Raw genomic sequence first — 56,645 nt, 5'->3', positions numbered from 1 at the left:
CAGCGCGCGGCGCAGCAGGATGTGGCCCCAGCGCGATACCAGCCGACCCTTGTTGCCATCGAGCAATTTGCTGACCAGTTGCGGGCTTTGCCGCCCCAACGAACCACCGGGAAAGCCACCCTCATCCTCAGCCAGGACGCCAACCCGCTTCATCGAGCGGCGCGCCGCGGCCGGCATATCGAACTTGGGCTTGAGTCCAAGCAGCTCATCAAGCTGATCTGGGGTCATTGCCTCCAGCTCTTTCAGCGTCGGAACGCGCTGTCCGTTGGGAAGCGTGCGTTGTGCGGCGGCGGCCTTGGGGGCAGATCCGCTTTCTCCGGGCAACGGCTGCACGACCGGAGTAGATCCCGGATTCGGTGCCGTCGGGGTTGCCGGGCGGGCCTTCGGTTTTTCAAAACCTGGGGGAAGCAGCGATTCGGGCGAATCCTGAGCCAGCACCAGCGCCGAGGACAAGGCAAGCGCGGTCCCGCCGGCGAGCAGGAGCAGCCGCTTCACTTGGCATCTCCGGGCAGCACGGCAGGGGCGTATTGCGGCGAAACCGGGCGCTCGCCGCCGTCCACCCAGGCCCAGCCGAGCACGCCGACCAGCACCGCGAGTGCCACCATCAAACCTATCGACTTGCGCCTATCCAACGCCACGCGCGACCTCTCCAGCCCGGAAACTTGCACTGTCGGTTAGCCTATCTATAGGCGGGGCCGCAATGGAGCATGATGAAGCAGCGCTTTCCTCGGCCGAAATAGAGGCCCTGGCCCACCGGATCGACCGTCCGGTCGTGCTGGTCGGCCTGATGGGCGTGGGTAAATCGAGCATCGGGCGCAAGCTGGCGGGATTGCTGCATATGCCTTTCGTCGATGCAGACGACGAGATCGAGCGCGCCGCGCAGATGTCGATCAGCGAAATCTTTGCCCAGTTCGGCGAGGCCTATTTCCGCGATGGCGAGCGCCGGGTGATTGCCCGGCTGATCGAAGGCGAGGGATCTCGCAAGGTCATCGCCACCGGCGGCGGCGCCTTTGTCAATTCCGAGACTCGCCGCCTGATCCTCGACAAGGCGATCGCCGTCTGGCTCGACAGCGATCTCGACGTGCTGGTCGACCGGGTCGGGCGCAAGGAAACCCGGCCCCTGCTCCGCAATGGCAACCCGCGCGAGATCCTGGCAAGGCTCAAGACCGAGCGCGAGCCGGCCTATGCCGAGGCGCCGATCCATGTCATGAGCTCGGCCGGTCCGCAGGGCCGCACGGTCGGCCGGGTGCTGAAAGGAATTGCCGAATGGCTGTGATCCCCGTCGACATTGCTGGCGCACCTTACGAAGTGCGGATCGGCACGGGGCTGCTCGCAAGCCTGACCGAGCAGTGCAGCGGCCGCCTGCGCAAGCGCCGGGTGCCGATCGTCACCGACATCCGGGTCCATGCGGCCTGGGGCGCGGTGGTCGAAAATGCACTGCGCGAAGGCGGCCATGAAGCCGTCTGGCGGGTCCTTCCTCCCGGCGAACCCAGCAAGAGCTGGGAACAGCTTGCCGCCACGGTCGACTGGCTGCTGGCCGAGGAGGTCGAGCGCGGCGATCACATTCTCGCGTTGGGCGGCGGGGTGATCGGGGATCTGACTGGTTTTGCCGCCGCCATCCTCAAGCGCGGCTGCAAGTTCATCCAGCTTCCCACCACCCTGCTCGCTCAGGTCGATTCCAGTGTCGGCGGCAAGACCGCGATCAACACCGGCGCGGGCAAGAACCTGGTCGGCGCGTTCCACCAGCCCGCACTGGTGCTGGCCGACCTTGCCGTGCTCGACACCCTGCCCGAGCGCGAGCTCAAAGCCGGCTATGCCGAAGTGGTCAAATACGGCCTGCTCGGCGATGCCGAATTCTTCGCCTGGTGCGATGCCAATGGTGCGGCGATGCTGGCAGGCGATCCGGCGTTGCGTGAATATGCCGTGGCCCATTCAGTCGCGGCCAAGGCCCGGATCGTCCAGGCCGACGAGAAGGAAACGCTCGGCCTGCGCGCGCTGCTCAACCTCGGGCATACCTTTGGCCACGCGCTGGAGGCGCAGACCGGCTTTTCCGACCGGTTGCTCCACGGCGAAGGCGTGGCGCTCGGCATGGTCCTCGCCGCGCGCTTCTCAGCCCGGCGCGGACTGCTGCCGCGGGCCAGCGCCGAACACGTCGCCCGCCATTTCGCCGAGATCGGCATGATGAGTGAGATCGCCGCGCTGGGCCTCAACTGCGATGGCCAGGCGCTGGTCGCGCACATGCTGCACGACAAGAAGATGGACGCGGGCACCCTGCCCTTCGTGCTGATGCGGGGAATTGGCGATGCCTACCTTACGAAGGATGTTGATCTGGAAGAGGTTGGGGAATTCCTCGACGAGGAGTTGCAGCGCTCCGTCTGACGCGGTAGCCACCCGTTGCAACTGAAACTAACCCGGGGAGCACCATGTCCGTAGCCGAAGCCACGCCCGAGCTGGAAGCCCCGCCGCACGATCGCGCGTTTCTGGGCCACCCCAAGGGCCTCGGCTACCTCGCCTTCGTCGAAGGGTGCGAGCGGTTCTCGTACTATTCGATGCAGACGCTGCTGGTGCTGTACATGGTCAAGTACCTGCTGCTGCCCGAGCATATCGGCAGTGTTATCGGGCTGAGCTGGCTGCAACAGGCGGCCTACGACGGCAAGGAAGGCCAACCGCTCGCCTCTGCGATCTTCGGTGACTACACCAGCCTGGTCTATCTGACCCCGATTGCCGGCGGGCTGATCGCCGACCGCTGGCTGGGCCGCCGCGCGACGCTTCTGGCGGGGGCGTTGGTCATGGCAATCGGTCACTTCCTGATGGCGTTCGAGGGCCTGTTCCTGTTCGCACTGCTGGCCCTGGTGATCGGTGTCGGGCTGTTCAAGGGCAATATCGCCAGCCAGGTGGGCGAGCTTTACGGTCCGAAGGACCTGCGCCGCGCCATGGCGTTCCAGATCTTCTACATCGCGATCAACGTCAGCGTGATCATCGCGCCCCTGATCTCGGGCACGTTGGGTGAGAAGGTCGGCTGGCACTATGGTTTCGGCACTGCCGGGATCGTCATGGTGCTGGGCCTGCTGCTTTACATCAAGGCCGGTCCGTGGCTGCCCAAGGAGGTCCGCGCAGTTCAGGCGAAGGCATCGTCAGACGGGGTCAACGGCACGAAGCTGCTCGGGTTTGCCGGTCTGGCGCTGGTGATCCTGATTGCCATCGGCAAAGTCGTTCCGGGAATTGCCGCGATGGGCATTTCCGGCCAGGTCGGGCTATCGGTGGCGATCGGCCTGCTCGCCGCTGTCGCCGGGGCAGACCGCCCCCGGGTCTTCGCCCTACTGATGCTGATCCCGATCCTCGCGCTGTCGATGCTGACCAACCAGGAAATCTTCAACGCCTATCTGGTCTGGGCCGACGAACATTTCCAGCTGACCTTCTTCGGCACCACCTTGCCGACCAGCTACATGATCACTATCGACGCGGCGCTCAGCTTCTCGATGCTCGCTGCGGTCGCGCTCTATTGGAAATGGCGCAGCGATCGCGGCGGCTGGGAGCCGGACGAGATCGGCAAGATGATCATCGGCAGCTTCTTCGTGATCGGCGGCGGACTGTGCCTCTACATGGCCGCGCTGACGCAGGGGTCAGGCAAAATCGGGCTGTTCTGGCCGGTGATGTTCCACCTGCTCAACTCGATCGGTTTCGCCCACATCATGCCGGTCAGCCTGGCGCTGTTCACCAAGGTCGCGCCCAAAGCGATCGTCGCCACGGTGGTCGGCATCTACTACCTGGCTTTCTTCACTGCCAACAAGACGGTCGGCATCATCGGCGGCTGGTATTCGACCATGGACACGCCCAGCTTCTGGCTGGTCCATGTCGGTACCGCCGTGGCCGGACTGGTCGGTTTTGTCGTGTTCCGCGCGGTGATCGGCAAAAGGTTGAACGAAGCCTCGTCGTCCCCGGCTTGACCGGGGACCGCTGGCCTCAAAGCGCCTTGCTCACCGGCCAGCGATCCCCATTTTCACGGGGATGACGGATCAACCAAACACCGCGATCGACTGCATCCCCACCGCCACGGCTTCGCCACGGGTATTCCAGATCGCCATGTCCTGGCTGGAGCAGCCCTTCTCGGCATAGTTGCCCCTGGCCTGGAGCAGGTACCAGCCATCATCGGTCTGCGGCAGTGGGGTCAGTAGGTTGATCAGCCAGGTCATCGAGCTGATTGGCGCCGGGCCGGTCAGCGGCATCACCCCCGGCGGCAGCGCATCGGCCAGCAGGACCAGCGCGACCATCGGATCGAGCCCTTCCACGTCCTTCAGCCGCTCCCACCACAGGATTTCCGGGACCTTTTCCGCGCCGCGCGGCAAGGCGAAGCGGCGATCGAAATTGGGGGCGAAGCTCGGTCCGGCGCGTTCGGGCAGCGGGACCGCCTGATCGAGCGGCACGGCATATTCCGGCATCGGCACCTCGTGCAGGTGCAGGCTGCTGGCTTCGACCGGCCCCATGAACACGAAGGTCGCGGTCAGTCCGACACCGGATTCGTTGCTGACTTCGGCCGAGATCCACGAAGCATTGCGACCGCGCCGCAGCAGCTTGGCCCGCACTTCCACCTCGCCCGCCAATGGCCCGACGAAGTTGACCGTGGCCGAGCGCAGTGGCGGCAGATCATCGACCAGGCGCTGTGCTGCAACCAGCGCCAGTGCGGCAGAAAACCCGCCATAGGCAGTGCGACCCTGCATCCATTCGGTCGGGACAGTGGCGGCAAATCCGCCGTCGATCGGCCGCGCGGCGGCGAGGGTTTGGGGTAAGGACATCGACTTTCCCTTAACGTAAAGGGAAAGCCGGTCAACCGCGATCAGGGGTACAGATCAACGACCTCGCAATCCGCCAGCACAGCCTCGCGGAGCAAGGTGCGGTGGCAGCAGGCCGGATCGCGCTCATAGCACAGCAGCGCGACGCGCCGCTCGTGGACCAGATCGGCCAGTTCCGCGCTTGCCACCATCGCTTCGGGCAGCTCAAGCTGACCGGCATATATCTGTTTGAGCACAGGTAGATTGAGCGCGCGGGCCGCCGCACGGCCCGCTGGCGGCGTACCCAGCACGCGAAAATGGCGATATCCGATCTCCGCCTCGGTCAGGTTCGCGGCCAGCGCCGATATGGAAAAACCCGGTCGACGCGAAGCGGCTACGGCGCGGACATCGGCGACCAGTTCCACCCCCGCCGCCTGCAGTGAGGCAAGGAAAGCGGGCATGGAAGCCTGCTCATAGCCAATGGTCCAGACGGTCGGCATGGGTCTTCAACGCCGCCGACCTACTCCAGTTCCAGAATCACCGCATCGACAGCAAGGCTGTCTCCGGCCTTGGCGTTGACTTTCTTTACCGTGGCGCTCTTCTCGGCCCGGAGAATGTTCTCCATCTTCATCGCCTCGACCACGGCAAGCGGCTGGCCGGCTTCAACCTTATCGCCCTCGCCCACGTGGAGTGCCACGAGCAGCCCGGGCATCGGGCAAATCAGGAACTTCGAAAGATCGGGCGGGACCTTCTCGATCATGTGCTGGGTCAAGTGGGCGATCCGGGCCGGCAGGATCCGGACCTGGTGGATCGCGCCGCGGGTGGTCATCTTCAGCCCGGTGCGGGTCGGTTCCAGCTTCACGCCGTAAGTCTCGCCCTCGACATGCGCCTCGATCAGACGGTCACCGGGGGTGTAACTGATCCCGATCTCGATCGGCTCGCCATCAACCAGCACATCGGCCTCAAGCTCTACTGCAAAAGTCTGCCCGCCGATCGTCACCGACCAATCATAGGGCGGTTCCAGCTCGCCATCGAGCTGCCCGTCGATCTGCCTTGCCCGGTCAGCCCGAGCGGTGGCGACGAACCCGGCGATGGCGGCAAGATGCCGCAAGGTCTCGTCCGAGGTCGCCGCGCCGGTGAAGCCATCGGGATATTCCTCGGCGATGAAACCGGTGGTGAGCTCGCCCGAGCGGAAGCGCGGGTGCTGCATTATGGCCGAAACGAAATCGATATTGTGGCCAAGGCCCTCGATCTCGAACGCATCGAGCGCGGCGATCTGCTTGTCTGCAGCCTCGTCGCGGGTTTCGCCCCAGGTGATCAGCTTGGCGATCATCGGGTCATAGAACATAGAGACTTCGCCGCCCTCATAAACGCCGTCATCGACCCGTACGCCATCGACGCCGCGGCGGCCGTTACCGGCTTCGTCCTCGGTCCAGCCATCGACCGGCGGTTGATAGCGCACCAGCCGCCCGGTGCTGGGCAGGAACCCGCGATAGGGGTCTTCGGCATAGACCCGGTTCTCGATCGCCCAGCCTTCGATCTTAACATCGTCCTGGGTGAAGGCCAGCTTCTCGCCCGCCGCGACGCGGATCATCTGTTCGACCAGGTCGATCCCGGTGATGCATTCGGTGACCGGGTGTTCCACCTGCAGGCGGGTGTTCATTTCGAGGAAGTAGAAGCTCTCGCCGCTAGGGTCCGCACCCGAAACGATCAGTTCGACCGTCCCGGCGCTGTAATAGCCAACCGCCCGAGACAACGCGACGCACTGCTCGCCCATCGCCTTGCGCATCTTGGGCGTGACAAACGGCGACGGCGCTTCCTCGACCACTTTCTGGTGGCGGCGCTGGATGCTGCATTCGCGCTCGTTGAGGTAGAGGATGTTGCCGTGCTGGTCGCCCAGGATCTGGATCTCGATGTGGCGCGGGTTGAGAATGAACTTTTCGATGAACACGCGGTCGTCGCCGAACGAGTTCAGCCCCTCGCGCTTCACTGCCTCAAAGCCCTCGCGCACGTCCTTTTCGTCGTAGGCCAGCCGCATGCCCTTGCCGCCGCCGCCGGCGCTGGCCTTCATCATCACCGGATAGCCGATCTCGGCCGAGATCCGCACCGCGTGCTCGGTATCCTCGATCTCGCCCACGAAGCCGGGGACGACATTGACCCCCGCTTCCTTGGCGAGCTTCTTGGACTCGATCTTGTCGCCCATCGCGGCGATGGCGTTCACCGGCGGGCCGATAAAGGCGATGCCGTTCTTGGCCAGCTCCTCGGCAAACGAAGTGCGTTCGGACAGGAAGCCATAGCCCGGATGCACCGCCTCGGCCCCGGTCTGCTTGCACGCCGCGATGATCTTGTCCGCGATCAGATAGCTCTGCGCGGCGGGCGACGGGCCAATGTGCACCGCCTCGTCAGCCATCTGCACAAACGGCGCGCGGGCATCGGCATCGGAATAGACCGCGACGGTCTGGATACCCATCCGCCGGGCAGTCTTGATCACCCGGCACGCGATTTCGCCACGGTTGGCGATGAGGATTTTTTTGAACATCTAGTCCCTGTCTCTCGAAACGCGATAAGCCATAAAAACCCCGACAATGATCAAAACGATCAAGCTTCCGGGGAACATTGCAAATCTTATCAATCCGTCATTCTCGCAGCCCGAACCATCTGGGTCTGGGGCGCAGTCGCCCATAGCCGCGCCCAATAACAAAACGGCACAAACGAACGCACCGATTAGGCCCGCAAAAACACAGCCGATCTTCCTTCGAATAGGAATGCCGGGTTGCTCGCTGAAGCTCACTTTCGCCCCTTCCTCACTTCGTCACCCTGAACTTGTTTCAGGGCAAATCGCGCCACTCTGGCCGAAGCTATGCGCGGAGAGATGGATGCTGAAACAAGTTCAGCATGACAGGTCGGGGGTGGGGTCGCGCCTATCACAACGGCTTCCTTGCCAGATACAAACCGACCGCCATCACCGCGATGCCAAGCATCCGCTTTGCGGTCAGCGCGCTTTGAATCGATCCGAGCCAGCCGAAATGGTCGATCACCGCCGCCGCGACAATCTGCCCGAGCAGCACGAAGAAGATCGCGTTCCCCAGCCCAATGCGCGGTGCGGCATAGGTCACCGACACGCCGTAGAAGAGAATGAACACGGCGCCGAACCAGATGTAAGGCGTGCCGAAATGAATGGCCTCACGCGGCGGAAAGCCGGTCAGCGCGACCAGCACCAGGGCTATGCAAAGCCCCACAGCGAAGGCGGCAGCAGTGGCCGCGATCGGCCCGCCCAGCTGCTTGCCCAGACCAGAGTTGAAAGCCGCAAATACCGGGATCCCGATCCCCGCCGCGAACATCATTGCCGCGATAGGAAGGAAGGCGCTGGATGGCGAACTGCTCATTCCGCTGCTTCCGTTTCGCTGCCTACCGGCGGCATATTGTGCCCTAGCAGCCGCAGCATATCCGCCGCGCATTCGACCACGTTGGAGCCCGGCCCGTAGATCCCCTGGACCCCGGCTTCGCGCAGGTAGTCATAGTCCTGCGGCGGGATCACGCCGCCGGCGGTGACCTTGATGTCGGGTCGGCCGGCGTCTTTCAGCAGGCGGATCAATTCGGGGATCAGCGTTTTGTGGCCTGCCGCTAGTGAGCTGGCGCCGACCGCATCGACGTCCTTCTCCAGCGCCAGCGCGCAGACTTCCTCGGGGGTCTGGAACAACGGCCCGCTGGTTACGTCGAAACCCATGTCGGTGAAGGCGCTGGCGATCACGTTGGCGCCGCGGTCGTGCCCGTCCTGGCCCATCTTGGCGACCAGCAGGCGGGGTGCGCGGCCGAGGCGGCGGGTTACGGCTTCGACGCCTTCGACCACCTGGGCATAGCGCGGGTCGGCGGCATAGGCCTTGCCGTAGATCCCGGTTACCGGGACCGGCTGGGTGCCATAGCGCCCGAATGCCACCTCCATGGCGTCGGAGATTTCACCGAGCGTAGCGCGCTGGCGCGCGGCGCGGACGGCAAATTCGAGCAGGTTGCCGCCATCCTTCGCCGCGTGGGTCAGCTCTTTCAGCGCGGCCTGACAGGCAGACTCATCGCGCGCTGCCCGCGTCGCCTTGAGCCGCGCGATCTGCGCCTCACGCACCGCGTGGTTGTCGATGTCGAGGGTGTCGAGATGCTCTTCCTTGGCGAGCTTGTACTTGTTGACGCCGACAATCACGTCCTCGCCGCGATCGACCCGCGCCTGCTTGGCGGCGGCGGCTTCCTCGATGCGCTGCTTGGGCATGCCGCTGGCGACCGCCTTGGTCATGCCGCCGAGGCCATCGACTTCCTCGATCAGCTTCCACGCCTCATCAACCAGCGCCGAAGTCAGCGCCTCGACGTAGTAGGACCCGCCCAGCGGATCGACCACGCGGGTGATCCCGCTTTCCTCGGCCAGCACGATCTGGGTGTTGCGCGCGATCCGGGCCGAGAAATCGGTCGGCAGGGCAATGGCCTCGTCGAGCGCATTGGTGTGCAGGCTCTGCGTGCCGCCCAGTGTCGCGGCCATCGCCTCGATCGTGGTACGGATGACGTTGTTGTAGGGGTCCTGCTCCTGCAGCGAAACGCCGCTGGTCTGGCAGTGCGTGCGCAGCATCTTGCTGCGCTCGTCCTTCGCGCCGAGCCCGTCCATCACCCGGTGCCACAGCGTCCGCGCGGCGCGCAGCTTGGCGACTTCCATGAAGAAGTTCATGCCGATGCCGAAGAAGAAGCTGAGGCGCCCGGCAAACTTGTCGATATCGAGGCCAGCGGCCATCGCCCGCTGCACATATTCCTTGCCGTCGGCAATCGTGAACGCCAGTTCCTGCACCGCCGTCGCTCCGGCTTCGTGCATGTGATAGCCCGAGATCGAGATCGAGTTGAACTTGGGCATATGCGCCGAGGTATAGGCGATGATGTCCGAGACGATCCGCATGCTCGGCTCGGGCGGGTAGATATAGGTGTTGCGGACCATGAACTCCTTGAGGATGTCGTTCTGGATGGTCCCGTCGAGCTGGGCCTGATCGACCCCCTGCTCTTCCCCGGCGACGATGAAGAACGCGAGGATCGGGATCACCGCGCCGTTCATGGTCATCGAAACCGACATCTGATCGAGCGGGATCCCGTCGAACAGGATCTTCATGTCCTCAACGCTGTCGATCGCCACCCCGGCCTTGCCGACATCACCGACCACGCGGGGGTGATCCGAGTCATAGCCGCGATGGGTGGCGAGATCGAAGGCCACCGAAAGGCCCTTCTGCCCGGCGGCGAGGTTGCGGCGGTAGAAGGCGTTGCTTTCCTCGGCGGTGGAGAAGCCCGCATATTGCCGGATCGTCCAAGGCCGCCCCGCATACATGGAGGCGCGCACCCCGCGCGTGAACGGCGCGAAACCGGGCAGGCCGGGATCGCCGGCATCTTCGGCCGTATAGAGCGGCTTGATGTCGAACCCTTCGGGGGTATGCCAGGTCAGGTCCTTGCCCTTGACCTCTTTGGTCGCAGCGGCCTGCCATTCGGGTACGGTCGGTTTGCTCATGATACTACCAGTTCAGGCCGCGGCGCTGGGCCGGGCGGAGACGCGCGCGTGCCAGGCGCGCAAGTGGGTGAGGTCTTCGGGCACCGGCATGCCGATGAAGGTCGAGAAATCGACCGTGGTCAGCAGCAGGACGTCGCTGATGGAATAATGATCGGCGGCCAGGAACTCGCGGCCCGCCAGTGCTGCATCGAAGAACCGCATGGCCTCTTCGATCCGCGGCCGGTTGGCCTCGCCCCATTCGGCATTGCGGCCCGGCAGCCGCGCGGTGAACGGGTGGGTATGGACCCAGACCGCGCCGATCGGCGGCATCAGGATCATCTCGACCCGGCGGTTCCACATCTCGATCAGCGCCTGCTCCTTGGCGCCGGTCCCGAACAGCGGCGGCTCGGGATGCAGGCCTTCGAGATAGCGGCAAATCGCCACGCTTTCGGCGATCACCGTGCCGTCATCGAGCTGCAGGGCCGGGGTCTGCCCGCGCGGATTGAGCGCGAGAAATTCCGGTGACTTGTGCTCACGTGCCGGGATCGAAAGCTCGCGCGAAGGCAGGGCAATTCCCTTCTCCGCCGCGAAGATGCGGACGCGGCGCGGGTTGGGCGCGGGATTGGGGCTGTCGAAAAAGATCATCGGCTGAAATCCAAATTCAAACTCTGCGCCTCCATTTTCTTCTCAGCGCCTCTGCGTGAACTAACCCGCAGAATGGTTCACGCAGAGGCGCAGGGAAGAAGGAGAGGCGCGGAGGATTATTTCCCCTGGAAGTTCGGCTTGCGCTTCTGGATAAACGAAAGCCCGCCTTCCATCGCGTCGGCACTGGCCCCGGCAACGCGCTGGCCTTCGGCTTCGGCGAGCAGGACCTGGCTCAGCGTGCCGTCGAGCGCGGTCTGGATATTGGCCTTCATCGTCGAGTACGACACGGTCGGCCCTTCGGACAGGCGGGTGGCGAGCGCCATCGCCTCGTCCATCAGCGCCGCATCATCGACCGCCTTGTAGATCAGGCCCCAGTCCTCAGCCTGCTCGGCACCGATCTTTTCGCCGAGCATCATCATCCGGGTGGCGCGGGCGCGGCCGATCGCGCGGGCCAGCAGCCAGGTCGAACCGCCATCGGGAACCAGCCCGATGTTGACGAAAGCCTGAAGGAAGTACGCGCTCTTGCCCGCCAGCACGAAGTCCCCGGCCAGCGCGATCGAACAGCCGACGCCGGCCGCCGCGCCGTTGACTGCGGTGATCACCGGCACCGGGCAGCGCAGGATCTGGGTGACCAGCGGGTTGTAGAAGTTCTGCAACGCACGGTGGCTGCCGCCCTTCTGCTCCAGCGGGCTGCGCTCGCCCCGCGCGGCAAGGTCCGCGCCCGAGCAGAAGCCCTTGCCCGCCCCGGTGATCAACACCGCACGGGCATCGCCCAGATCATAGAACACCGCGCCCAGTTCCTCGGCCAGCTGGATCGAGGCCGCGTTGAGCCGCTCGGGCCGGTTGAGCGTGATCTTGAGCACATTGCCCACGCGCTCGGTCAGGATCGTTTCGTAGTCAGACATTATTCCTTACTCCCTTTATCGCTCATGCTGAGGAGGGGCTGAGCTTGCCGAAGACCCGTCTCGAAGCACCCTCGCGCGGATCCTTCGAGACGCCATTTCGACAAGCTCAATGGCTCCTCAGGATGAGCGGGTGTTTCTCAGTTCGACCAATGCGTATCGTCCTTCGGTGTTTCCATGATTTCGGTCAGCACCCCGCCCATGTCCTTGGGGTGGACGAAGAAGATCGGCGTGCCATGCGCGCCGATCCGCGGCTCGCCCAGCACGCGCTTGCCCATGGCTTCGAACTCGGCCTTGGCAGCGTGAATATCGGGCACTTCGTAGCACATGTGGTGCTGCCCGCCGGCCGGGTTCTTCTCGAGGAAACCGGTAATCGAGGTGTTGCCCGGCAGCGGCTCGATCAGTTCGATCTGGGTGCCGTTCAGCGCCCCGTCCGCGCCAGGAGTATCGACGAAGCACACCTTCACCCCCTGCGATTCCAGATCGAACGGCTCATGGATCTTCGTCGCTCCCATGACGTCGCGGTAGAACACGATGCTGTCGGCGATCGACGGGGTGACGACCCCGATGTGGTTGAGACGGCCCAGTTTCATGGCATCGCGTCCTTTCAGCAGCCCAGCTTCGTTTCGCCCGAAGTGAGCACATATTTGCCGCCCTTCATCACGTAGGTTTCGGTGAAGCTGTCCGTTCCGGTAACGCGAACCTGCAAAGATCGGCCCTTCTGGACGTTGGCGATAGTTCCTTCGAGGTTCTGCAACGGATTGCCGCCCATGTCGGTCCCGCTATCGGGATCGACCGCGCCTTCGTTGGTCATCGAGGTGGCGATGTAGGAGGTAGCCGGGCCCTTGGCGGTCAGTTCGGTGATCGTGGTGCCGCCACAGAAATAGCCCTGCCCGCCGTCCGATCCGCTGGCGACGATCGCCGGACCGGCGGTGAACTCGCTCGACAGGCGCCATTCGGGGACATTGCCCCAGCCCCAACCCGCGACGGCTTCGGGCCACTTGCCGGTGACCCTGAACGTGCCGCCTTCGTCCTTGAGGTAATAGACCCCGAGATGGCCCGCGCAGGCGTGGCAGGCATCGGGGCGACTGGTGCTGGTCAGCAGCGCCGCGCCGAATGGCAGGTTGATCAAACGCTCCGCCTTGGTGATGACCTTCTGGGTGCCTTCCCTGCGGGTCCGGCTGCCTTCGAAACCCAGCGCCGCCAGCGAGGCGAGGCGGAGCTGCTCACCCATCGGCAGGCTGGCCAGCGAGGGCACAACGGGCGTAGCGGTGGCAACGGCGGCATCGCTGGCTGCCACAGTTGGCGCGGCGGCGGGTTCGCCCGTTCCGGAAAGTCCGAACCAGGCCCCCGCCCCGACCGCGACGACAGCCGCCGCAATCCCGGCGATCAGGCCGGCCTTGGAGCGCGGCGCATCCGGCTCCGGCTCCCACAGCGGGGCCGCAGGCTGCACCGGGGCAGCATTGGCCGCCTCCAGCAAGCGCGCCTTCTGTTCGGCAAATTCGGCCTCGCTGAGGGCGCCCGATTCCTTCAGGCGGTGCAGGCGTTCGATGGCGTCGAGATGGTCGGTCATGCGATCAGGCCTTGATTGCGTTCTTATCAGGGAGGTTCAAGCCCAAGCCCCTCCTCTTCAAAGGGGGGGCAGTGAGACTTGGCGGCGTGCCGCCTGGTCGCAGCGGGGTGGGGTTTCGCCCCAAACGCCGCGCCAGTCGGACAGCCCCCACCCCAACCCCTCCCCTGAAGGGGAGGGGCTTAGGCTGCGCTCCAACGCCGATGCGGTTGAGGCGGCCTAGCTTCATTTTACGCCCTTTCGACAGGCCGCATTGGCAACATCAGATGACGCTGAGGTTCCGGTCAATTTGGACATTTTGCCCGGATTCGAGCTGGTTGCCTCGGCATCAGCACGAGTGTCCCCTTCGCCAAGATACCGATAAGTGTAAGCTTGGCAGTCAATTTCACGTCTGGCAAAGCTGGTCCCCAATGGACCATCCCTGCGGCTCAAGACGTCAAGATTTCCGTTTCCCCGCTTCTTGATCTTCAAGATTCGATAGGAGGCGCCAGGATCAGAAGGTGTGGCAATAGCAAATCCTTCGCTGGTCGGATCGAGCTTCGGACTGTCTAGTCCAGCTTCAGCCTGAATTTTCGCGTTCTCAACATCCGGATTGTACTCGTCGCTACGACCACAACCGGCAAGTGTCGAAACTGCAAGAACAAGCATAGTAGATGCTAAAGCATGCTGCATTTCACACCTCACAACGGAATATTGTCATGCTTCTTCCACGGATTCTCGAGGCTCTTGTTCCGCAACTTCCTTAGCCCCAGCGCGATCCTTCGCCGCGTATTGCGCGGGTGAATCACCTCGTCGATGAACCCCTTGCTGGCCGCCACGAAGGGGTTGGCGAAGGCGTCTTCGTATTCCTTGGTGCGTTCCGCGATCTTGTCGGGATCGCCGATGTCCTGGCGGAAGATGATCTCGACCGCGCCCTTGGCGCCCATCACCGCGATTTCGCCGGTCGGCCAGGAATAGTTGAGATCGCCGCGCAGGTGCTTTGAACTCATCACGCAGTAGGCCCCGCCATAAGCCTTGCGGGTGATCACGGTGATCTTGGGCACGGTCGCCTCGGCATAGGCGAACAGCAGCTTGGCGCCGTGCTTGATGATCCCGCCGTATTCCTGCGCGGTGCCGGGCAGGAAACCGGGCACGTCGACGAAGGTCAGGATCGGGATTTCGAAGGCATCGCAAAACCGCACGAAGCGCGCGGCCTTCTTGCTGGCGTTGATATCGAGCACCCCGGCCAGAACCATCGGCTGGTTGGCGACCACGCCGACGGTGCGTCCTTCGACCCGTCCGAACCCGACGATGATATTGGCGGCATGCTTGGGCTGGATTTCGAAGAACTCGCCCTCGTCCAGCACCTTGCGCACCACTTCGTGCATATCATAGGGCTGGTTGGCATTGGCCGGGATCAGCGTGTCGAGGCTGTCCTCGATCCGGTCCCAGGCGTCGCTGGTCGGCCGTTCGGGTACGCCGGTGCGATTGTTGAGCGGCAGGTAGTCGATCAGGTCGCGCGCGGTGAGCAGCGCTTCGATATCGTTTTCCAGCGCGAGATCCGCGACCGAAGTCTTGGTGCTGTGGGTCACTGCCCCGCCCAGCTCTTCCTGCGTCACGATCTCGTTGGTCACGGTCTTGACCACGTCCGGGCCGGTGACGAACATGTAAGAACTGTCCTTCACCATGAAGATGAAGTCGGTCATGGCGGGGGAGTAAACCGCCCCACCCGCGCAAGGCCCCATGATCAGCGAAAGCTGCGGCACCACGCCCGAGGCGAGCACGTTGCGCTGGAAAATCTCGGTATAGCCGCCAAGGCTGGCGACCCCTTCCTGGATCCGCGCGCCGCCGCTGTCATTCAGCCCGATCACCGGCGCGCCGACCTTCATCGCCGCGTCCATGATCTTGCAGATCTTCATCGCGTGGCGTTCCGATACGGCCCCCCCGAACACCGTGAAATCCTGCGCATAGACATAGACCAACCTGCCGTTGATCGTACCGCTGCCGGTCACCACGCCGTCGCCGGGCACGGTCGTTTCCGGCATGCCGAAATCGGTGCAGTTGTGCTCGACATACATGTCGACTTCTTCGAAGCTGCCTTCGTCGAGCAGCACCTTCAGCCGTTCGCGCGCGGTCAGCTTGCCCTTGGCGTGCTGCGCATCGATCCGCTTTTGTCCCCCGCCCAGACGGGCGGCGGCGCGGCGCTTTTCCATTTCAGCGATATTTGCGGACATTGAGGCCCCGTGGTGGATTGCGAAGTGTCCGGCATGGCAAGCGGGGCCAGCAATGTCCAATGTGAATTTGCAAAGTTGCGAAGCCCAAGTTTGCAAAATCCGGCGAAGCGGCTAAATCCTCTTCGCGCCTTTGCGCCTTTGCGAGAGCAAATCGAATTCCCTCGCAAAGGCGCAAAGGCGCCAAGGGGTTTCAATCATGATCAAACGTCGCATTTTCGCAGGGGAGAGACTGAAGGCGCTTCGCGCGGAGCGGGGGCTCAACCAGGCTGCGATGGGCGAGCTGCTGGCGATCAGCACCTCCTACCTCTCGCAGCTGGAGAATGACGACCGCCCGCTAACCCCGGCACTGGTCGAGCGGCTCAGCCGGGTCTTCCCGCTCGACTGGCGCGAGATTGGTGCTGGAGATGCCGAGACCCGGGTGGCGGCGCTGCGCGAGGCCAATGCCGATCCCTTGTTCGCCGAGCCGATGGACGCCGCCCAGCTCGCCCGCTTTGCCGAGCAGCAGCCGGCCCTGGCCGAGCGCTTCATCGCGCTGCACGAAGCCTATCGCCGCGCGGGGCAGCGGCTCGCCATGGTCGACGAGGCGCTTTCGGCCGAGACCGGATCGATCGCCCGCCTGCCGTGGGAGGAAGTCCGCGACTGGTTCCACCTCGAAAACAACTACGTCGACAGCCTGGACCGCGCGGCCGAGGCGCTGGCCGCGCAGCTCGGCAGCTTCACTCCGGAAACCGGCGCGATCGAGGCTTACCTGAAGGACGCGCTGTCGATTTCGCTGATCTATTCCGGATTGCAGGGGCTGCGCTCCTACGATGCCGAAATGGGCCACCTGACGGTCGATCCAGGCCAGCCCGCCGAAAGCCGCCGGTTCCAGCTCGCGCACCAGCTCGCTGCCTTGGCGCTGAAGGACGAGATCGCGGCGGTGGTCGAGCAGGCCCGGCTTAACAGTGCGGCTTCGCGGCAATTGCTGTTCGTCGGCCTGTGCAACTATGCCGCCGGCGCGCTGCTGATGCCCTATCGGCGGTTCCGCGCCGAGGCGCGCGCGGTGCGGCACGATATCGACCGGTTGGCGCAGCTGTTCGGGACCAGTTTCGAGCAGACTTGCCACCGGCTTTCGACCTTGCAGCGCGATGACGCCAAGGGCGTGCCGTTCTTCTTCTGCCGGGTCGACATGGCCGGCAACATCACCAAGCGCCATTCCGCCACCCGCCTGCAATTCGCCCGGTTCGGCGGGGCCTGTCCGCTGTGGATCGTCCACGAGGCGGTGGCGATCCCCGACCGGATCCTGGTTCAGCTGGCCGAGACGCCCGACGGGGTGCGCTATGTCTCGATGGCCAAGGGGCTGGTCAAGCCGAGCGGATCGTACCAGCGCGCGCCGCGCCGCTATGCCGTGGCGCTGGGCTGCGAGGCCGAGCACGCCAGCGAATTCGTCTATGCCGATGGCCTCGACCTGACCGCCGCACAGGCCGCGACCCGGATCGGGGTAAGCTGCCGGATTTGCCCCCGCGCCGATTGCGACCAGCGCGCCTTCCCGCCCAGCGACCGCCCGATCAGCGTCGACCCCGACCAGCGCGGGGTTGTGCCGTATCGGGTGGGCTAGGCCCTAGCCGCCCTCGCCCGGTGCGTCCGCATCGGGCCGGTATTCGAACAGGTCGCCCGGCTGGCAATCGAGTTCGCGGCAGAGCGCCTCCATCGTCCGATAGCGAACCCCGTGAACCTTGCCGGTCTTGAGCAGGGAGAGGTTGGTCATCGACATGCCGATCCGCTCGGCCAGGTCTTTCAGGCTGACTTTGCGCCGCGCCATCATCACATCGAGGTTGGTGACGATCGCCATCAGAGCACCCCTTCGCTGTCTTCGCGGTAGGCGATGCCCGATTTCAGCGCTTCGGCGAACAAGAGCGCCAAGCCGGCAAGCAGCGCAGTGCCGATCGGCACTTCATAGTCCAGCCAGATGTTGGTCTTGCCCGGAACACCCCACGACAGCGACGGGTGCAGCACCATGGTGCCCGGGCTGTCGATCTGGCCGAGCAGCAGCGGCTGGAGCAGGAAGGCCCCGACCAGCGATACCGCGCAGCTGGCGAGCAGGACCGCGCCGATCCGGCGCAGGCTGGTTACGTTCTCGGCCAGCAGGAACTCGCCGTGCGCGAACCGGACCAGCAACCGCCGCAGGAAGAGCAAGGCCCAGATCGCCAGACCCAGCGTGATGCACTGGGCGATCAGATCGGACCACTGCACCCAGGGCTGGTCGGCAACGGCCAGGCTGCCATGCGACCAGCTGATGCTGGCCGTGCCCGGCAAAGCCTCAACGGCCGGACTGTCGGTGGTGACCGGCCAGACAGCCGGGCTTGATGTGCCGGTGAACAGCAAGGCTGCCCCGCGAACCGTTACAATCAGCATCGCCACGGCGGCGAGGCCGATGGCCAACTCCACCACCCGCTTGATCAACCGAGCACCCATGCACGCCTCCTTCGAATCAGTCATTGACCGATCTAGCAGCGCGATTATGTCTAGCAACAGTTATTTTATGTTTTACATAAATTTTATCACGCAATGCTGTGATGGTCCGCCCGGCGAAACGCCCTCAAACCTTCACGATCCCCAGCCGGATCATGTCGCGGGCGGTATCCAGAATGCTCTCTTCCACCGGGCGCGGGACCCAGCCGAGGACGTCGCGGGCGTGGTTCGGCGGGCTTTCGCGGCGCTTGCCAAGTTCGCCGATGACCTGGCCGATCACCGGATCGAACCGCGCGGCGATCCGCACCAGCCAGTTGGGCAGCTTCAACTTGGGCACCTTGCGCGCTTGCGGGCCCAGTCCTTCGCGCAGGATCGCGGCGACATCTTCCAGCATCAGGAACGGACCCGAGCAGACGAACCGCTCGCCCGCCATGTTCGGAGCGGTCAGGCAGCGGACATGCATGTCGGCGACATCGCGCACGTCGACGATCCCGAAGCCGAGGTTGGGCATGCCCGGCATCGAGCCTTCAAGCAGCTTCTTGATCGCTTCCAATGAGGTCGAGAAATCACCCGATTGCAGCGGGCCCAGCACCAACGAGGGATTGACCGTGCAGAATTCCATGTCGCCCCCTTCGGCCGCCACCCAATCGCGCGCGGCGCGTTCGGCGATGGTCTTGGAGCGAACGTAGGGATAGGCATCGGGGCTGGTCGGATCGGTCCAGTCGGCCTCGGTGAACACCGATTTCCCCGGGCCGTGGCCATAGGCGATCGCGGCCATCGAGCTGGTCATGACGAACCGCTTGATCCCCGCCGTCTTGGCCGCCTTCAGCGCGCGGAGCGCGCCATCGCGGGCCGGAACGATCAGGTCATCCTCATGCTTGGGCTTGTCGGCCGGGAGCGGCGAGGCAACGTGCGCGGCGTGGCTGCATCCGGCCATCGCCTCGGCCCAGCCGGCATCGCTGTGCAGGTCCGCCGCGAAGAACTTCAGCTTGGTATTATCGACCCCAAGGCTGTCCCTGACCTCGCTCTCGCGCGCCAGGTTGCGGATCGTGGTGTGGACCGTCCAGCCCTCGGCAATCAGCTGCCGGATCAGGAACCCGGCGATGTAGCCGCTGCCCCCCGAAACAAATACCGTGCCTGCCATATGCCGGTCTCCTTTTCTTGCAACGCTCGTTCTTGCGAGCGTAGCGAAGCAATCGATTGCCGAATCAATTGTAATTGCTGTCCTTCGGACCAGCGTATGTCTTTACCTTGGCGGCGAAAGACGGTTCCTGACAGAATGCCGTCTCAGAAGCAGTCAGGCTGCCCGCGAACCATTTGCAGCGGCGCAGCGCCTCGCGTTCTGGGACGAGCGTGACCGGCTCGGACCCGGTGTTGCGCTCGGCAACTAGCAACCTATGGGCGGAAAAGCCCTTGAACAGGAAGCGGCGAGTCTTCGCCTCATCGATAGCCTGGGTGTTGAGCACGTTTTCGCGCTTGCGCTTAACCGGGGGAATGCCGGGCAATGGTGACGCGGTTTCCTCGATAATCGCAGGCTCACCGAACACTTTCTCCGGAACAGCTACGTCAAGCTTTGCAAGCGGAAGCGCGTTCATAGCCATAATGGCCTCATCGAATGCGCCCAGCTCGCGCAGGCCATTGACCATCATCCAGTTCAGCTGCCAGCTTTGCATTGAGTCAGGCGCTTCGGCACTCGCGAGAGCCTTTGCTGCATCGACCATTTCGCGCTGGTACCGCTTCTTGCGCTCAGGTTGCGCGTCAGACTCCCAGGCAGCGCGTTGCAACATCGCGAATACGATCTTGGGATCACGTCCCAGCTTACGCATCATCCACGCAGCACCATAGTATGGCGACTCATTCTTTCGGATTTCAAGGTATTCGGCGCTTGCAATCAGCGGGGCCAACTTCTTTATATCTTCCTTGCTGTATTCGCCGACTATCAAGAGTTTGTTGGTTGGGCACTCCGCCAAAGGCCTTGGCGAGATCCAATTGCTGTAGACCTTGCCATCCGGCCTCTTGCCATATTCGGTCCAAGCCAAACGCGCGCTGAACTTGAATTTCTCACCTCCCACCGGGCATTTGATTTCGCTTGGAAATTCGGTGCCTGCATCAACAGCACTGGCACCAAGGCCCAGCACGAAGATACCCGCCATCAGTGCACGAAATGACCAGTTTGCCATAGGGTCTACTCCTTCGCCAAGCAGGCTAACTGAATAGAGCTGAGCCAGCAACGCGCCCTGGCGCAGCAACGATCGCTTCGAATTCGGTTTATCAGACCTGATTGCGGATCAGGAACCCGGCAATGTAACCGCTGCCCCCGGAAACAAATACGGTGCCTGCCATATGCCTTCTCCCCTTTAGAACCGGATCATGATTGCGCGCGCCAGTGCGGGCGAGATCGAGTGGACCAGCTGCAGCAGCTTGACCATGCCGACGTTGATCGTCTCGCTCCCGCGTTCCATCCCAGTCACGATCTGCCGGGCGCATTCGGCCGGCGCCATCTTGTTGCTGCCGCGCCCCGCGGTCATCTGGGTATCGACCAGCGGCGGCAAGGCCTCAACCACCGTGATCCCGGTGCCCTTCAGCTGGGCACGCAGGGCCAGGGTGTATGACCGCAGCCCGGCCTTGCTGGCACAATAGACCGGTGATCCGGCATTGGGGGCGAGCGCGAGGCCCGAGGTGACGTTGACGATCATTGCCTCGCCGCGAGCCTTCAGCACCGGCATCAGCCGCGCGATCAGCTGGGTCGGGGCGTGGAGGTTGAGGTAATAGGTTTGCTCTGCCCCGGGCAGGTCAACTTCGCCGCTGCGAAAGTCATAATTGGTGCCAACCCCGGCGTTGTTGAGCAGCACGTCGATCGGACGGTCCCCCAGCCCCGCCAGCAATGCATCGACCCCGGCAGGCGAAGAGAGATCGGCCTGGATCACCTCAAAGCCATCGGCGCGGGTGGCGGCGCAGCGTTCGGGATTGCGGCCCGAGGCGATCACGGTCGCGCCCTTGCTGCGCAACTGGCGGATCAGGTGCGCGCCGATCCCGTCGGTCGCACCGGTGACGAGCACGGTCTTGCCGGCCAGCTGCATTGCATTCTCCCCAATCGTTATCGCGGGGAGCCTAGTGGATTGGTTGCGGAATGCAACCTAGCGCATCAGCACCAGTTCCTCGGCCATACTGGGGTGCAAGGCCACGGTCGCGTCGAAGTCTGCCTTGGTCAGCCCGGCCTTCACTGCAATCGCCGCGGCCTGGAGGATTTCGGGCGAATCCGGGCCGACCATGTGCACGCCCAGCACCATGTCGGTCTGGGGATCGACCACCAGCTTGTAAAAACCGCGCTCGGCCGCCGCGCTGAACATGTTCTGCATCGGCCGGAAGTCGGATTTGAATACCTTCACATGGCCGTGAACCATCCGCGCCTGCTCCTCGGTCAGGCCGACCGAAGCGATCGGCGGCTGCGTGAAGACCGCGCTGGGGATATGGTCATAGGCGGTGGTGCGGGGCGTGTTGCCGAACACCGTATCGGCAAAGGCGTGGCCTTCGCGGATCGCCACCGGGGTCAGCTGGACCCGGTCGGTCACGTCGCCCACCGCATAGATGCTGGGGCAGCTCGTCCGGTTGTATTCGTCGACCGGCACTTCGCCGTTCGCGCCCGGCGTGATCCCGGCGTTCTCCAGCCCCAACCCGTCGGTCTTGGGCCTGCGCCCGGTGGCGACCATCACCGCGTCGGCATTGAAGAGCATTCCGCCAGCCGTGCGGACCAGCAGCGAGCCATCGTCCTGTTTGCTGACCCGCTCGATCGGGTGATTGAAAGCGAATTCAATCCCGCGCGCCTGCAGGATCGACAGCAGACGGTCGGTCAGGTCATGGTCATAGCCGCGCAGGATCTTGTCGCTGCGGTTGACCACGGTCACCTGGCTGCCCAGCGCGTTGAACACTCCGGCAAATTCCAGCGCGATATAGCCCGCACCCTGGATCACGATCCGCTTTGGCAGTTCGGGCAGGTGGAATACTTCATTCGAGGTGATGCAGTGCTCGGCCCCCTCAATCTCTGGCATGACCGGCCAGGCGCCGACCGCGATCAGGATGATCTTGGCGCTGATTTCGCGCCCCCTGGCCAGCCGCACCGTGTTGGGTCCGGTCACCACCGCGCGTTCGTGAAAGTGCTCAACCTTGTTGCTGTCGAGCGTGTTGGTATAGGCCCGCTCCAACCGGTCGACATCGCTGGCGACGAAATCGCGCAGCCTGGCCCAGTCAAAGCTGCTCTCGCCCAGGGTCCAGCCATAGGTCGGCGCATCGTGCAGGGTGTGGGCAAAGTGGCTGGCATAGACCAGCAGCTTCTTGGGCACGCAGCCCCGGATCACGCAGGTCCCCCCGATCCGGAACTCTTCCGCCACGGCTACCCGGGCACCATGCGAAGCGGCGATCCGCGATGCGCGCACCCCGCCCGAGCCGGCGCCGATTACGAACAGGTCAAAGTCAAAGTCTGTCATGGACGGGGATATGGGGCGGACCGGGCCGGATTGCCAAACGGTTTTGCTGGTCAGAGTGATAGGTAGTGTTTGATTGGGTTCACGCAGAGGCGCAGAGAAGAAAGGGAGGCGCAGAGGAGTAGCGCTTTCGGCGAAGCCGCCTGCTATTCAAACCGCGCGCATTGCCGAACGCTCCATGAGAAAGCGCCTGCGGCGAAAAGCACAACATCTCTGCGCCTCCCTTTCTTCTCTGCGCCTCTGCGTGAACCCCTTCTTACTTGATCCCCGCCTCCGCCAGCAGCGCTTCGGTGCTGGCATCGAACTGCACCCCGCCGCCGAGGATCGACTTGGCGATCTCCTTGCCCAGTTCCACCCCGAACTGGTCGAAGGCGTTGATCTCCATCAGCACGGCGTTGGCGAAGGTCCGGTGTTCGTGGAACGCGATCAGCGCGCCAAGCGTGGCCGGATTGAGGTCCTCGCACAGAATCGTCGCGCTGGGCCGGTCGCCCGGATAGGCGCGCGCGCCGTCCTTGCTGTCCTTGCCGGCCATCAGCGCCGCGCCTTGGGCAAAGCAGTTGGCCAACAGGTTGCGGTGATGCGCCGGGTCGAGGCTGTCGCCGGGGATAACCGCGGCAATGAAATCGACCGGAACCATGTGGCTGCCCTGGTGCAGCAACTGGAACACCGCGTGCTGCGCGTCGGTCCCTACCCCGCCCCAGGTGATCGGCGCGGTCGGGCCGTCGATCGGCGAGCCATCGGCCTTTACGCTCTTGCCGTTCGATTCCATTTCGAGCTGCTGGAGATAGCTCGGCAGCAGCCGCAGCCGCTCGTCATAGGCAAAGCAGGCGCGGGTCTGGCAATGGCGAAGGCGCGCGTAATAGAGATCGGCAAAGGCCGCGCGCAGCGGCAGGTTGTCCAGCCCTTCGGCTTCGAAGAAGTGCCGGTCGATCGCCGCCGCGCCATCCAGAAACTCGGCAAAATCGTCCCAGCCAAGCGCCAGCGCGACCGGGAAGCCGATCGACGACCACAGCGAATAGCGCCCGCCGACGCTTTCCGGGAACGGCAGGACGCGGGTTTCATCGACCCCCCATTCGACCGCCTTGTCCGGGCTGGCGGTCAGCGCCACCAGCCGGCCATAAGGATCCGCCACCCCGGCTTCGCGCAGCCAGGCCAGCGCGGATTCGGCGTTGGTCATGGTTTCGGTCGTGGTGAAGGTCTTGCTGGCGACCGCGATCATCGTCGTTGCGGGATCGCAGGCCCGGCAGGCGGCTTCGAGCGCGCAGCCATCGATGTTCGAGACGACATGGACATCGACCTTGGCGCCATCGCGGGTCAGTGCATCCAGCGCCAGCGCCGGCCCAAGCGCCGAACCGCCTATGCCGATGTGGATCAGGTGCCGGACTTCGCCCAGCACCCCGGCGTGGATCGCCTCGACCAGGCCTTTCATCCTGAGGTGCAGCGCGGTCGCCTCCTCGACCGAGGTATCGCGTCCGACCCCGCGCTGAGCGGTATGCTCCACCGCGCGGCCTTCGGTGACATTGATCGCCTCGCCCGCGAACATCGCCCCACGCCGGGCCTTGAACCCCACCGCATCGGCCAGCGCCACGAAAGCCGCGCCGTGGGCAGCATCGAGGTGGGTCTTCGACCAGTCGAAGCGGATCGCTCCGCCGGGCAGATCGAGCCGGCTTGACCAGGCTTGAACCCGCGCGGGATCGGCGAACAGCGCTTTCAGCGTGGGCTTGTCCAGCTTCTCAAGCACTTGCCATGCCGCTGCCACTGCTTCGCTCATCGTTTCGCTCCTGCCTTTGGTCGAAAGCGCCTATGCCTGCCCTGTTGCTTCAGGCCAAGCGCGGAAAACGCATTCAGGGGCCCATCCCGTAAGCACTTGACGAGCGGGCGGGCTGCCAACATGGACAGGCTTATGAACGATACCGTTGCAGACATCGCACCCGCCGCAAAACCCGCGAAAAAGGAAGATTCGTTTCCGGTCTTCCTGCTCAAGCTGTTCCTGGTGGTGGTGATCTTCCGCAGCTTCATCTTCGCGCCGTTCTATATCCCCAGTGAATCGATGCTGCCGCGGCTGCTCAACGGCGATTATCTGCTGCTGGCCAAGTGGCCCTACGGCTATTCCAGCCGCTCGCTGCCGTTCGGTGTCGGCCTGCTGCCGGAAAAGCGCGTGCTCGCATCGATGCCCGAGCGCGGCGACGTGGTGGTGTTCAAGAACCCGCCGCTGGGCAAGGATGACTGGATCAAGCGCGTGATCGGCCTGCCCGGCGATACCGTGCAGATGAAGGCCGGCCAAGTCTGGCTCAACGGCAAACCGATCCCCAAGCAGGCAATGGCGCCGTTCGAAGTGCCGGTCAGCCCCAATACGCACTGCCTGTCGACCAGCTTTGAGGCCAAGAACGCCGAAGGCATCGACGTCTGCGCCTATCCGCGCTTCAAGGAGACCTTGCCTGAGGGCAAGAGCTACGAAGTGCTCGACCTGTTCAACAAGCCGTCGGACGACACTGAGGTGTTCACGGTGCCCGAAGGTCACCTGTTCCTGATGGGCGACAACCGCGACAATTCCGAGGATAGCCGCTTCCCGGCCGAAGTCGGCGGCGGGATCGGGTTCGTGCCGGTCGACAACGTGATCGGCCGCGCTTCGGTAATGATGTGGTCGACCGACGGCGGAGCAGAATGGATCAAGCCGTGGACCTGGTTCACTGCCGCGCGCTGGAACCGCATCGGCGGCACCTTCTAAGCGCGTGCTCGGCCAGGAAACCCACGAATTCCTTACCGCCATTGCCGGCCGGCCTCCGGTTGACGAGGCGCTGTGGCTCGAGGCGTTGACTCACGGCAGCACCGGCGCACCTCGCGATTACCAGCGGCTCGAGTTCCTGGGTGACCGGGCGCTGGGGATGGTTATCGCCGAGTGGCTCTACAAGCTCGATACCGGCGATGAGGGCAAGCTCTCGCAGCGTTTGAACGCTCTGGTCAGCCGCGCCACCTGCGCCAAGGTTGCGCGCCAGATCGGGCTTGGCCAGCACGTCCGCCTCGGCAAGCAGGCGCGAGACGATGGCGGGCATGACAGCGACAATATCCTGGGTGATGTGATGGAAGCGCTGATCGGCGCCAGCTTCGTCACGCAGGGCTTCGAAGCCACCGCCGAGATGGTCCGCCGCCTGTGGGCCGACATGGTCGCGGGCCAGGCCGGCAAGTCCAAGCATCCCAAGTCGGCGCTGCAGGAATGGGCCGCCGGCAACAAGCGCCGCATGCCCGAATACCGCCTGATCGCACGCTCCGGCCCCGATCACGCGGCCCGCTTCACCGTGGCGGTCAGCGTTCACGGCGTCGGCGAGGCGGAAGCCACCGCATCAAGCATGCGCGACGCGGAAACGCTGGCCGCGCAGGAATTCATGAAGAGGTTTGGATGACACAGCACTGCGGCCTCATTGCCGTTCTCGGCGCGCCCAATGCGGGCAAGAGCACGCTGGTCAACGCGCTGGTCGGGCAGAAGGTGGCGATCGTCTCCGCCAAGGCCCAGACCACCCGCGCCCGGCTGATGGGGATCGCGCTGGCCAAGACCGACAGCGCGCAAACCCAGATCATCCTGGCCGACACCCCCGGCCTGTTCGAACCCAAGCGCCGGCTCGACCGGGCGATGGTCAATGCCGCCTGGGACGGCGCGGCCGAAGCCGATGCGATCCTGCTGGTGGTCGATGGCCGCAAGAAGAAGCTCGACTACCTCGAGCCGATCCTGAACAGCCTGAAGGACCGCCCGGAGCGCAAGATCCTGGTGCTCAACAAGGTCGATGAAGTGGCCAAGGAGCCGCTGCTGGTCTCAGCCCAGGCACTGGCCGGGCCGGACGAAGAGGGCAAGGCACCGTTCGACGAAGTGTTCTTCATCTCCGCCCTGACCGGCGACGGTGTGCCCGAGCTGAAGGAGCGGCTGGCCGCGCTGATGCCCGAAGGCCCGTGGCACTACCCCGAGGACCAGGTCTCCGACGCCAGCGAACGCCTGCTCGCCTGCGAAATCACCCGCGAGCAACTCTACCGCCAGCTTCACGACGAACTGCCCTATGACAGCACCGTCCGCCCCGAAAGCTACACCGCGCGGAAAGACGGCTCGGTCGAAATCCACCAGCAGATCGTGATCGCCCGCGACAGCCAGAAGGGTATCGTGCTCGGCAAGGGCGGGTCAAAACTGAAGGCCATCGGCGAGGCCGCGCGCAAGGAACTGGCCGAATTGCTGGGCGTACCTGTCCACCTGTACCTTCACGTCAAGGTCGACGAAAAGTGGAGCGACGACAAGGAGATCTACGAGGAGCTGGGGTTGGAGTGGGTGCGCTAGCGCAACTTCGCAATCCCAATCCCGTCGATCTTGGCCCGCTCCTTGGTCGATTCCTCGCTGCGGCTGAGCGCCTTGGCGATCTCTTTGAGGCCCTTGCCCTTGGCGGCCAGCGTGCGCAGCTTGGCGACCTCATCGGCTTTCCAGGGTTGGCGGTGTTTGGTGAATTGTTCGGCCATTGCGCGGTTGTAGGACAGAAGAGCCCCTCCGTCACGCGCTTCGCGCGCGCCACCTCCCCATCGCAAGGCGATGGAGAGGATCACGAGTGGTTGCCGATCCTCCCTATCGACTTGCGATGGGGAGGTGCCCCGAAGGGGCGGAGGGGTTTCTACTTCTTCTTCGCCGGGGCCTTCTTCTTCGGCGCCGCCTTCTTGCGTCCGCCCTTCTTGGCCGGGCCCTTGGCGGCCTTTTCGGTGATCAGCACCACGGCTTCCTCGAGCGTCAGGTCCTCGGGCTTCTTGTCGCGCGGGAGGGTGGCGTTGGTGGTGCCGTCGGTGACGTAGGGGCCATAGCGCCCGGCCATCAGCTTCATCTCGCCGCCGCTTTCGGGGTGCGGGCCGAAGGTGTTGAGCGGTTCGGCAGCCGCCGTCGCCCCCCTGCCCCGGCCGTTGGCTGCCTCGGCCAGCTTGGCGACGGCTGAGTTCATGCCGGTTTCGAACACTTCAGCAGTGCTGCGCAGCTTGGCATACTTGCCGTTGTGCGCGAGGTATGGCCCGTAACGTCCTATCGAAGCAGTAATAACTTCGCCCGTTTCGGGATGCGCGCCGATCTCGCGCGGCAGGCTGAGCAGCTTCACAGCCCAGTCCAGATCGAGCTCGGGAATGTCCTTGGGGATCGAACTGCGCGCGGCTTCCTTGCCGCTGCCCATCTCGATGTAGGGGCCGAACCGGCCGACCTTGCGGGTGATCGGTTCGCCGGTTTCGGGATGCTTGCCGATTTCGCCCTCTTCACCCGCCGCCGCGCCGCCAGGCTGGGCGAACTTGCGGGTGAACTTGCACTCGGGATAGTTCGAGCATGCGACGAAGGCCCCGAACCGCCCGCCGCGCAAGCTGAGCCGCCCCACCCCGCATTGCGGGCACTGGCGCGGATCGCCGCCATCGTCCTTGGGCGGGAACAGGTAATCGTCGAGATATTCGTCGAGCGCCTCGGTCACTTCCGAGGGCTTGCGTTCCATCACCTCGTCACTCTTGGGCTTGAAATCCTTCCAGAACTTGGCGAGCAGTGCCTTCCAGTCCTCGCGCCCGCCCGAGACGTCATCAAGCTCGTCCTCCATCCCGGCGGTAAAGTCATAGGCGACATAGCGCGGGAAAAACCGCTCGAGAAAAGCGGTGAGAAGTCGCCCGCTTTCCTCTGCGAAGAAACGGTTTTTTTCGGTTCGCACATAGTTGCGGTCCTTCAGCACCTGGATTGTCGCGGCATAGGTCGAGGGGCGCCCGATGCCGAGCTCTTCCAGCCGCTTGACCAAGGTCGCCTCGCTGTAGCGCGGCGGCGGCTGGGTGAAGTGCTGGCTGGCATCGACGCCGCGCTTGGCCGGGCTGTCGCCCTGGATCAGCACCGGCAGCATCCCGCTCTCGTCCTCTTCGTCACCCGGCTTCTGGTCGAGCGTTTCGTCGTAGACCGCAAGGAACCCAGGGAACTTGACCACCTGGCCGGTGGCGCGCAGCTCGTGCTTGCCGGTCGGGTCGCGCAGGGTGACGGTGGTCCGTTCGATATTGGCGCTGGCCATTTGGCTGGCGATCGCGCGCTTCCAGATCAGCTCGTACAGCCGCCCTTCGTCGCCGCTGCCGTACTTGTCCTTGCCGAAATCGGTCGGGCGGATCGCTTCGTGGGCTTCCTGGGCGTTCTTGGCCTTGGTTTCATAGTGGCGCGGCTTTTCCGGCAGGTAATGGCCGTTCTTGTAGCGCTCTGAAATTGCCACCCGCGCGGCCGAGATCGCGCTCGAATCCATCTGCACGCCATCGGTCCGCATATAGGTGATCGCGCCCTGTTCGTAGAGCGTCTGCGCCACCCGCATCGTATGCGCGGCCGAGAAGCCAAGCTTGCGCGAGGCTTCCATCTGCAGGGTCGAGGTGGTGAACGGCGGCCAGGGGTTGCGCCGGGTCGGCCGGGTCTCAACCTCCTCGACGCGGAACTGCGCGGATTCGACCGCGGCCTTGGCCCGGTCTGCGCTGCCGGCATTGCCGAGGCTCAGCTTCTCCAGCTTCTCGCCATCGAAGCGGACCAGCCGCGCGGCGAATTCGGTGCCGAGGTGTTCGAGCCGGGCCAGCACCGACCAGTATTCCTGCGGGCGGAACAGTTCGATCTCGTGCTCGCGCTCGCAGATCAGGCGCAGCGCGACCGACTGAACCCGGCCCGCGCTCTTGGCCCCGGGCAGCTTGCGCCACAGCACCGGCGAAAGGGTGAAGCCGAACAGGTAATCGAGCGCGCGGCGGGCCAGGTAAGCGTCGATCAGATCCTGATCGAGCTCGCGCGGGGCCTTCATCGCCGCCAGGATAACGTCCTTGGTGATCGCGTTGAAGGTGACCCGCTCAACCTCCTTGGGCAGCGCCTTCTTCTTGGCCAGCAGTTCGCGCACGTGCCAAGAGATCGCCTCGCCCTCGCGATCAGGGTCGGTGGCGAGGATCAGGCGGTCGGCGGTCTTGGCGGCATCGGTGATCGCCTTCACTTGGCGCGCCTTGTCGCCGTACAGCTCCCAGTCCATGGCGAAGTCCTCGTCCGGGCGGACCGAGCCATCCTTGGGCGGCAGGTCGCGGACGTGGCCGTAGGAGGCGAGGACCTTGTAGTCCTTGCCCAGGTATTTCTCGATGGTCTTGGCCTTGGCCGGGGATTCTACGATGACAAGTTGCATGGTTTTCGGAACGGCCCCTTACGCGTATGTGTACACGCGCGAGGGTGACGGGGCGGTTGGGTACCCGTCAAGGGCCATCAGTCGACGGTCCGGAACGCGGCAGCAGCGAGGTCAGCAAGCAGCCGGGCTGCTAGTCGAAAACCTGCTGCAAGCCATCGCCAAGCGGAACGAGCCGGCGATATGCACCCACCGCAATAGTCCAGCCAAAGACCGATGAGAATCCAAGCAGCAAATTGCTGAGAGCCGTAATGCCGAACGCAATGTCGCCGCCCGCGTTAGCTTCGGGAAGGAACAGCAGACCCATCCCCGGCAGCATCGCCGTAACGGTCAAAATGATTACCACAATGAAAGCCGGAACCGCTTGCGCGGAAGCATCCCAGCTTTGGCCAAGGGCTTCGTTGGCGGTGAGACTTCCCTCGACGAGGTGCGGCGTAACCGTCAACCAGCGCGCGGCCAGGTAAAGGCCCGGCAAGACAAGCAAGAGCAATCCCGCACCGAGCCCAAGCCCGCTGAGTAACAAGGCCCCGAATAATGAACCATAGCGGCGATTTGTCGATGCACGACCTGGCACTGAACGATCAGCGAGCAGCTTTTCGGTCACGAGATACTGCACGAAGACCGTGACCGTGAGGCTGACCAGCAAGGCAGCAAATATGAGGCCGCCGGATTCTTCCATCTGCAAAGTGGCGAAATCCAGTGCCGTATAACTCGCACCGATCGCCAACGATGTTCCGACCAGCCCGGCGGGATGGGAACGAAGCAAGGCTTTGGTCTCGTCTAGAATCTCGCCCAGACCGACCGCTCTGGCTTCCATGTCTTTCCCCCTCGCAATGCGAAATCTGCTTGCCGATCAGGAGGCTGCCAGAACTTTCCGCCAGGCGATGAAGAACCCAATTCCGAGCAGGATGTCAATCGCAGCAAAACCCGCGACCGGCGCGGCGACCGGATAGCCCTGGGCGAACAGCAAGAGCGCAGGCACGCCGAACACCGCCTTTTCTGCCACCGCCAGCGGCATCAGCGCGCGGTACTTCACCGGATCGCCGCCGATCACCCAGAATACCCCCTGGAACACCAGCGCGAGGCCAACAAAGCCGAGGAAGGTCTCCCCCATCACCGGCGGCAGCGGGGTGAAATAGAGCGGGGTCAGGACCAGCGCACCATAGATCGCGGCCCAGCGGAACATCCGTGCGGGAAACTTGCCCATCCATGCCCTCCCTCTAGCCTGAAGGCGCGGTGGTGCCCCGACGCTATTGCTCCTGCAAGCCGCCAGGCGGGATTATGCACCGGCCATTGTCGTACTGGCCGACGCTGCGGATCACCTCCTGCTGCTCGGGCTCGATTCGGCGGCCCGAAAGCTGGCTGTCGATCACCCGGCGCAGCAGCGCGTCGAGCCGGGTGACGAGGTAGCAGTCGATCGCCGGGGCGGCATGGGCATTGCCGATCCCGCTGTCATCGGTGAGGAAGGTGTAGCGGCTCTGGGTCAGCGCAGCCATCGCCCGCATTGCGTATTCAGCCTTGTCGGCCACGCCCGAGGCAGCGACCGGGACGATCTGGACCCGGCTTGCGCGCAGATGCCGCGCGGCCAGCCAGGTGGTGCCGAAATTCTCGTCATGCGGCGGGGCATCGGCCACCAGCAGCATGGTGTGGACCGCATCGGCGCGCCATTGCTGCTCGGCGGCGCGGATCAGGGCCTGCTCCATGGCTTCGGGATAGTCCCCGCCGCCGCTGGCATATTGCTGGCTGAGTGCGCCCTGCGCGGCATTGAAATCGCCGTTCAGCGGCACCGTGCTGGTGACATAGTTGTCACCCACGTCCTTGTAGAAGACGAACCCGATCTTCAGATCGAGCCCGGGATGGCGTTGACGCAGCGAGCGCATGATCGATGCCAGTTCGGACTGGAGATAGCGGATTTCATCGCCCATCGATCCGGTGGTGTCGATCACTAGCATCAGGTCTAGCTTCTTTACAGCCTGCGCCTGCTGGCTCAGGGTGAAATCGACCCGCTGCCCGCCCCGGCCCGGCGCAATCGTCACGTCGCGCCATGCTTCACCGCTGACCCGGACCCGGACCTTACTGCCCAGCCGATCAACCTCGGGAAAAAAGGTCACCGTGCCATCGGCCAGCGAGCTCAAGATTAGCCTGTTGCCGTCAGCGCAGGCCAGTTCGACCCGCGCAAACGGGATCGGACGTCCGGCATCGTCACGCACGGTCACGGTCAACACGCGCCCGGTATCGAGATGGGGCAGTCCTTGGATCTCCTGGCCGAGGTTGGAACGCCGCACGTAACTGGCGTAGAGTTCGGGATTGAGCAGATCGTCGTGCTCACCCGCGGTCAGCAGGCCCGATTGCGGGCGCGGCTGATAACGCCTCGGCGGCCCCGGATAGGGCATGGACGGTTCTTCGCGGCGGCTGGCGGTCGTCACGATCTCGCCCGAACTGCTCTCGCTTGCCGCATCGGCCACACCGGCAGGAGCGGCAGCGTCTGCCATCATCGGAGCTGGCGGGGGGGGTGGAGGCGGTGGTGGCGGGGCGGAGGGATAGACGGATGCCTTGCCCGCAACAGAGCGCGGGCTTGGCTTGACCTGGTTCTGTTGCTCCTGCGTTTCGGGGGCTAGCCGGGGCAGTGACGCCAGCGGCGAGCACAGCCCGCGGCCTTCGGCTATTGGCTTGGCTGCCTGGTCCTGAGCGGAAGCGACCACCGGTCCTTGAACCAGTACTGCGACGACGGCGAGCGTGGAAACGAAGCGGCGCATATCCGGTCCCTCCTTGGTTATGCAGAGGTGGAGCGTGTCGCTTCGGCGATGAACCGAATGTGAATGTTACAAAGTATCATTCATCCGGACAGGCTGACCCGTCCAGCAGCGTGGCGGATCAGCCGACCGGCCAGCTCCAGCTCGAGCAGGGCAAGCTGGACGGAGGCAGGGCTTTCGCCGCTCTGCCGGATCAGTTCGTCCACCGCGACCGGCGCAGTGGTGAGCAGCGCGGTGACATCGGCTGGGGCCTCACCCAAATCCTCGGGCAGCGCTTCAAAGCCGGGCGCGCTTTCGCGGAAGGCCGATCGCGGGGTGCCGTCGAAGCTGCTTACCAGTTCGATCACGTCAGCCGCCGATTGCACCAGTACCGCCCCTTCGCGGATCAGCTGGTTGCAGCCCTGCGAGCGTGGCTCAAGCGGAGAACCGGGAACGGCCATCACCTCGCGCCCCGCTTCGCCGGCCAGCCGCGCGGTGATCAGCGAGCCGGACTTGGGCGCGGCCTCGACCACCACTGTTCCCGCTGCCAGTCCGGCGATGATCCGGTTGCGCGAGGGAAAATGGCGGGCCAGCGGGTCGGTCCCCGGCGGCTGTTCGGCCAGTAGCAGTCCGCGCGTGGCGACCTGCTCCTGCAGATCGAGGTGCTCGGGTGGATAGGCAATGTCGATGCCGCTGGCGATCACCCCGATGGTGCCGCCGTCCAGTGCCGCCTGATGCGCCGCGCCGTCGATCCCCCGGGCCAGTCCCGAAACCACCACGATCCCGGCCTCAGCCAGATCGGAAGCGAACTGCCGCGCCAGCTTGACCGCCGCCGCCGAGGCATTGCGCGCGCCGACAATCGCGACGCAGGGCCTTGCCGCCAGCGCGGTGTCGCCGCGGCAGGTCAGGATCGGAGGGGCGCTGTCAAGCTCGGCCAGCAAGACCGGATAGTCCGCGCCGTCGTGAAACAGATAGCGCGCGCCGCTGGCCCGAACCGCCGCCACCTCGCGCGAAATGCGTTCTTCCGGAGCGGCGCGGTACTGCGCCCCGCCCCGCCCCGCCAGATCGGGCAAGGCCTCCAGCGCGGCCAGCGCCGAGCCGAAGCGGCGCAGCAGCTGCCGGTAGGACACCGGACCGATATTGGGCGAGCGCAGCAGGCGGATCCGCGCGAAGGCTTCCTCCTGCGACAGCGCGGTCATCAGCTTTTCTGCCCAACCTTCGGTTCGGTCCCGGCGCGCAGGCGGGCAATATTGGCGCGATGGAGCCACAGCACCAGTGCGGCAATTGCGGCCAGCACCGGCACGAAAGCCTGATTGCCTGAAAACCAAGCCGCCACTGGCGCGGCCAGCGCCGCGGTCATACCTGAAAGCGAGGAAATCCGCGTTGCGGCCAGCATGACCAGCCAGGTTGCCGCATAGGTCAGCCCGATCGGTGTCGCGAGCGCGAGCGTGACTCCCAGCGTGGTCGCCACGCCCTTGCCGCCCTTGAACCGCAGCCAGACCGGGAAGCAATGCCCCAGCACCGCGCCCAGCGCCGCATAGCCTGCAACTTCCGGCCACCAGCGCCATGCCAGCCAGACCGCCAGAAAGCCTTTGGCCCCGTCCAGCAGCAGCGTCGCCGCGGCCAGCCCCTTGTTGCCGGTGCGCAGCACATTGGTCGCACCGATGTTGCCCGAGCCAATCTGGCGCAGATTGCCTTCGCCGAACAGGTTGGTGAGGATCAATCCGAACGGAACCGAGCCGAGCAGGTAACCCAAGGCCAGTGCGTAAAGCGAATACATTACTACCCCCAACCGTTCGGCCTGAGCTTGTCGAAGCCCAGAACTTTCGTCTACCCAGCGCTTGTAGGGTCAAGAACGGTCCTTCGACAAGCTCAGGACAGACGGGACTGGTTCGGATTGGTTGATTCTGCTGCTCCCCTGCTTTTCTTCGATTCCGGGGTCGGCGGACTGTCGGTGCTGGCCGAAGTGCGTCGTCTATTGCCCGGTGCTCCGGTGATCTACGCCGCGGACAATGGCGGACTGCCCTATGGCACCAAGACCGAGGCGGAGGTCGCCGCGCGGGTCTGCGGGCTGCTCGGGCGGATGAGCGAGCGCTATGCCCCGCGGCTGATCTGCATCGCTTGCAACACCGCCAGCACGATTGCCCTGGCCATGGTCCGCGACGTGCTCAATGTTCCGATCGTCGGCACGGTGCCTGCGATCAAGCCTGCTGCTGAACGTACCCGCAGCGGCACGATCGGTCTGCTCGGCACGGCAGCGACGATCCGCCAGCCTTATGTCAACCGGCTCGCTGCCGAATTTGCCACCGACAAGGTTCTGCTGCGCTTTGCCGCCGGGGAACTGGTCGGCGCGGCGGAGGCGAAGCTGCGCGGCGAGCCGGTCGATCCCGCAGTCTACGCCCGCGCCGCTGCCGGGCTGCGCGACCAGCCGGGCGGCGCAGCGATCGACACCGTGGTGCTGGCCTGCACGCACTTTCCGCTGGTGACCGAGGAACTGGCCGCGGCGTTCGGGCCAGAGGTCACCTTCGTCGACGGGGCGGCCGGCATCGCCCGGCGGATCGTCCACCTGACCAAGGACCAGGGCTTTACCCGCACCCGGCCCGACTTCGCCCTGTTCACCAAGGCCGAACCCGATCTCGCGGCCCTTGCTCCGGCACTGGCCGGCTATGGCCTCGGCCGCATGGAGGTGCTGACATGACCCGCCGCCTCAACTGGTTTCTGCTCGGCCTGATCCTGCTGCTCGGCCTGCCCTATTACTGGCTGCTGCTCGACAATCGTCCCGGCGATGCCCAGCTTAAACCGGTCACAATCGCCCAACTGCGGCAGCTCGCCGCCAGCATCCCGGGGGAAGCGCCATATGCCGTAGAGGTCGAACTGTCCTCTTTCCGCCGCATGCCGGGCAATCTGTTCGTCGCCGGATCGGGCCTCAAACGGAAGCTGATTGGCGTGATGGCCTGGCGGTTACCGATCAAGGGCGGCAAGCCGGTGGTCATCGATAGCGGCCTACCCAAAGCGGCGGCGACCGATATGGGGATGGAACAGTTCGATGCCGCCGCGCAGGCCCGAATCGAAGCGGCATTGCGTGATGCCGGACTGATCCTGATCACGCACGAACATATCGATCACGAAGGCGGCCTGATCGCCTTGAACAATCCGACCGCGCTGGCAGCCGCGCGGCTAAATCCCGCGCAAATCTCGGGAAACCGCTGGAGCGAAATGCTGCCCTGGCCGCAGGGCCCCAGGCCTCGGCCCGCGATCACCGGCACTGCTCCGGTCGCGGTCGCTCCCGGCGTGGTGGTGATCCCTGCCCACAGCCACACCCCCGGATCGCAGATGATCTTCGTGCGGCTGGCCAGCGGGCAGGAATTCCTGTTCGCCGGGGATATTTCGACCTTCACCCAGAACTGGACCGAAACCCGCGCCCGTTCCCGGCTGGTCGGGGACTTTCTGGCCCCCGAAGAGCGCCGCGAGGTCTTCGCCTGGCTGCGCTCGATCCAGGCGCTCAAGGCGCAGAACCCGGGGCTGGTCGTCCTGCCAGGGCACGACTACGAATGGGTAATCGATCCCCAGAACCGGACAGGCGTGCGTCAGGGTTTTACTTCCCCATCGGTTTGATCCAGCGCAATGCGATTGGACTCGCAATCGCCCACTCCTTCGCGTAGAGCGCGCCGAAACACGGCGGCATGCCGGGGGAACCCAGTCACGTGAACTACGATCTGATATTCGACCAGGCGATCGAGCGGCTCCATTCGGAAGGCCGCTACCGCGTGTTCATCGACATCCTGCGCAACAAGGGCGCCTATCCCAACGCGCGCTGCTTTGCCGGGCACAACGGGCCCAAGGACATCACGGTGTGGTGTTCGAACGATTACCTCGCGATGGGACAGCACCCCAAGGTGATCGCGGCGATGGAAGAGGCGCTGCACGATGTCGGCGCCGGTTCGGGCGGCACCCGCAACATCGGCGGCAACACCCATTACCATGTCGATCTCGAAGCCGAGCTGGCTGACCTCCACGGCAAGGACGGCGCGCTGCTGTTCACCTCGGGCTATGTCTCGAACGACGCGACGCTCTCGACCATCGCCAAGATCCTGCCCGGCTGCGTGATCTTCTCGGACGAATTGAACCACGCCAGCATGATCGCCGGGATCCGCAATTCGGGCGCTGAGAAGCGCGTGTTCCGCCACAACGATCTGGCCCATCTGGAAGAGCTGCTCGCCGCCGAAGACCCCGAATTGCCCAAGCTGATCGCGTTCGAGAGCGTCTATTCGATGGAAGGCGATGTCGCCCCGATCCACGCGATCTGCGACCTCGCCGAAAAGTACAACGCGCTGACCTACATCGACGAGGTCCATGCGGTCGGCATGTATGGCCCCCGCGGGGGCGGGATCACCGACCGCGATGCGGCGGCCCACCGGATCGACATCATCGAGGGCACGCTCGGCAAGGCGTTCGGCGTGATGGGCGGCTATATCGCCGCCGACAGCCGGATCATCGACGTGATCCGCAGCTATGCACCTGGGTTCATCTTCACCACCAGCCTTTCGCCGGTGCTGGTCGCGGGCGTGCTCGCATCGGTCCGCCACCTCAAGGCCAGCTCGGTCGAGCGCGAGGCGCAGCAGGCCAATGCGGCGTTCCTCAAGCAGCAGTTCCGCGACGCCGGCCTGCCGGTGATGGACTCGACCACCCACATCGTCCCGCTGATGGTCGGCGATCCGGTCAAGGCCAAGAAGGTCTCCGACATCCTTTTGGCCGAATACGGCGTCTACGTTCAGCCGATCAATTACCCCACCGTGCCGCGCGGCAGCGAGCGGCTGCGCTTCACCCCCGGCCCCGCGCACACCGAGTCGATGATGCAGGATTTGACCAAGGCCCTGGTGGAAGTCTGGGGCCGTCTCGAGCTTCGTCTCGCCGCCTGAATTGCTACTATTTCCAGCTAGACCGCCCGCGATAAATCGCTAGGTTCCCGCCGGTGCTTCGGGTCTCAAAGCTTTGAGACAATCACCGATTGTCGAGGTCGTAGGGAGTGGGAAATGGCAACTGATTGGGCTGCTGATGTCAAGAAATACGCCGCCAAAGCTGACGATGCGATCATCGCCGGCATCGTCCGCTATTGCGGGATTGCCTTGCGAAATCGCGATTCTGCGCTGGTATCGTTTTCCGATCCGAAGGAACTCGACCGAGTCCGCAACAATTTTCTTAAGAAGAAGCTTGGCCGGACCGAAACAGATAGCGTCCTCGATGCCGCAATCGCCAAAGTAGGCGATTTGATGAAGGCTGATCGGACTAAGAACCGCGTCACCGTTTACTACCTGTTGGCAGACAATTTTGGCGCGCTTGGCCTGTTCGAGCCCAAGGCCAAGCCCACTGCCGCAAAGGCTCCGGCCAAGACCGAGAAGAAGCCTGCTGCTGCCAAGGCAACAGCGAAGGCCGAAACCAAGCCCGCAGCGACCAAGGCTCCGGCGAAGAAGAGCGCTGCCAAGGCTGCCGGTGCGGCCGCCGCAGTTGCTGGCGCTGCAACCGCAGGGGCCGCAGCCGCGAAGAAACCAGCGGCGAAGAAAGCCGCTGCACCCAAGGCTGCACCGGCCAAGAAGGCTGCCGCCCCAGCCAAGGTTTCAACCACGAAATCCGCGGCGACCAAGAAGTCCGTCAATACCGGCACGGCAGCGGCTGCAACGGCGGCAGCCGGCGGCGCGCTCGGCCTGGCCAGCGCGGCACCGGCCGCGGCCAAGCAGGCAGCGGGCAAGGCGGCTGACAGCGTAGCCGACACCGCGAAGGCTGTTGCCAGCGCTGCCACCGATACGGCCAAGGCCGCAACCACGGGCGCGGCCGATGCCGCCAAGGCTACGGTCGCTGCAGCCTCCGATGCCGGAGCTGCAGTGGCCGGTGCCGCCGGAGCTGCCGCCGCTGGCGCCGCGTCGCTTGCCACGGGGGCAGCCAGCAAGGCGGCCTCGGCGGTCAGCGGGGGTGCCCAGTCGCTCAGCGGATCGGCCAAGGACGAGGATTCGGGCCTCGGCTGGCTGTGGTGGTTGCTTGGCCTTGCGCTGTTGCTGTTCCTGGCCTGGTGGCTGTTCCTGCGCGGCCCGTCGGACGATGGCGCAGCGGGCGCCGACTCCACCTCCGCCCCGGTCGCTGCCGGCAGCGAGGCTGCCGCAGCACCCGCCGGCACCGCCGAACTCGCTGCCGCTCCAGCCGAAGGCACGGTTACGATCCCCACCGGCGCCGGCGTCACCACCGAAAGCCGCGAAGGCAAGCCGGTGGTCAAGGTCTATTTCGACAGCGGCAAGATCGATGTCGTCCCGGCCTTCGATCCGGCGGCAGGCGGGCTCAAGGGCTGGCTTGAAGCCAATCCCGGCTCAAGCCTGGCGATTTCGGGCTATGCCGATCCCAGCGGCAATGCCGCAATGAACGCCGATCTGGCGAAGAAGCGCGCCCAGGCGGTCCAGGCCGCTCTGGTAAAGGCCGGCATTCCCGAAGCTTCGGCCGTGCTTGTCAAGCCCGAGAACGTGACCGACGCCAGCGTCGCCAAGGACGCCGCGCGCCGGGTCGAGGTGGTCGTCAAGTAACGCGCGGCAGCGCGATGAAATCAAGCCCCGCCCGGCCACCCGGGCGGGGCTTTCATTTTGGGTAAAGCGGCTAACGCGGCCCGTACATTTTCGCGCTGAGCTTGCGTTCGGTTACGCCCAGGAAATCGCGCAGGCCGCCCATCTGGCCAAGCAGACCATATTGCGCCAGCCACAAGCCGTGCTGGGCAACATTGACTTCCGATGTCGCGCTGAAAACCGCGCTTTGCGCCGCCAGCAGATCAAGCAGCGAACGCCGCCCGATTCCGAATTGCTCGACATAGGAAATGCGCAGATCGCGGGCGACTTTCAGCCGGTCGCGCTGGATCTTGAGCCGGGCCTTCCAGTCTTCGATCGCGATCCACGATTTGCGGATCGCCAGCTCGCTCTCCCGGTCGGCCTGGGCCAGGGCAAAGCGGGCCTCGTCCACTCCGGCCTTTGCTTCGCGCACCCGGGCCGAATTGATCCCGCCGTCGAACAGGGTCCAGCGCGCCACAAGCAGCAGTTCGTAATCCTTGGTGGTGCCGCGGTAGCCTTCGAAGTCTTCGCCATAGCGGATCGTGCCCTGGACCCCCAATTGCGGCGCATATTCGCTCCAGGCCCGGCCCGCCCCGGCCTGGGCAGAACGAACCCGCGCCTCGGCGCTGCGCAGGCGCGGATCGTTGATCCGGGCGACCGCCAATGCGTCCTCAAGCGTGGCCGGCAATTTCGCTTCAGGATCGGGCGGCAATTGCAGGTCGAATTCCGAGATGCCGAGCAGCAGCGCCAGTTCCGAGCGGGCCGTATCGCGTTCGGCGCGGGCCTGATCGAGCGCCAGGATCGCGCCCTGCAGCCGTTCATCGGCCTGCTGCTTTTCAGCGATGGTCAGGACCCCGCGATCGACCGCTTCACCGACATCGGCAAACAGGTCGCGGTGAAATGACAGGTTCTCTTCCGCCCCCTCGACAATCATCTGCTGGACCCGGACCTGCAGATAGGCGCGGGCGATCGCATAGGCGGCATATTCGCCGGTGGCCTGCTCATCCCAGCCCGCCGCGATCATCCGGCCTTCCTGCGCCTTGGAGGCGAACTGGCGGCGGCCGAAATCCCACAGCGACTGGTTAAGGCTGATCGTGGCGTAAAACGGGCGGGTCTTGACCGCAGACAGCCCCAGGTTGATGCGCGGCGCATTCTCGAGATGCCGCCAGCCATAGACTCCGGTCGCTTCGATGCGCGGCATCCATTCGCGTTCGGCCTGGTCGCGCCCGGCCTCTGCGGCGCGGACGCGGGCCTGGGCCTGGCCAATCTCGGGACTGCGGGCGAGGCCCATGCTGACCGCATCGGCAAGGCTGATCGGCTCGGCCAGAACCGGCCCGGCGGTCAACGCCAGGGCGGTAACCGTGCCGATCAAGATCCGTGCTTTGCGCTTGATTTGCATGCATTCCCTCATGGCTGGCCCGCTGGACCATGTTTTGCCCAGTAACGATCCCGCCGTTTATGTAAACGCGATTGACAGAAGCTTTGCCAGCGTCTGATGGTCGGTCAAAGAATTTTGGGGAAAGCAATTGGCTTCAGGCCACGAAGTCGAAGTTCCAAAAGGCCGGATAGCTCCATGGCTGTCCGGCCCTTTGCGTGCCAATCGCGGGATCTACCTGAAGGTCGGTCTGGCCGCGGCGATGATCAATTTCTTCGCGCTGACCACCTCGCTGTTCACGATGACGGTCTATGACCGGGTGATCCCCAACAACGCGATCGATTCGCTGGTCGGACTGACGATCGGCATGGTCATCGTGGTGATCTTCGATTTCGTGCTGAAATTGCTGCGGGCCTACTTCGTCGACGTCGCCGGGGCGCGGATCGACCGCGACATGGGCGAGGCGATCTTCCAGCAGATCCTCGACATGCGGCTCGATCTGCGCCGGGGATCGACCGGCAGCCTTGCTGGCCTGGTCCGCGAGATCGAATCGGTGCGGGATTTCTTCGCCAGCGCGACGCTGACCGCGCTGGTCGACCTGCCGTTCATTTTCATCACCGTGGCGGTGATGGCGATCATCGGCGGGTGGATCGTCGCGGTCCCGCTGTTTCTGATTCCGCTGGTCGTCCTGACCGCGCTGGCTACCCAGCCGGTGATGCGCCGCCTCTCGGCCGAAGTGCTGGGTGAGGCGCTGGGCAAGCAGGCGGTGCTGGTCGAAACAATCGGCAGCCTTGAAACGGTCAAGTCGGCCAATGCCGGGCCGATGCTGGCCAAGCGCTGGGACAAGGCGGTGGTCGAGCATGCCGGATCGTCGCTGCGCCAGCGGCTGATCTCGACGATCTCGATCAACATGGCCGGCACCGCGCAGATGATCGCCTATGCCGGGGTGGTCGTGATGGGCGTGTTCATGATCGCCGATGGCACCCTGACCATGGGCGCGATGATCGCCTGCTCGATCCTGTCGAGCCGCGTGGTCGCCCCGCTGGGCGGGATCGCGCAGCTGCTGACCCGGATCAACGCAACGCAGACCGCCTATCGCCAGATCAACCGGATCATGGAACAGCCGCCCGAAGGCCCCTCGGGCGAAGGCCTGCCGGTTACCCAGCTACGCGGCGCGCTGGAGTTCCGCGATGTCGATTTCCGCTATCCCGAGGCGCCCGAACTGGCGCTGACCGGGGTCAACTTCCGGATCAATCCGGGCGAACACGTTGCGCTGATCGGCCCGATCGGATCGGGCAAGTCGACCATCGCCCGGCTGCTGATCGGGCTCTATACGCCGGCCAGCGGGCTGGTGCTGGTCGACGGCGCCGATATCCGCCAGCTCCGCCCATCGGAGCTGCGGGCCAAGGTTGGCGCACTGTTCCAGGACAATGTCCTGATCACCGGCACGATCCGCGAGAATATCAAGCTGGGCCGCGAGGCGATCGACGACGAGGAAATGCTCCGCGCCGCCCAGCTCAGCGGAGCGCATGAATTCATCTCGCAGTTCCCGGCCGGCTACGACTTGCGGCTGCGCGATCGCGGCGAAGGCCTGTCGGGCGGGCAGCGGCAGTCGATCGCGATGGCCCGCGCGCTGGCCGGGCGCCCGCCGCTGCTGATCTTCGACGAGCCGACCTCGTCAGTCGATACCGATACCGAAAACCGCCTGATCAAGCAGCTCAAGACCGAGTTCCAGGGCCGCACCCTGGTTCTGATCACGCACCGGCCCTCGCTGCTGGCGCTGGTTGACCGGGTAATCCTGATGGCCCGCGGGCGGGTTGTGATGGACGGACCGACCCAGCAAGTGATCAACCGGGTCCGCGGTGTGACCACGACGGTGGCAAAGACATGACCAAGGGAACCGACCTGATCACCGGGGCCGAAGCCCATCTGGACCAGAAGCAGGACTTTACCGCCAACCGGTCGGCCAACCTGATGCTGTGGGTGATCGCGGCGTTCTTCGTTGCCTTCCTGCTATGGGCGACCTTCACCAAGCTGGAACGCACGGTCCATGCCCAGGGCCGCGTGGTGCCGAGTTCGAAGATGCAGATCGTCTCGAACCTTGAAGGCGGAGTGATCCAGGAAATCGTCGTGAAGCCGGGGCAGATCGTCAAGAAGGGCGATGTGCTGGTTCGGCTCTCCCCTACCCTGTCCTCGGCCGAACTGGGCAGCAATGCCGTTACCACCGATGCATTGCGCGCCAAGATTGCCCGGCTGGACGCCGAAGTGCGGGGAAACACTCCCAACTATGCCGGTATATCAGCTGCCGCCGCCGCGACAGAGGAAGCTCTGCGCCGCGCCCGTGCGGCTGAACTGGCCAGCTTGAGCAACGCCGGCGGTGCACGCAGCGTGCAGGCCGAGCGCGCGGTGAACGAAGGCGAAGCGATTCTGGCCGCCCGCCGCTCCAACCTCGTCGCGGCCCAGCAGGAACTGGAAATGATGCGTCCGCTGGCGGCCAAACAGATCGTCAGCAAGTTGGACTATACCAAGGCCGAGAACGCTGTGACCGTGGCTCGCAACGAAGTTGCCGCCGCCGAAGCCTCGATCGCCCGCGCCCGCGCCGCGATCGCCGAAGCCCGCGCCTCCACCGCGCAAGCGCGCGGCGACTGGCTGTCCCGGGCAGGCGGTGAACTCGCCGCTGCAAGGGCCGAACTGGCAGCCCGTTCCAGCGCTACCCCGGCGCTGGCCGACCGGGTCGACCGCACCACGATCCGCGCGCCGATGAACGGCCGGGTCAACCGGGTGCTGGTGACCACGGTGGGCGGCTCAGTCACGCCGGGAATGCCGGTGGCGGAAATCGTGCCGACCGATGATGCCCTCTATGTCGAAGCTGCGGTTCGCCCGCAGGACATCGCCAGCGTCCGGATCGGTCAGCAGGCCAGCGTCGAAATCACCGCCTACCGCTCCGCCGTATTCGGCAAGCTCAAGGGCGAGGTAATCGAGGTTTCGCCCGATGTGGTGACGCACGAGAAGACCGGCGAAAGCTTCTACACGATCGAGGTCAAGACCACGTCAAAGCTGACCGATTCCAAGGGCCGTGAATTGCCGATCGGTTCGGGGATGATGGCCAATATCAGCCTGCTGGGCGAGGAACGTTCGATCCTCTCCTACATCTTCACCCCGTTCACCCAGCTCAGCGAGAACGCCTTCCGCGAATAGCGGATCAGGGCCTCGCGCGCCGTGCCGCGTCCTTGAGATAGGGCATCACGTCGACATCGACGAACCCCGGCGTGGTCTTTGCCAGCTGGCGCAGCCAGTAGCGGTGCCCGCTGCCATAGATCACCAGCACCCGGTCGCCGGGCTTCGATGCCAGCATCAGCTTCCCGAAGATCTTGGCATTGCGCATGAACCAATAGGCGTTGAGCTCTGCGCCCGGCTGGCTCTCACCATCACCCATCCATAGCAGCCCGTTGTAGAGCGCGTGGTTCATGGCATCGGCACCGGGCCCGTTGTGGCGCATCAGCAGCGCCGGGATCGAACTGACCGGCTGGAGCCGCTCGAATTCCTTCTGCTCCTGTTCGACCAGCGCAAACATCGCCCCCAGTTGAGCCTCCTTGCCATTCGCCTTGGTCCAGGCCTGAACCTTGTCGAACGGGAAATAGTCAGGCTCCCCCGGCCCCGGCTGCTCATCGATCGCCTGGACCGACTTCAGACCGGCGCGGTGGGCCAGGCGATAGCCGATCTGGACCACCTCGTTGCGGTCGGTCGCAAGATTTGCCGGAGTGAAGCTGCGATAGCCCTTGTCTTCGAAATCGGGCCCGGCGCCCTGCACTTCGATCATCACTTTGGTCGGCTTGAACCGCACCAGGGCGTCAGCCAGGGCTTCAAGCTCGCGCTGGCGGCGCGGTGAAGTGGGATCATCCGCCGTGATGTTGCGCAGATCAAGGCCGGGATTGTCGAGGTGATAGACCCCCAGCACCATCACCTGCACCGGCGCCGGTTTGGCTGCATCGGCTCGCTTCGCAGCAACAGTACCCGCAGCAACCAGGCTCGCCGCAGCCAGCACCGAGAGCAGAACTTTGCGCATCGGGATCCTCCCTACTGTATTAATCTCTTAATACAGTAGGGAGGTCATCCCATAAATGCAACTTTGGCAGCGCTCAGCGCAGCGAGACGACGTTGTCGCTCTTGCGCGGATCGGCGCGATCGCCGCGGTACTGGCTGGCCATCGGCTCGTCGCTGACGGTTTCAACCGCGCCGGTGCCGAAACCATTGAATCGGGTCTTCATCGCCGCGCCATAGGCCCCCAGCATGCCGACTTCGATATAGTCGCCCGGCTGGATATCGGCCGGCAGCAGGAACGGGCCTTCCATATAGTCGGCATCGTCGCAAGTAGGGCCATAGAACGCGAAGCTGCCCAGCGCATCGACCCGGCCTTCGGCCAGGCACTTCACCGGGAAGCGCCAGCCGACATGGGCCGCGTCATAGAGCGCGCCATAGGCACCGTCGTTGATGTACAGTTCCTCGCCGCGGCGCTTCTCGACGCGAACGATCATCGAGTTGTACTCGGCACACAGCGCCCGGCCCGGCTCGCACCAAAGCTCCGACGAATAGGACACTGGCAGCGATTCGAACGCGCGGTGGATCACATCGAAGTAGTCCTCAAGCGGCGGCGGCTCCATCCCCGGATAGATCGACGGGAACCCGCCGCCGATATCGACGATATCGACGGTGACCGATGCATCGACGATCGCGGCGCGGACCCGCTCGATCGCCTGGACATAGGCAAATGGGGTCATCGCCTGCGAACCGACATGGAAGCACACGCCCAGCCAGTCCGCCACCTGGCGGGTCGCCTGCAGCAGCGCGCCGGCATCGGCCAGGTCGATCCCGAACTTCGAGGCGAGGCTCAGCTCCGAATACTCGGAGGAAACCCGCAGCCGCACGCACAGCCGCAGATCGGCCGCCGGGGTGCCGTCTTCGGCAGCGGTCGCCTTGACGATCTTCTCCAGCTCTTCATGGCTGTCGAGGCTGAAAGTGCGAACGCCGTGGACCTTGTAGGCCTCGGCAATCGCGCCCGCCGGTTTGACCGGGTGCATGAAGCACAGCACCGCCCCGGGCAGCGCTTCGCGCACCAGCCGAACCTCGGCGATCGAGGCGACGTCGTAATGGGTCACGCCCGATGCCCACAGGACCTGCAGCAGGTCCGGCGACGGATTGGCCTTCACCGCATAGAGCGACTTGCCCGGAAACTTCTCGGCAAAGAAGCGGGCAGCGCGCGCGGCGGCGTGCGGGCGGTTGAGAATGACCGGTTCGTCGGGCGAAAGAGCGCGAACTACGGACAGAGCGTCAGGATACTGGTGCAACTCAAGGGACCCCCAATAGGCCTTTCGGCCAGGTAACACGAAGACGAGGCTGCCTTGCGGTTATTGGAAGTCCCCTTGGGGCAGCGGGGGTGGCCTATAAAGATTCGCACCTTAACTGCAAGTGAAAATGGGACCGCTTCACCCCCGCATCAGGTGATCCGCAACAGCGCGGTATGCCGGCAGCGAGGTGGGGTCGAACGCGCTGTTCGCGGCGATCGGGTGCGAGCCAAACCTGACGATGGTCACTTCCGCTACCGGATCGACCCAGATCGCCTGACCGTGAATTCCGCGGGCCGAAAAAACGCCGTGATTTCCGCCGATTATCCACCACTGGCTGACATAGGACCCGCCCGGGATCCAGGCATAGCCGGCCGGGGCAAAGGCCTCTTTCCGCCCGCCAGCCTTGACCGCCGCGACCGCCGCAGCGGAAATCGCCTGGCCGCCATTGCCCCGCCCATCCAGCCGCATCGCCTCACCAAATCGGGCCATGTCGCGCAGCACCGGATTGAGCCCGCCACCGGCAAAGGGCATCCCGGTCGAATCGATCAGGAAATCGGCGTCCTGTTCCATCCCCAACGGCTGCCAGATTCGCTCCGCCAGCACCCGGTCGAGCCGCTTGCCCTCGGTTCGCGCGACCAGCCAGCCGAGCACTTCGGTGTTGCAGGTTCTGTAGGTGAAGCGTTCGCCATGCTCACCGACCTTGGCAATCGTCGGGAGGTAGGCATAGACGTCGGTCGGCCCGGCATAGCCGGGTGCGCGCGGGGTCAGGCCCAGGGCATTGCTCATCGCGCCGATACCCGAATTGGGATCGGTATATTCCTCGCTGAAATCGAGCGCGGTGGTCATGTCCATCACCTGGCGCAAGGTGGCATCGCCAAAGCCGCTGCCCCTCAGTTCGGGGATCAGGTCGGCCATCGGCGCGGCGGGGTCGAGCCGGCCTTCGGCCACCAGCATTTCGGCCAGGGTGCCGACGAAGCTCTTGGTCACCGAAAAGGCGATATGGGTGCTGTCCGGCCCGGTGACGCCGAAATGGCGCTCATAGACAATGGCCCCGCGGTGCAGCACGGCGATCGCGTCGGTGAAGTTGACGGCGAGCGAATCCGCCCAGCTCAGCTCGCGGCCATCGTCGAGCGCGTTGAAGCGCACCGCATCGATATCGTCGCGCAGCGCCACGGGCAGCTCCCACACCGGCCCTGCCCCGCGCGAAACCCGCGCCGTCGGCAGAAACTCGCGCATGTTGGAATAGGCGTAGCGGTGGGTCGGAAAGCGCATATGGTCGGCCCGCTCCCACGTAAGCCGCTTGTCCTGCGGCGGTGGCAGGCCTTCCATCCAGCCCATGACGGTCGGATCGGAACTGTGGGCGTCGAGAATCTGGTCCGGCATCTGGCTCTCCCCTGTTGTGGGTAGATTACGCAGACTGCGGCGTTGTGCCAGTTTTTGTTCACCCGAAGAACCGAAGATGTTGCTCTATGCGGCGAAGCCGCATTGTTCGATCAAACGCAACGCTGGATTTGCGTAATCGCCTCCGGCGAGTCCTGACCTCGTCGGTGCTTCGGGTGAAACAGCTCAACTGAGCCGATCGCGAAAGTCCTCGTAGCCGAAGCGCTTGATGCATTCGAGGTGATCGGTCTCGCTGTCCCACAGCCAAATCGACGGCAGCGGCACGCCGTTGAAGGTGGTGGTCTTGACCATCGAATAATGCGCCTGGTCGAGAAATGCGAAGCGCTGGCCAACCTGCGGACCCGATGCAAAGCGGTAGTCCCCGATCACGTCGCCCGCGAGGCACGATGGCCCGCCCAGCCGCACCGCCCCGCCGGCGCCTTCGTCGATCTCGGAATCGAGCTGCGGCAGCTCGCCGAGCATCGCCGGACGGTAGGGCGCCTCGATCACGTCGGGCATATGGCAGGTCGCGGAAATGTCGGTGATCGCCACCGGCATGCCGTTCTCGCCGATATCGAGCACGGTGCCGACCAGGATCCCGGCATCGAGCGCCACCGCCTCGCCGGGTTCGAGATAGACCTCGGCCTGGGTATCGTCCTGCAGATCGATCAGAAACTCGACCAGTTCGTCGCGCTGGTAATCGGCCCGGGTGATGTGATGCCCGCCGCCGAGGTTGACCCATTTGAACTGGCCGAAGTACGGCTCGAGATAGTCGAACGCGACATCCCAGGTCCGCCGCAGCGGCTCGAAATCCTGCTCGCACAAGGTGTGCATGTGGATGCCGTCGACCAGCTCCATATGCTCTTCGGTCAGCTGGTCGATCGGGAAACCGAGCCGCGAATGCGGCGCACAGGGATCATAACGTGGCACTTCACCTTCGGGGTGCAAGGGATTGATCCTGAGGCCGATATCGAACGCTTCCCCTCGCGCCCGCGCCGCCGCGATGATCGCGCTGCAGCGCACGATCTGCTGCGGGGAATTGAAGATCACGTGGTCCGACAGGCGCAGGATCTCGTCGAGGTCCTCGGGCTTGTAGGCGGCGCAATAGGTCGCGATCTCGCCGTCGTAGAACTCGGAGGCGAGCCGCGCTTCCCACAGACCGGAGGTGCAGACCCCGTCGAGGTACTCGCCCACGATCGGCGCGGTGGACCACATCGAAAAGGCCTTGAGCGCCGAGAGCAACTTGATCCCGGCCCGGTCGCGGACATCAGCCAGCACCGACAGATTCTGCCGCAACCGCGCGGCATCGACCACGAAGCTGGGGCTGTCGACGCGGGAGAGGTCGAATTGGGCAAAAGCCCCCGGATCGCCGGCTCTGGTTTCCATTTTATGGGTCCGATTAGTTCACGCAGAGGCGCAGAGGAAGAAGGGAGGCGCGGAGAATCAATTCGGGCCGGTAGTCGTTGACCACCCTGCGGATCCCGTCTTTCATAGTTTCCTCCGAAAAATTTAGAAGCAGCCCTACAGGCTGCTTAAGCAGTCTGAGGTAGGTCAACACCTGCTTGGCATGTGCCTTACTAAGTTGCTCGACAGTCTTGATCTCGAGAACGAGACGATCATCGACGAGGATGTCGATCTTGAAGGCAGGGTCATAGGCTTCGCCGTCAAAGACGGCTTTAACCTGCACCTGTCGCTCAACCTTGAGGCCACGTTTCCTCAAACGCCCTGCCAAGACCGACTCATAGACCGTTTCGAACAATCCAGGCCCGAATTCCTTGTGGATGGCTATGGCTTCAGCGCTCACGGCAGCGCTGAGTTCGTCGATCGCGATCATACCCCTCCGCGCCTCTCTTCTTCCTCTGCGCCTCTGCGTGAACTATTCCAACCTATCGTTAGAACTCCACCGGCCCCGGCAATTCCTTGACCTGCCACGGCAGCCCCTGCGTATTCAGCATGTCCATGAACGGATCGGGATCCATCTGCTCCATGTTGAACACCCCGTCACCCGTCCAGGCGCCGGTCAGCATCATCGCCGCGCCGATCATTGCTGGAACGCCGGTGGTATAGCTGATCGCCTGGTTGCCGGTTTCGGCATAGGCGTCTTCGTGGTCGCAGATGTTGTAGATGTAGAAAGTCTTCTCGCCGCTGCCGTCGAGTGCTTCGCCGGTGGCGATGTCGCCGATGTTGGTCTTGCCCTTGGTCGTCGGCCCCAGCGTTTCGGGCTTGGGCAGCACGGCGGCGAGGAACTGCAGCGGGATGATTTCCTTGCCCTGGTACATCACCGGATCGATCCGGGTCATGCCGACATTCTGCAGCACGGTCAGGTGCATGATGTAGGCATCGCCGAAGGTCATCCAGAACCGCGCGCGCTCCAGCTCGGGCAAGAATTTGGCAAGGCTTTCCAGCTCCTCGTGGTACATCATGTACATATTCTTGGGGCCGACCTGGTCGAACTCGAACGCAACTTTCTTGCTCATCGCCGGGGTTTCGACGAACTCGCCGTTCTCCCAGTGCCGCGCCGGGGCGGTCACTTCGCGGATATTGATTTCGGGGTTGAAATTGGTGGCAAAGGCCTGGCCGTGATCGCCGCCGTTGCAATCGAGGATGTCGAGCTGGCGGATGGTCTTCAGCTTGTGCTTCTTGAGCCACATCGCGAAGACCGAAGTCACGCCCGGATCGAAGCCCGAGCCGAGCAGCGCCATCAGGCCCTTTTCCTTGAACCGGTCATGATAGGCCCACTGCCAGGAATATTCGAATTTGGCCTGGTCCTTGGGCTCGTAGTTGGCGGTATCGAGGTAGTCGACCCCCGCCTCGAGGCAAGCGTCCATGATCGGCAGGTCCTGATAGGGGAGCGCCAGGTTGACCACCAGCTTGGGCTGGATCTGCTGGATCAGCCGGGTCAGCGCGGGAACTTCCTCGGCGTCGATCTCGTAAGTCTGGACGGTCTGGCCGGTGCGCTCCTTGACCGAGGCGGCGATCGCGTCGCACTTGGAACGAGTTCGGCTGGCGAGGTGGATCTCGCTGAAAATGCCTGCGTTCATCGCCATCTTGTGGACGCAAACCGAGCTGACCCCGCCCGCGCCAATCACCAGAACCTTGCTCACTTCCCGAATCTCCTTGCCAGTGGCCTGCGGGCATATAGATTTGTTTCATGACCGCACAACAAATGCGCACCCCGACTCCCGAAGGGGTAGCCCGCGCCGCCGCCAAGATAGCCGAATTGCTGCCGAAAACACCCCTAATCGAGGCGGAGGTCAATGGCGCTCGTCTGTGGTTCAAGGCCGAGAGCCTGCAGCCGGTCGGCGCCTTCAAGATCCGCGGGGCCTGGCACCGGCTGAGCGATCTGACAGCGGACGAACGCGCGCGCGGCGTGGTCGGTGTCTCGAGCGGCAACCATGCCCAGGGCGTGGCCTGGGCGGCCAAGCGGCTCGGCATTCCCGCCACGATCGTGATGCCGGTCGATGCCCCGCAGGTGAAGCTCGACGCGACCCGCGCGCACGGCGCGGAGGTCGTGCTCTATGACCGGCCCGGCGGCGAAGATCGCGATGCGGTGGCGCAGCGATTGGTCGACCAGTCCGGCGCGACGCTGGTCCATGCCTTCGCCGATGCCTGGGTGATCGAAGGCCAGGGCAGCACTGGAACCGAGATCGTGGCACAACTGGCCGAACGCGGGCTGCAAGGTCCGACCCGGATCGTCTGCCCCTGCGGCGGTGGCGGGCTGACCGCCGGCCTCGCCGTCGCCTGCCCCGAGGCCGAGATCGTGCCGGTCGAACCCGAAGGCTGGGACGATGTGCGGCTGAGCCTGGAAGCGGGAGAGATCGTCGGTGTCGCAGACACCTCGCACCCCACGGCCTGTGATGCGCTCCAGACCCCGGCAACCCGCCCGATAAATTTCGCCGTGCTCAAGGGCCGGGTGCCGCGCGGGCTGATGGTCACCCCGGCCGAGGTCCGCGCCGCCCAGCGCTGGGCCTTTTCCAAGCTGCATCTGGTTGTGGAACCGGGCGGCGCGGCAGCGCTGGCGGCGGTGCTCGCCGGCAAGGTGCCGGTGGACGGCCGCACCGCGGTGATCATCTCTGGCGGCAACACTGATGCCGCCGCCTTTGCCAAGGTGCTGTCCGGCAACGATTAGTTGCAATTGACAATCGGTCTGCCGCGGATCAACCTTCGTTTCATATAGGTCACAATAAACTAGGGGGAGAACAACAATGGAAATCCTGAAACCACTCGCCGTCCTGGCCGGCTGGACCATGATCATGTGGGTCTGGATGTATGCCACCCGGATCCCGGCGATCAACAAGCTGCCCAAGCCAACCGAACCGGGCGCCGACCAGGGCTGGACCGGCGCGATGCTGGAGCAGCTGATCCCGCGCGAGGTGCAATGGAAAGCCCACAACTACAACCATCTGCACGAAGCGCCGACCGTGTTCTATGCGGTCGCGCTGGCGCTGGCGATCCTGGACAAAGGCCACGGGCTCAATTTGACGATCGCCTGGGCCTATGTCGGCCTGCGGATCGTCCACTCGATCTTCCAGGCGACGGTCAACAAGGTGATGCCGCGCTTTGCGCTGTTCGCGCTGTCCAGCCTGTGCCTGATGGCGCTGACGCTGCACCTGATCCTGGCCCTGTTCCACTAAGCCAGAAAAGGCCCCGGCCGGGATCGACCGGCCGGGGCCTTGTTCTAGAATCCCTTGCGGAACTGGATCCCGATCACCCGCCCGCGCGGGTTGAGGAAATCGCGCTGGTAGGACAGCGGGACCGTTCCCGAACCGTCGGTCACCTTCTGGACCGAATCAAACAGGTTCTCGATCCGTAGCGAAAGATTCGCGCCCTTCAGGAACGGGACCTTCTTGGTCACGCCGGGCATCATCGCGAATTCCGCAAACAGGAACAGGTTGACGCTGTTGACGCTGCCAAAGCGCAGGTCGGTGCTGCCCGGCAGGCCGCTGGACTTGATCGTGGTCGGCCCGTTCCAGGTCCCCTGGAAGAACATTCCCATACCCTTGTGGAACACGCCGCCGTTGAATTCGAGCGCATGGCGCGGGGTACCGCTGGTGCTGAGCGCATCGCCGCCAAGCAGATCGAGCACCGGCCCGCCCGGCGCGATCTGCACCGTGTTGTCGAACTGAACGGTGTGATAGACGCCAAGGCTCCAGCGGCCCTGCCCGCCAGCTCCCATCGCCGCCATGAACCCGCCGCCGCCGCGGCCGCCACCGGGCCGAGCGCCACCACCTGCAGGCGGACGCGGAGCGGCAGGAGGCGCAGCTGCAGGTGTCGCACCGGCTGCAGCCGGACGCTGACCGCGCGGGCCGCCACCGCCCATCCCGCCGAACATGCCGCCCCCGCCTTCTGGTGCCTTGCCGATCGTGCCCGAGGTATTGAACCCCCAGCGCAGCCGCGAGCTTTCCTGCCGGGCGAAAGTCACCGGGCGCTGATCGATAGAGACCAGCCGGTTGGTTGCCGGATCGCGCACCACGCGGCCCGGAAACGCGGCTTCGATTTCGGGGGTGAGCAAGGGGAAGCTGGCGGTCACGTCGCTTGAGCGGTTGCGGAACCATTCGACGAGCAGGTTGCTGTCCTTGATCGGCAGGGTCCAGTTCGCCGACAGCTTGATATCGCGCTGCACCTCGCGCTTGAGCAGCGGATTTCCGCCGCTGATGATCGTCACCAGCACGTTTTCGTTGAGGGCAAAGTCATAGACCGGAACGTTGAAGATCTGCGTTTCGGGATTGCCCAGTTGGCTGATCGACGGTGCTTCCTGGTTGAAGATATAGCTGGCCTGCAGGTTCAGCTTCTCGGTCGGCGCCCAGGTCAGCCCCGTGCTCCAGTCGTTGACCGCGCCGAAATCGGAGACATCGCTGAGATTGGCGCTGAAGTTGAGTGAAATGTCGCCGAGCCCCCTGCCGAAGTTTTCGCGCCGGCTGGTCAGCGGCACGGCGACGTTGAGGCCGCCCTGGACCCGTAAACGGTTGAGCGAAACCGGACCGGCCGTGGAGCGTTGATCGAGGCTGTCAAAATCGATCCAGGTGATCCCGGCCTTGAAAGTGGTTGAGACCATGCCTCCAGGCACGCGGAACGGTCGCCCGGACACGGTCACCAGGCTTTCGATCCTCTCCGAATTGTTGAGCGCCAGATCCTGCCCGGCCGGTGTCAGCGCAGGCAGCGGGCCGGTGAGCGGCAGGGTTCCGGCCAGCGCCGCATCGGTCAGCGAAGTCGTAGTCGCGCGCCGGTCGATCAGGGTCCGGCTCTCGGCATGGGTGCCATCCAGCGTTGCGCTGAACTGCCACTTGCCGAGGTTGGTGTTGTAGCCCGTGCCAAGCGCAATGGTGGTAGCCCGGGTCGTCCGCTCCAACGGGTCGGGCAGCGTGCGCAGCACGGACTGGCTGGCGGGCAGCGGCCCGGTCAGCAGCACGGTGTTGAACCCGGAATAGCTGCGGCTGTCGGTCCGGTTGGCTTCTCCGCTGAGGGTGAAGTTGCCACCCATCCCGTCCTTGCCCAGTCCCTTGGTCCAGGCGGTATTAAGGCCAAAGCTGCGCGAATCCGCGATCAGGGTGCGGAATTCCGCCTGATCGGGATCGGTCGAAACGGTCGGCTGGCTGGGCTGACCCTGATCGAGATCGCGCTCCGCCTCGAACAGCGGCGTGGTATCGCTGACCGATCCGGTCAGGGTAAAGCGGTTGAGCTTGCGAAGCGTCAGCAAGCTGGCCTCGCCATTCCAGCTCGAGAACCCGCCCCGCGTCGGCAGACTGACCCCGGCCTCGATCCGGCGGCTGTCGAATTTGTCCTTGAGGATCAGGTTGACCACCCGGGTATTGGGCGGGCTGCCGAACCGCAGCGCCACTTCCTCGGGCAGGATTTCCACCCGCTTGATCGCCTCGGGCGGATAATTGCGCATTTCGCGGAAGTTGGTGATGCGCTGCCCATTGACCAGCACCAGCGGCTGCCCGCCGCCGCCGCGCCCGCGGCCCGATCCGGTCTGCGGGCTGACCCGGGCGAGCAATTCGCCGACATTGGTTGCGCCCAGCGCCTGGATGTCGGCCTCGTCAAAGGTCGCGATCGGGGCCTGGGGTGCTTCGATCTGACCATAGAACTTGGTCGCGACGACCAGAATCTCGTCGCCTGACGCACGGATCGCGTCGATCGGCTGCGTTTCGTCAGCGGCATCGACGGCAGCACTGCCGCTGGCGGGAGCTTCGGCGGTCTCCTGCGCCATGGCAGGGCTGGCCGCGAGCAGCAGGCTCAGGGTGGTAAGGCTACGCATTGCTGGTCAATTCACTCCAGTGACATCGGGCGTTGCATTCCCCATCCCTCTGCCTTGGTCCCTGACTGAGGCCTTAAGTTGTTGCAATGCCCCCGGTCGTATCAAATTGTCGCTTCGTAGATCGCACGCCCGACTGTGGCCGATTTGCCAAAGGCTTCCCTTTTGTCATTTACGCAGCTATGGGGCGCGGCAAATCAACCAAACTAGTCACGGATCAAAGGCGCGAATGGCGAAGGAAGAACTACTCGAAATGCGTGGGCAGGTGGTTGAACTGCTGCCTAATGCGATGTTCCGCGTCCGCCTGGAAAACGATCACGAAATCCTTGGCCACACCGCCGGCAAGATGCGCAAGAACCGCATCCGCGTGCTCGTTGGCGACGAAGTGCTGGTCGAACTGACCCCCTATGACCTGACCAAGGGCCGGATTACCTATCGCTTCATGCCGGGCCGTGGCGGCCCGGGCCAGTTCGGCTGACTTGACCGCTCCCAAACTCGTCCTTGCCAGCTCCTCACCCCGCCGGCGCGACCTGCTCGCCCGGATCGGTGCTGTGCCTGATCGGATCGAGAGCCCAGATATCGACGAAAGCCCGCTGAAGAGCGAATTTCCGCGCGCCTATGCGCTGCGGCTGGCTCAGGCCAAGGCGGGTGCGGTTCATCGCCAGTTCGGCGAAATCGTCCTGGCCGGGGATACGACCGTGGCGGTTGGCCGCCGGATCCTGCCTCCGGCCGAAACCGAAGCGGTCCAGCGCGAATTGCTGGGATTGATTTCGGGGCGCCGTCACCGCTGCATCTCGGCAGTCTGCGTGATCGACGCCGAGGGGAAGGCCCGCACCCGCGTGGTCGAGACCACGGTGATCTTCAAACACCTGACCGGGCAGGAGATCGACGCCTATCTCGCCAGCGGCGAAGGGCTCGGCAAAGCCGGCGGCTATGCCATCCAGGGACGCGCCGAAGCGCTGATCCGCCATGTCTCCGGCAGCCATTCCGGTGTCATCGGCTTGCCGCTGTTCGAAACCCGGGCCTTGCTGAAGACCGCAGGTTATCCCCTTGGCTGAGTGGCTGGTCGAACAGGGGATCGGCGAGGAACGCGCGGTCCTGGTCGATCGCGGCGATGCGATCGCGGCGCGGCTGCGCTGGCCCGGCGGGCTCGAAGCCGGGCTGGTCGAGGACGCCAAGCTGATTTCTCGCACTGCCAATTCCAAGCGCGGCACCGCGCGCTTCGCCTGCGGCGAGGAAGCGCTGGTCGACGGCTTGCCGCATGAGACGAGCGAGGGTGCTGCGCTGCGGCTGTTAGTAACGCGCGCGGCGATGGCCGAGCGTGGCCGGCTCAAGCGCGCGCAGGCCCGTCCGACGCAGGACGCGCCCCGCCCGGCCCAATCGCTGGCCGAAGAGCTCGGCGCCAGAGTGGTCCGCCGCTTACCGTCGGGGCTGTGGGAAGATCTGTTCAGCGATGCCTGGTCAGGTGAATTTGCCTTCAGCGGCGGCGCACTGTCCATCACCCCAACCCCGGCGATGACCCTGATCGACATCGACGGCACCCTGCCCCCGCGTGATCTGGCGCTGGCGGCGGTCGAACCGATCGCCCAGGCGCTGTTCCGGCTCGATCTGGCCGGGTCGATCGGGATCGATTTCCCGACCCTGCCCGACAAGAACGACCGCAAGCAGATCGATGGCGCGCTGGAGCGCGCGCTCGACGATTGGCCGCATGAGCGGACTTCGATGAACGGGTTCGGCTTTGTCCAGCTGGTCGCCAAACTGACCCGCCCCTCGCTGCTGCACCTCTGCGCACGCGACCGCGCAGGGGCTGCTGCGCGGCTGCTGCTGCGCGCCGCCGAACAGGTCGACGCACCTGGCGCACTGCTGCTGACCTGCCATCCGTCGGTCGAGGCCGCGCTGCGCCCCGAATGGCGCGAGGAACTCGCCCGCCGCACGGCGCGGGAAGTTCGGCTGAAGGCCGATCCGGGTCTTGCCCTGTCCGCCGGTTTCGCGCAGGCGGTGGAACGATGACTTCGTCCTTCAAGAAATGCCCGGTCTGCGGCAAACCCCGCAGCGAGGAGCACAGCCCGTTCTGCTCCACCCGCTGCAAGGACCGCGACCTGGTCCGCTGGCTCGACGACGGCTATGCCATTCCCGGCGCGCCGGCGATCGACGAAGACGAAGGAAAGGCCTGAAACCCTCTTGCCAAGCGCGCCTGCCTTCGCCATAGGCGCGCTTCCTGTCGCGCGGTGCCTTTCGGGGCGCAACGCCGAAGCGATGCCCGGATAGCTCAGTTGGTAGAGC

General features: G+C 64.6%; 53 protein-coding genes (1 of these 53 only partly in view). 19 read left to right on the top strand and 34 right to left on the bottom strand.

Annotated features, from left to right (window positions below):
* Positions 1-495 carry the beginning of a hypothetical protein gene (locus tag B2V17_RS03170; RefSeq protein ID WP_292995121.1) on the bottom strand. The gene continues 1,332 nt to the left of window position 1, outside the view, so the window shows 495 of its 1,827 coding nt (coding positions 1-495); its start codon is at positions 493-495; its stop codon lies off the left edge, out of view.
* Between the two features lie 205 nt (positions 496-700).
* Here B2V17_RS03170 and B2V17_RS03165 point away from each other — a divergent pair, with 205 nt between their 5' ends.
* From B2V17_RS03165 to B2V17_RS03155, 3 genes are read left to right on the top strand one after another with little or no spacing between them, the layout of a single operon-like run.
* Positions 701-1,276 (top strand): shikimate kinase, encoded by a 576-nt coding sequence (locus B2V17_RS03165; RefSeq protein WP_292995119.1) that lies wholly within the window; start codon positions 701-703, stop codon positions 1,274-1,276.
* Positions 1,267-2,379, top strand: coding sequence for a 3-dehydroquinate synthase (aroB, locus tag B2V17_RS03160; protein ID WP_292995117.1), 1,113 nt, complete (start codon positions 1,267-1,269; stop codon positions 2,377-2,379). Before B2V17_RS03165 ends, aroB begins: the two co-directional genes overlap by 10 nt.
* A 44-nt stretch (positions 2,380-2,423) precedes the next feature.
* Positions 2,424-3,947, top strand: coding sequence for a peptide MFS transporter (locus tag B2V17_RS03155; protein ID WP_292995115.1), 1,524 nt, complete (start codon positions 2,424-2,426; stop codon positions 3,945-3,947).
* Positions 3,948-4,016: 69 nt separating this feature from the next.
* On the opposite strand, the gene B2V17_RS03150 is transcribed toward B2V17_RS03155, so the two are convergent.
* The 11 genes from B2V17_RS03150 to B2V17_RS03100 form a co-directional block, all read right to left on the bottom strand.
* Positions 4,017-4,793: an acyl-CoA thioesterase gene (locus tag B2V17_RS03150; protein WP_292995113.1), complete on the bottom strand. Its 777-nt coding sequence runs from the start codon at positions 4,791-4,793 to the stop codon at positions 4,017-4,019.
* Between the two features lie 41 nt (positions 4,794-4,834).
* Positions 4,835-5,269: a DUF488 family protein gene (locus tag B2V17_RS03145; RefSeq protein WP_292995111.1), complete on the bottom strand. Its 435-nt coding sequence runs from the start codon at positions 5,267-5,269 to the stop codon at positions 4,835-4,837.
* A gap of 20 nt (positions 5,270-5,289) precedes the next feature.
* The gene (locus B2V17_RS03140) at positions 5,290-7,308 is read right to left on the bottom strand and encodes an acetyl-CoA carboxylase biotin carboxylase subunit (protein WP_292995109.1); all 2,019 of its coding nucleotides are present in this window, start codon (positions 7,306-7,308) and stop codon (positions 5,290-5,292) included.
* 385 nt (positions 7,309-7,693) lie between these two features.
* Positions 7,694-8,155, bottom strand: a complete 462-nt coding sequence (locus B2V17_RS03135) for a DMT family transporter (protein ID WP_292995107.1) — start codon at positions 8,153-8,155, stop codon at positions 7,694-7,696.
* Positions 8,152-10,293, bottom strand: a complete 2,142-nt coding sequence (scpA, locus tag B2V17_RS03130) for a methylmalonyl-CoA mutase (RefSeq protein ID WP_292995105.1) — start codon at positions 10,291-10,293, stop codon at positions 8,152-8,154. Before scpA ends, B2V17_RS03135 begins: the two co-directional genes overlap by 4 nt.
* A 12-nt stretch (positions 10,294-10,305) precedes the next feature.
* Positions 10,306-10,917: a glutathione S-transferase family protein gene (locus B2V17_RS03125; RefSeq protein WP_292995103.1), complete on the bottom strand. Its 612-nt coding sequence runs from the start codon at positions 10,915-10,917 to the stop codon at positions 10,306-10,308.
* A 116-nt stretch (positions 10,918-11,033) separates the two neighbouring features.
* Positions 11,034-11,822 carry an enoyl-CoA hydratase-related protein gene (locus B2V17_RS03120; RefSeq protein WP_292995101.1) on the bottom strand — a complete coding sequence of 263 codons (789 nt, stop codon included), beginning with the start codon at positions 11,820-11,822 and terminating at the stop codon, positions 11,034-11,036.
* 137 nt (positions 11,823-11,959) lie between these two features.
* A complete protein-coding gene (gene mce / locus B2V17_RS03115) occupies positions 11,960-12,412 on the bottom strand; it encodes a methylmalonyl-CoA epimerase (RefSeq protein WP_292995099.1) in 453 nt (150 codons plus the stop codon).
* 14 nt (positions 12,413-12,426) lie between these two features.
* Positions 12,427-13,392 (bottom strand): SHOCT domain-containing protein, encoded by a 966-nt coding sequence (locus B2V17_RS03110; RefSeq protein WP_292995097.1) that lies wholly within the window; start codon positions 13,390-13,392, stop codon positions 12,427-12,429.
* 222 nt (positions 13,393-13,614) lie between these two features.
* Positions 13,615-14,037, bottom strand: a complete 423-nt coding sequence (locus B2V17_RS03105; protein ID WP_292995095.1) for a hypothetical protein — start codon at positions 14,035-14,037, stop codon at positions 13,615-13,617.
* A 32-nt stretch (positions 14,038-14,069) separates the two neighbouring features.
* Positions 14,070-15,602, bottom strand: a complete 1,533-nt coding sequence (locus B2V17_RS03100) for an acyl-CoA carboxylase subunit beta (protein ID WP_292995093.1) — start codon at positions 15,600-15,602, stop codon at positions 14,070-14,072.
* A gap of 196 nt (positions 15,603-15,798) precedes the next feature.
* On the opposite strand from B2V17_RS03100, the gene B2V17_RS03095 reads away from it, so the two are divergent.
* Positions 15,799-17,199 carry a helix-turn-helix domain-containing protein gene (locus tag B2V17_RS03095; RefSeq protein ID WP_292995091.1) on the top strand — a complete coding sequence of 467 codons (1,401 nt, stop codon included), beginning with the start codon at positions 15,799-15,801 and terminating at the stop codon, positions 17,197-17,199.
* Between the two features lie 3 nt (positions 17,200-17,202).
* On the opposite strand, the gene B2V17_RS03090 is transcribed toward B2V17_RS03095, so the two are convergent.
* The 7 genes from B2V17_RS03090 to pgi all read right to left on the bottom strand — a co-directional run bounded on the left by B2V17_RS03090 (position 17,203) and on the right by pgi (position 24,305).
* Positions 17,203-17,433: a helix-turn-helix domain-containing protein gene (locus B2V17_RS03090; protein ID WP_292995089.1), complete on the bottom strand. Its 231-nt coding sequence runs from the start codon at positions 17,431-17,433 to the stop codon at positions 17,203-17,205.
* Positions 17,433-18,056, bottom strand: coding sequence for a DUF2975 domain-containing protein (locus tag B2V17_RS03085; protein ID WP_292995088.1), 624 nt, complete (start codon positions 18,054-18,056; stop codon positions 17,433-17,435). The genes B2V17_RS03090 and B2V17_RS03085 overlap by 1 nt, the downstream gene beginning before the upstream one ends.
* A gap of 124 nt (positions 18,057-18,180) precedes the next feature.
* Positions 18,181-19,197, bottom strand: coding sequence for an SDR family oxidoreductase (locus B2V17_RS03080; RefSeq protein ID WP_292995086.1), 1,017 nt, complete (start codon positions 19,195-19,197; stop codon positions 18,181-18,183).
* Between the two features lie 64 nt (positions 19,198-19,261).
* Entirely contained in the window at positions 19,262-20,233 is a 972-nt protein-coding gene (locus tag B2V17_RS03075; protein ID WP_292995084.1) for a hypothetical protein, read from the bottom strand.
* Positions 20,234-20,410: 177 nt separating this feature from the next.
* Positions 20,411-21,133, bottom strand: coding sequence for an SDR family oxidoreductase (locus tag B2V17_RS03070; RefSeq protein ID WP_292995082.1), 723 nt, complete (start codon positions 21,131-21,133; stop codon positions 20,411-20,413).
* 57 nt (positions 21,134-21,190) lie between these two features.
* The gene (gorA, locus tag B2V17_RS03065; RefSeq protein ID WP_292995080.1) at positions 21,191-22,537 is read right to left on the bottom strand and encodes a glutathione-disulfide reductase; all 1,347 of its coding nucleotides are present in this window, start codon (positions 22,535-22,537) and stop codon (positions 21,191-21,193) included.
* 253 nt (positions 22,538-22,790) lie between these two features.
* Positions 22,791-24,305, bottom strand: a complete 1,515-nt coding sequence (gene pgi, locus B2V17_RS03060) for a glucose-6-phosphate isomerase (RefSeq protein WP_292995077.1) — start codon at positions 24,303-24,305, stop codon at positions 22,791-22,793.
* Between the two features lie 132 nt (positions 24,306-24,437).
* Between pgi and lepB the strand changes: the two genes are divergently transcribed.
* The 3 genes from lepB to era are packed head-to-tail and all read left to right on the top strand — an operon-like array spanning position 24,438 to position 26,852.
* Complete coding sequence (gene lepB / locus B2V17_RS03055; RefSeq protein ID WP_292995075.1) at positions 24,438-25,262, top strand: signal peptidase I; 825 nt, start codon at positions 24,438-24,440, stop codon at positions 25,260-25,262.
* A 4-nt stretch (positions 25,263-25,266) separates the two neighbouring features.
* Complete coding sequence (gene rnc, locus B2V17_RS03050) at positions 25,267-25,935, top strand: ribonuclease III (RefSeq protein WP_292995073.1); 669 nt, start codon at positions 25,267-25,269, stop codon at positions 25,933-25,935.
* Entirely contained in the window at positions 25,932-26,852 is a 921-nt protein-coding gene (era, locus tag B2V17_RS03045) for a GTPase Era (protein ID WP_292995071.1), read from the top strand. The genes rnc and era overlap by 4 nt, the downstream gene beginning before the upstream one ends.
* On the opposite strand, the gene B2V17_RS03040 is transcribed toward era, so the two are convergent.
* The 7 genes from B2V17_RS03040 to plsY form a co-directional block, all read right to left on the bottom strand.
* Entirely contained in the window at positions 26,849-27,028 is a 180-nt protein-coding gene (locus B2V17_RS03040) for a hypothetical protein (RefSeq protein WP_292995277.1), read from the bottom strand. The genes era and B2V17_RS03040 overlap by 4 nt on opposite strands.
* Positions 27,029-27,177: 149 nt before the next feature.
* Positions 27,178-29,697 carry a type I DNA topoisomerase gene (topA, locus tag B2V17_RS03035; RefSeq protein WP_292995069.1) on the bottom strand — a complete coding sequence of 840 codons (2,520 nt, stop codon included), beginning with the start codon at positions 29,695-29,697 and terminating at the stop codon, positions 27,178-27,180.
* Positions 29,698-29,827: 130 nt separating this feature from the next.
* Positions 29,828-30,511 carry a hypothetical protein gene (locus tag B2V17_RS03030; RefSeq protein ID WP_292995067.1) on the bottom strand — a complete coding sequence of 228 codons (684 nt, stop codon included), beginning with the start codon at positions 30,509-30,511 and terminating at the stop codon, positions 29,828-29,830.
* Between the two features lie 36 nt (positions 30,512-30,547).
* A complete protein-coding gene (locus B2V17_RS03025; protein ID WP_292995065.1) occupies positions 30,548-30,901 on the bottom strand; it encodes a hypothetical protein in 354 nt (117 codons plus the stop codon).
* A gap of 43 nt (positions 30,902-30,944) precedes the next feature.
* A complete protein-coding gene (locus tag B2V17_RS03020) occupies positions 30,945-32,189 on the bottom strand; it encodes a VWA domain-containing protein (protein WP_292995063.1) in 1,245 nt (414 codons plus the stop codon).
* Between the two features lie 341 nt (positions 32,190-32,530).
* The gene (dprA, locus tag B2V17_RS03015) at positions 32,531-33,625 is read right to left on the bottom strand and encodes a DNA-processing protein DprA (RefSeq protein ID WP_292995061.1); all 1,095 of its coding nucleotides are present in this window, start codon (positions 33,623-33,625) and stop codon (positions 32,531-32,533) included.
* Entirely contained in the window at positions 33,625-34,206 is a 582-nt protein-coding gene (gene plsY / locus B2V17_RS03010; RefSeq protein ID WP_292995059.1) for a glycerol-3-phosphate 1-O-acyltransferase PlsY, read from the bottom strand. Before plsY ends, dprA begins: the two co-directional genes overlap by 1 nt.
* A 117-nt stretch (positions 34,207-34,323) precedes the next feature.
* Here plsY and murI point away from each other — a divergent pair, with 117 nt between their 5' ends.
* The 4 genes from murI to B2V17_RS02990 all read left to right on the top strand — a co-directional run bounded on the left by murI (position 34,324) and on the right by B2V17_RS02990 (position 38,992).
* Positions 34,324-35,124: a glutamate racemase gene (gene murI / locus B2V17_RS03005; protein WP_292995058.1), complete on the top strand. Its 801-nt coding sequence runs from the start codon at positions 34,324-34,326 to the stop codon at positions 35,122-35,124.
* Positions 35,121-36,041, top strand: a complete 921-nt coding sequence (locus tag B2V17_RS03000; RefSeq protein ID WP_292995056.1) for an MBL fold metallo-hydrolase — start codon at positions 35,121-35,123, stop codon at positions 36,039-36,041. Before murI ends, B2V17_RS03000 begins: the two co-directional genes overlap by 4 nt.
* Positions 36,042-36,130: 89 nt before the next feature.
* On the top strand, positions 36,131-37,345 hold the full coding sequence (gene hemA, locus B2V17_RS02995; RefSeq protein ID WP_292995054.1) for a 5-aminolevulinate synthase: 1,215 nt from the start codon (positions 36,131-36,133) through the stop codon (positions 37,343-37,345).
* A gap of 114 nt (positions 37,346-37,459) precedes the next feature.
* Complete coding sequence (locus B2V17_RS02990) at positions 37,460-38,992, top strand: DUF2853 family protein (protein WP_292995052.1); 1,533 nt, start codon at positions 37,460-37,462, stop codon at positions 38,990-38,992.
* A 70-nt stretch (positions 38,993-39,062) separates the two neighbouring features.
* Here B2V17_RS02990 and B2V17_RS02985 read toward each other — a convergent pair whose 3' ends face one another.
* Positions 39,063-40,406, bottom strand: coding sequence for a TolC family protein (locus B2V17_RS02985; RefSeq protein WP_292995050.1), 1,344 nt, complete (start codon positions 40,404-40,406; stop codon positions 39,063-39,065).
* Between the two features lie 127 nt (positions 40,407-40,533).
* Here B2V17_RS02985 and B2V17_RS02980 point away from each other — a divergent pair, with 127 nt between their 5' ends.
* A complete protein-coding gene (locus B2V17_RS02980; RefSeq protein WP_292995048.1) occupies positions 40,534-42,273 on the top strand; it encodes a type I secretion system permease/ATPase in 1,740 nt (579 codons plus the stop codon).
* Positions 42,270-43,580: an HlyD family type I secretion periplasmic adaptor subunit gene (locus B2V17_RS02975; protein ID WP_292995046.1), complete on the top strand. Its 1,311-nt coding sequence runs from the start codon at positions 42,270-42,272 to the stop codon at positions 43,578-43,580. The genes B2V17_RS02980 and B2V17_RS02975 overlap by 4 nt, the downstream gene beginning before the upstream one ends.
* 4 nt (positions 43,581-43,584) lie before the next feature.
* Here the strand turns inward: B2V17_RS02975 and B2V17_RS02970 are convergent, their stop codons facing one another.
* The 6 genes from B2V17_RS02970 to B2V17_RS02945 all read right to left on the bottom strand — a co-directional run bounded on the left by B2V17_RS02970 (position 43,585) and on the right by B2V17_RS02945 (position 50,211).
* The gene (locus B2V17_RS02970) at positions 43,585-44,448 is read right to left on the bottom strand and encodes a DUF5694 domain-containing protein (RefSeq protein ID WP_292995044.1); all 864 of its coding nucleotides are present in this window, start codon (positions 44,446-44,448) and stop codon (positions 43,585-43,587) included.
* 73 nt (positions 44,449-44,521) lie between these two features.
* On the bottom strand, positions 44,522-45,727 hold the full coding sequence (locus B2V17_RS02965; protein WP_292995042.1) for a type III PLP-dependent enzyme: 1,206 nt from the start codon (positions 45,725-45,727) through the stop codon (positions 44,522-44,524).
* Positions 45,728-45,865: 138 nt separating this feature from the next.
* The gene (locus B2V17_RS02960; protein ID WP_292995040.1) at positions 45,866-47,110 is read right to left on the bottom strand and encodes a serine hydrolase domain-containing protein; all 1,245 of its coding nucleotides are present in this window, start codon (positions 47,108-47,110) and stop codon (positions 45,866-45,868) included.
* 183 nt (positions 47,111-47,293) lie between these two features.
* A complete protein-coding gene (locus B2V17_RS02955) occupies positions 47,294-48,493 on the bottom strand; it encodes a carboxynorspermidine decarboxylase (protein ID WP_292995038.1) in 1,200 nt (399 codons plus the stop codon).
* 13 nt (positions 48,494-48,506) lie between these two features.
* A complete protein-coding gene (locus tag B2V17_RS02950; protein ID WP_292995036.1) occupies positions 48,507-48,941 on the bottom strand; it encodes a GxxExxY protein in 435 nt (144 codons plus the stop codon).
* Positions 48,942-48,999: 58 nt separating this feature from the next.
* Positions 49,000-50,211, bottom strand: coding sequence for a saccharopine dehydrogenase family protein (locus B2V17_RS02945; RefSeq protein WP_292995034.1), 1,212 nt, complete (start codon positions 50,209-50,211; stop codon positions 49,000-49,002).
* A gap of 47 nt (positions 50,212-50,258) precedes the next feature.
* Between B2V17_RS02945 and B2V17_RS02940 the strand changes: the two genes are divergently transcribed.
* Both B2V17_RS02940 and B2V17_RS02935 read left to right on the top strand, forming a co-directional pair.
* Positions 50,259-51,236 carry a threonine ammonia-lyase gene (locus tag B2V17_RS02940; protein WP_292995032.1) on the top strand — a complete coding sequence of 326 codons (978 nt, stop codon included), beginning with the start codon at positions 50,259-50,261 and terminating at the stop codon, positions 51,234-51,236.
* A 76-nt stretch (positions 51,237-51,312) separates the two neighbouring features.
* Positions 51,313-51,741, top strand: coding sequence for an MAPEG family protein (locus tag B2V17_RS02935; RefSeq protein WP_292995030.1), 429 nt, complete (start codon positions 51,313-51,315; stop codon positions 51,739-51,741).
* 44 nt (positions 51,742-51,785) lie between these two features.
* Here the strand turns inward: B2V17_RS02935 and B2V17_RS02930 are convergent, their stop codons facing one another.
* Complete coding sequence (locus B2V17_RS02930; protein WP_292995028.1) at positions 51,786-54,365, bottom strand: TonB-dependent receptor domain-containing protein; 2,580 nt, start codon at positions 54,363-54,365, stop codon at positions 51,786-51,788.
* Between the two features lie 226 nt (positions 54,366-54,591).
* Between B2V17_RS02930 and infA the strand changes: the two genes are divergently transcribed.
* The 4 genes from infA to yacG are packed head-to-tail and all read left to right on the top strand — an operon-like array spanning position 54,592 to position 56,536.
* Complete coding sequence (gene infA / locus B2V17_RS02925; RefSeq protein WP_088309920.1) at positions 54,592-54,840, top strand: translation initiation factor IF-1; 249 nt, start codon at positions 54,592-54,594, stop codon at positions 54,838-54,840.
* A gap of 1 nt (position 54,841) precedes the next feature.
* Positions 54,842-55,420: a Maf family protein gene (locus tag B2V17_RS02920; RefSeq protein ID WP_292995024.1), complete on the top strand. Its 579-nt coding sequence runs from the start codon at positions 54,842-54,844 to the stop codon at positions 55,418-55,420.
* Positions 55,413-56,372 carry a ribonuclease gene (locus tag B2V17_RS02915; RefSeq protein WP_292995022.1) on the top strand — a complete coding sequence of 320 codons (960 nt, stop codon included), beginning with the start codon at positions 55,413-55,415 and terminating at the stop codon, positions 56,370-56,372. The genes B2V17_RS02920 and B2V17_RS02915 overlap by 8 nt, the downstream gene beginning before the upstream one ends.
* Positions 56,369-56,536 carry a DNA gyrase inhibitor YacG gene (yacG, locus tag B2V17_RS02910; RefSeq protein ID WP_292995020.1) on the top strand — a complete coding sequence of 56 codons (168 nt, stop codon included), beginning with the start codon at positions 56,369-56,371 and terminating at the stop codon, positions 56,534-56,536. Before B2V17_RS02915 ends, yacG begins: the two co-directional genes overlap by 4 nt.
* The last annotated feature ends 109 nt before the right edge of the window (positions 56,537-56,645 follow it).

Source organism: Novosphingobium sp. UBA6272 (genome assembly GCF_002440635.1).
In the GTDB taxonomy this organism is placed as follows: domain Bacteria; phylum Pseudomonadota; class Alphaproteobacteria; order Sphingomonadales; family Sphingomonadaceae; genus Novosphingobium.
The sequence above is the reverse complement of the archived record's forward strand: the minus strand, read 5'-3'. Positions and strand labels throughout refer to the sequence as shown.

Excerpts from the sequence above, each read along its gene's own strand:
- B2V17_RS03165 (WP_292995119.1), top strand. The coding sequence starts at position 701 with ATGGAGCATGATGAAGCAGCGCTTTCCTCGGCCGAAATAGAGGCCCTG.
- aroB (WP_292995117.1), top strand. The coding sequence starts at position 1,267 with ATGGCTGTGATCCCCGTCGACATTGCTGGCGCACCTTACGAAGTGCGG.
- B2V17_RS03155 (WP_292995115.1), top strand. The coding sequence starts at position 2,424 with ATGTCCGTAGCCGAAGCCACGCCCGAGCTGGAAGCCCCGCCGCACGAT.
- B2V17_RS03150 (WP_292995113.1), bottom strand. The coding sequence starts at position 4,793 with ATGTCCTTACCCCAAACCCTCGCCGCCGCGCGGCCGATCGACGGCGGA.
- B2V17_RS03145 (WP_292995111.1), bottom strand. The coding sequence starts at position 5,269 with ATGCCGACCGTCTGGACCATTGGCTATGAGCAGGCTTCCATGCCCGCT.
- B2V17_RS03140 (WP_292995109.1), bottom strand. The coding sequence starts at position 7,308 with ATGTTCAAAAAAATCCTCATCGCCAACCGTGGCGAAATCGCGTGCCGG.
- B2V17_RS03135 (WP_292995107.1), bottom strand. The coding sequence starts at position 8,155 with ATGAGCAGTTCGCCATCCAGCGCCTTCCTTCCTATCGCGGCAATGATG.
- scpA (WP_292995105.1), bottom strand. The coding sequence starts at position 10,293 with ATGAGCAAACCGACCGTACCCGAATGGCAGGCCGCTGCGACCAAAGAG.
- B2V17_RS03125 (WP_292995103.1), bottom strand. The coding sequence starts at position 10,917 with ATGATCTTTTTCGACAGCCCCAATCCCGCGCCCAACCCGCGCCGCGTC.
- B2V17_RS03120 (WP_292995101.1), bottom strand. The coding sequence starts at position 11,822 with ATGTCTGACTACGAAACGATCCTGACCGAGCGCGTGGGCAATGTGCTC.
- mce (WP_292995099.1), bottom strand. The coding sequence starts at position 12,412 with ATGAAACTGGGCCGTCTCAACCACATCGGGGTCGTCACCCCGTCGATC.
- B2V17_RS03110 (WP_292995097.1), bottom strand. The coding sequence starts at position 13,392 with ATGACCGACCATCTCGACGCCATCGAACGCCTGCACCGCCTGAAGGAA.
- B2V17_RS03105 (WP_292995095.1), bottom strand. The coding sequence starts at position 14,037 with ATGCTTGTTCTTGCAGTTTCGACACTTGCCGGTTGTGGTCGTAGCGAC.
- B2V17_RS03100 (WP_292995093.1), bottom strand. The coding sequence starts at position 15,602 with ATGTCCGCAAATATCGCTGAAATGGAAAAGCGCCGCGCCGCCGCCCGT.
- B2V17_RS03095 (WP_292995091.1), top strand. The coding sequence starts at position 15,799 with ATGATCAAACGTCGCATTTTCGCAGGGGAGAGACTGAAGGCGCTTCGC.
- B2V17_RS03090 (WP_292995089.1), bottom strand. The coding sequence starts at position 17,433 with ATGGCGATCGTCACCAACCTCGATGTGATGATGGCGCGGCGCAAAGTC.
- B2V17_RS03085 (WP_292995088.1), bottom strand. The coding sequence starts at position 18,056 with ATGGGTGCTCGGTTGATCAAGCGGGTGGTGGAGTTGGCCATCGGCCTC.
- B2V17_RS03080 (WP_292995086.1), bottom strand. The coding sequence starts at position 19,197 with ATGGCAGGCACGGTATTTGTTTCGGGGGGCAGCGGCTACATCGCCGGG.
- B2V17_RS03075 (WP_292995084.1), bottom strand. The coding sequence starts at position 20,233 with ATGGCAAACTGGTCATTTCGTGCACTGATGGCGGGTATCTTCGTGCTG.
- B2V17_RS03070 (WP_292995082.1), bottom strand. The coding sequence starts at position 21,133 with ATGCAGCTGGCCGGCAAGACCGTGCTCGTCACCGGTGCGACCGACGGG.
- gorA (WP_292995080.1), bottom strand. The coding sequence starts at position 22,537 with ATGACAGACTTTGACTTTGACCTGTTCGTAATCGGCGCCGGCTCGGGC.
- pgi (WP_292995077.1), bottom strand. The coding sequence starts at position 24,305 with ATGAGCGAAGCAGTGGCAGCGGCATGGCAAGTGCTTGAGAAGCTGGAC.
- lepB (WP_292995075.1), top strand. The coding sequence starts at position 24,438 with ATGAACGATACCGTTGCAGACATCGCACCCGCCGCAAAACCCGCGAAA.
- era (WP_292995071.1), top strand. The coding sequence starts at position 25,932 with ATGACACAGCACTGCGGCCTCATTGCCGTTCTCGGCGCGCCCAATGCG.
- B2V17_RS03040 (WP_292995277.1), bottom strand. The coding sequence starts at position 27,028 with ATGGCCGAACAATTCACCAAACACCGCCAACCCTGGAAAGCCGATGAG.
- topA (WP_292995069.1), bottom strand. The coding sequence starts at position 29,697 with ATGCAACTTGTCATCGTAGAATCCCCGGCCAAGGCCAAGACCATCGAG.
- B2V17_RS03030 (WP_292995067.1), bottom strand. The coding sequence starts at position 30,511 with ATGGAAGCCAGAGCGGTCGGTCTGGGCGAGATTCTAGACGAGACCAAA.
- B2V17_RS03025 (WP_292995065.1), bottom strand. The coding sequence starts at position 30,901 with ATGGGCAAGTTTCCCGCACGGATGTTCCGCTGGGCCGCGATCTATGGT.
- B2V17_RS03020 (WP_292995063.1), bottom strand. The coding sequence starts at position 32,189 with ATGATGGCAGACGCTGCCGCTCCTGCCGGTGTGGCCGATGCGGCAAGC.
- dprA (WP_292995061.1), bottom strand. The coding sequence starts at position 33,625 with ATGACCGCGCTGTCGCAGGAGGAAGCCTTCGCGCGGATCCGCCTGCTG.
- plsY (WP_292995059.1), bottom strand. The coding sequence starts at position 34,206 with ATGTATTCGCTTTACGCACTGGCCTTGGGTTACCTGCTCGGCTCGGTT.
- B2V17_RS03000 (WP_292995056.1), top strand. The coding sequence starts at position 35,121 with ATGACCCGCCGCCTCAACTGGTTTCTGCTCGGCCTGATCCTGCTGCTC.
- B2V17_RS02990 (WP_292995052.1), top strand. The coding sequence starts at position 37,460 with ATGGCAACTGATTGGGCTGCTGATGTCAAGAAATACGCCGCCAAAGCT.
- B2V17_RS02985 (WP_292995050.1), bottom strand. The coding sequence starts at position 40,406 with ATGCAAATCAAGCGCAAAGCACGGATCTTGATCGGCACGGTTACCGCC.
- B2V17_RS02975 (WP_292995046.1), top strand. The coding sequence starts at position 42,270 with ATGACCAAGGGAACCGACCTGATCACCGGGGCCGAAGCCCATCTGGAC.
- B2V17_RS02970 (WP_292995044.1), bottom strand. The coding sequence starts at position 44,448 with ATGCGCAAAGTTCTGCTCTCGGTGCTGGCTGCGGCGAGCCTGGTTGCT.
- B2V17_RS02960 (WP_292995040.1), bottom strand. The coding sequence starts at position 47,110 with ATGCCGGACCAGATTCTCGACGCCCACAGTTCCGATCCGACCGTCATG.
- B2V17_RS02955 (WP_292995038.1), bottom strand. The coding sequence starts at position 48,493 with ATGGAAACCAGAGCCGGCGATCCGGGGGCTTTTGCCCAATTCGACCTC.
- B2V17_RS02950 (WP_292995036.1), bottom strand. The coding sequence starts at position 48,941 with ATGATCGCGATCGACGAACTCAGCGCTGCCGTGAGCGCTGAAGCCATA.
- B2V17_RS02940 (WP_292995032.1), top strand. The coding sequence starts at position 50,259 with ATGACCGCACAACAAATGCGCACCCCGACTCCCGAAGGGGTAGCCCGC.
- B2V17_RS02935 (WP_292995030.1), top strand. The coding sequence starts at position 51,313 with ATGGAAATCCTGAAACCACTCGCCGTCCTGGCCGGCTGGACCATGATC.
- B2V17_RS02930 (WP_292995028.1), bottom strand. The coding sequence starts at position 54,365 with ATGCGTAGCCTTACCACCCTGAGCCTGCTGCTCGCGGCCAGCCCTGCC.
- infA (WP_088309920.1), top strand. The coding sequence starts at position 54,592 with ATGGCGAAGGAAGAACTACTCGAAATGCGTGGGCAGGTGGTTGAACTG.
- yacG (WP_292995020.1), top strand. The coding sequence starts at position 56,369 with ATGACTTCGTCCTTCAAGAAATGCCCGGTCTGCGGCAAACCCCGCAGC.